General features: G+C 65.6%; 50 protein-coding genes and 1 tRNA gene (2 of these 51 running past the window's edge). 32 read left to right on the plus strand and 19 right to left on the minus strand.

Going from position 1 to position 57,671, the window contains the following annotated elements; translation table 11 throughout:
* Together U4960_RS15030 and U4960_RS15035 are read right to left on the minus strand one after the other, a co-directional pair.
* Positions 1 to 515: the 5' end (the start) of a dihydroorotase gene (locus tag U4960_RS15030; RefSeq protein ID WP_324261418.1), read on the minus strand. It extends 715 nt beyond the left edge of the window; 515 of the gene's 1,230 nt are visible here — the first part of the coding sequence; its start codon is at positions 513 to 515; the stop codon falls past the left edge of the window.
* Positions 512 to 1,558 (minus strand): aspartate carbamoyltransferase catalytic subunit, encoded by a 1,047-nt coding sequence (locus U4960_RS15035; protein ID WP_324261419.1) that lies wholly within the window; start codon positions 1,556 to 1,558, stop codon positions 512 to 514. The genes U4960_RS15030 and U4960_RS15035 overlap by 4 nt, the downstream gene beginning before the upstream one ends.
* Before the next feature lie 108 nt (positions 1,559 to 1,666).
* Here U4960_RS15035 and sppA point away from each other — a divergent pair, with 108 nt between their 5' ends.
* On the plus strand, positions 1,667 to 3,553 hold the full coding sequence (gene sppA, locus U4960_RS15040) for a signal peptide peptidase SppA (RefSeq protein ID WP_324261420.1): 1,887 nt from the start codon (positions 1,667 to 1,669) through the stop codon (positions 3,551 to 3,553).
* Between the two features lie 79 nt (positions 3,554 to 3,632).
* Positions 3,633 to 3,707: transfer RNA gene (locus U4960_RS15045), tRNA-Val, on the plus strand.
* Between the two features lie 69 nt (positions 3,708 to 3,776).
* Here U4960_RS15045 and U4960_RS15050 read toward each other — a convergent pair.
* The 4 genes from U4960_RS15050 to U4960_RS15065 form a co-directional block, all read right to left on the minus strand.
* Complete coding sequence (locus U4960_RS15050; protein WP_324261421.1) at positions 3,777 to 4,550, minus strand: SDR family NAD(P)-dependent oxidoreductase; 774 nt, start codon at positions 4,548 to 4,550, stop codon at positions 3,777 to 3,779.
* Positions 4,551 to 4,662: 112 nt separating this feature from the next.
* On the minus strand, positions 4,663 to 4,995 hold the full coding sequence (locus U4960_RS15055) for a DUF6481 family protein (protein WP_324261422.1): 333 nt from the start codon (positions 4,993 to 4,995) through the stop codon (positions 4,663 to 4,665).
* A 183-nt stretch (positions 4,996 to 5,178) separates the two neighbouring features.
* Entirely contained in the window at positions 5,179 to 5,400 is a 222-nt protein-coding gene (locus tag U4960_RS15060) for a hypothetical protein (RefSeq protein WP_324261423.1), read from the minus strand.
* A 58-nt stretch (positions 5,401 to 5,458) separates the two neighbouring features.
* The gene (locus tag U4960_RS15065; RefSeq protein ID WP_324261424.1) at positions 5,459 to 6,088 is read right to left on the minus strand and encodes a TetR/AcrR family transcriptional regulator; all 630 of its coding nucleotides are present in this window, start codon (positions 6,086 to 6,088) and stop codon (positions 5,459 to 5,461) included.
* 103 nt (positions 6,089 to 6,191) lie between these two features.
* Here U4960_RS15065 and U4960_RS15070 point away from each other — a divergent pair, with 103 nt between their 5' ends.
* From U4960_RS15070 to U4960_RS15110, 9 genes are all read left to right on the plus strand, one after another.
* Entirely contained in the window at positions 6,192 to 8,543 is a 2,352-nt protein-coding gene (locus U4960_RS15070) for a TonB-dependent receptor (RefSeq protein ID WP_416379076.1), read from the plus strand.
* Between the two features lie 89 nt (positions 8,544 to 8,632).
* Positions 8,633 to 9,916, plus strand: coding sequence for a serine--tRNA ligase (serS, locus tag U4960_RS15075; protein WP_324261425.1), 1,284 nt, complete (start codon positions 8,633 to 8,635; stop codon positions 9,914 to 9,916).
* The gene (surE, locus tag U4960_RS15080) at positions 9,916 to 10,680 is read left to right on the plus strand and encodes a 5'/3'-nucleotidase SurE (protein ID WP_324261426.1); all 765 of its coding nucleotides are present in this window, start codon (positions 9,916 to 9,918) and stop codon (positions 10,678 to 10,680) included. The genes serS and surE overlap by 1 nt, the downstream gene beginning before the upstream one ends.
* Positions 10,677 to 11,456 (plus strand): M23 family metallopeptidase, encoded by a 780-nt coding sequence (locus U4960_RS15085; RefSeq protein WP_324261427.1) that lies wholly within the window; start codon positions 10,677 to 10,679, stop codon positions 11,454 to 11,456. The genes surE and U4960_RS15085 overlap by 4 nt, the downstream gene beginning before the upstream one ends.
* Positions 11,457 to 11,479: 23 nt before the next feature.
* Entirely contained in the window at positions 11,480 to 12,550 is a 1,071-nt protein-coding gene (locus tag U4960_RS15090; protein ID WP_324263129.1) for a potassium channel family protein, read from the plus strand.
* Between the two features lie 51 nt (positions 12,551 to 12,601).
* Complete coding sequence (rimO, locus tag U4960_RS15095; RefSeq protein WP_324261428.1) at positions 12,602 to 13,981, plus strand: 30S ribosomal protein S12 methylthiotransferase RimO; 1,380 nt, start codon at positions 12,602 to 12,604, stop codon at positions 13,979 to 13,981.
* Positions 13,978 to 14,844: a transglutaminase-like domain-containing protein gene (locus tag U4960_RS15100; protein WP_324261429.1), complete on the plus strand. Its 867-nt coding sequence runs from the start codon at positions 13,978 to 13,980 to the stop codon at positions 14,842 to 14,844. The genes rimO and U4960_RS15100 overlap by 4 nt, the downstream gene beginning before the upstream one ends.
* An 80-nt stretch (positions 14,845 to 14,924) precedes the next feature.
* Positions 14,925 to 15,899, plus strand: a complete 975-nt coding sequence (gene glk / locus U4960_RS15105; protein WP_324261430.1) for a glucokinase — start codon at positions 14,925 to 14,927, stop codon at positions 15,897 to 15,899.
* Positions 15,899 to 18,679, plus strand: coding sequence for a phosphoenolpyruvate carboxylase (locus U4960_RS15110; RefSeq protein ID WP_324261431.1), 2,781 nt, complete (start codon positions 15,899 to 15,901; stop codon positions 18,677 to 18,679). The genes glk and U4960_RS15110 overlap by 1 nt, the downstream gene beginning before the upstream one ends.
* Before the next feature lie 9 nt (positions 18,680 to 18,688).
* Here U4960_RS15110 and U4960_RS15115 read toward each other — a convergent pair whose 3' ends face one another.
* Together U4960_RS15115 and U4960_RS15120 are read right to left on the minus strand one after the other, a co-directional pair.
* Complete coding sequence (locus U4960_RS15115) at positions 18,689 to 19,729, minus strand: LacI family DNA-binding transcriptional regulator (protein ID WP_324261432.1); 1,041 nt, start codon at positions 19,727 to 19,729, stop codon at positions 18,689 to 18,691.
* A 54-nt stretch (positions 19,730 to 19,783) separates the two neighbouring features.
* On the minus strand, positions 19,784 to 21,289 hold the full coding sequence (locus tag U4960_RS15120) for a tryptophan halogenase family protein (RefSeq protein ID WP_324261433.1): 1,506 nt from the start codon (positions 21,287 to 21,289) through the stop codon (positions 19,784 to 19,786).
* Between the two features lie 157 nt (positions 21,290 to 21,446).
* Here U4960_RS15120 and U4960_RS15125 point away from each other — a divergent pair, with 157 nt between their 5' ends.
* The 10 genes from U4960_RS15125 (at position 21,447) to U4960_RS15170 (ending at position 36,769) form a co-directional block, all read left to right on the plus strand.
* Entirely contained in the window at positions 21,447 to 24,791 is a 3,345-nt protein-coding gene (locus tag U4960_RS15125; RefSeq protein WP_324261434.1) for a TonB-dependent receptor, read from the plus strand.
* Between the two features lie 118 nt (positions 24,792 to 24,909).
* Complete coding sequence (locus U4960_RS15130; RefSeq protein WP_324261435.1) at positions 24,910 to 25,917, plus strand: glycoside hydrolase family 16 protein; 1,008 nt, start codon at positions 24,910 to 24,912, stop codon at positions 25,915 to 25,917.
* 3 nt (positions 25,918 to 25,920) lie between these two features.
* Positions 25,921 to 26,976, plus strand: a complete 1,056-nt coding sequence (locus U4960_RS15135; RefSeq protein WP_324261436.1) for a LacI family DNA-binding transcriptional regulator — start codon at positions 25,921 to 25,923, stop codon at positions 26,974 to 26,976.
* On the plus strand, positions 26,973 to 28,187 hold the full coding sequence (locus U4960_RS15140; protein WP_324261437.1) for an MFS transporter: 1,215 nt from the start codon (positions 26,973 to 26,975) through the stop codon (positions 28,185 to 28,187). The genes U4960_RS15135 and U4960_RS15140 overlap by 4 nt, the downstream gene beginning before the upstream one ends.
* A gap of 139 nt (positions 28,188 to 28,326) precedes the next feature.
* Complete coding sequence (locus U4960_RS15145) at positions 28,327 to 30,630, plus strand: glycoside hydrolase family 3 protein (protein WP_324261438.1); 2,304 nt, start codon at positions 28,327 to 28,329, stop codon at positions 30,628 to 30,630.
* 92 nt (positions 30,631 to 30,722) lie between these two features.
* Complete coding sequence (locus U4960_RS15150; RefSeq protein ID WP_324261439.1) at positions 30,723 to 32,012, plus strand: sugar MFS transporter; 1,290 nt, start codon at positions 30,723 to 30,725, stop codon at positions 32,010 to 32,012.
* Positions 32,013 to 32,106: 94 nt separating this feature from the next.
* A complete protein-coding gene (gene zwf / locus U4960_RS15155; protein ID WP_324261440.1) occupies positions 32,107 to 33,546 on the plus strand; it encodes a glucose-6-phosphate dehydrogenase in 1,440 nt (479 codons plus the stop codon).
* Positions 33,539 to 35,368 carry a phosphogluconate dehydratase gene (edd, locus tag U4960_RS15160; protein WP_324261441.1) on the plus strand — a complete coding sequence of 610 codons (1,830 nt, stop codon included), beginning with the start codon at positions 33,539 to 33,541 and terminating at the stop codon, positions 35,366 to 35,368. Before zwf ends, edd begins: the two co-directional genes overlap by 8 nt.
* 4 nt (positions 35,369 to 35,372) lie before the next feature.
* Positions 35,373 to 35,990, plus strand: a complete 618-nt coding sequence (gene eda, locus U4960_RS15165; protein WP_324261442.1) for a bifunctional 4-hydroxy-2-oxoglutarate aldolase/2-dehydro-3-deoxy-phosphogluconate aldolase — start codon at positions 35,373 to 35,375, stop codon at positions 35,988 to 35,990.
* An 83-nt stretch (positions 35,991 to 36,073) separates the two neighbouring features.
* Positions 36,074 to 36,769, plus strand: coding sequence for a L,D-transpeptidase family protein (locus U4960_RS15170; RefSeq protein ID WP_324261443.1), 696 nt, complete (start codon positions 36,074 to 36,076; stop codon positions 36,767 to 36,769).
* Position 36,770: 1 nt separating this feature from the next.
* On the opposite strand, the gene tilS is transcribed toward U4960_RS15170, so the two are convergent.
* The 5 genes from tilS to U4960_RS15195 form a co-directional block, all read right to left on the minus strand.
* The gene (gene tilS / locus U4960_RS15175; protein ID WP_416379077.1) at positions 36,771 to 37,640 is read right to left on the minus strand and encodes a tRNA lysidine(34) synthetase TilS; all 870 of its coding nucleotides are present in this window, start codon (positions 37,638 to 37,640) and stop codon (positions 36,771 to 36,773) included.
* Positions 37,641 to 37,746: 106 nt separating this feature from the next.
* Complete coding sequence (locus U4960_RS15180; RefSeq protein WP_324261444.1) at positions 37,747 to 38,706, minus strand: tetratricopeptide repeat protein; 960 nt, start codon at positions 38,704 to 38,706, stop codon at positions 37,747 to 37,749.
* Positions 38,707 to 38,843: 137 nt separating this feature from the next.
* A complete protein-coding gene (locus tag U4960_RS15185; protein WP_324261445.1) occupies positions 38,844 to 39,632 on the minus strand; it encodes a helix-turn-helix domain-containing protein in 789 nt (262 codons plus the stop codon).
* Positions 39,633 to 39,755: 123 nt separating this feature from the next.
* Entirely contained in the window at positions 39,756 to 42,026 is a 2,271-nt protein-coding gene (gene ptsP / locus U4960_RS15190) for a phosphoenolpyruvate--protein phosphotransferase (protein ID WP_324261446.1), read from the minus strand.
* Positions 42,027 to 42,154: 128 nt separating this feature from the next.
* Positions 42,155 to 42,322 (minus strand): YdcH family protein, encoded by a 168-nt coding sequence (locus U4960_RS15195; RefSeq protein ID WP_324261447.1) that lies wholly within the window; start codon positions 42,320 to 42,322, stop codon positions 42,155 to 42,157.
* Between the two features lie 152 nt (positions 42,323 to 42,474).
* Here U4960_RS15195 and U4960_RS15200 point away from each other — a divergent pair, with 152 nt between their 5' ends.
* Both U4960_RS15200 and U4960_RS15205 read left to right on the plus strand, forming a co-directional pair.
* A complete protein-coding gene (locus U4960_RS15200; protein ID WP_324261448.1) occupies positions 42,475 to 42,672 on the plus strand; it encodes a YdcH family protein in 198 nt (65 codons plus the stop codon).
* 94 nt (positions 42,673 to 42,766) lie between these two features.
* Positions 42,767 to 43,234, plus strand: coding sequence for a DUF1465 family protein (locus U4960_RS15205; protein WP_324261449.1), 468 nt, complete (start codon positions 42,767 to 42,769; stop codon positions 43,232 to 43,234).
* Between the two features lie 8 nt (positions 43,235 to 43,242).
* Here the strand turns inward: U4960_RS15205 and U4960_RS15210 are convergent, their stop codons facing one another.
* A complete protein-coding gene (locus tag U4960_RS15210) occupies positions 43,243 to 44,715 on the minus strand; it encodes an FGGY family carbohydrate kinase (RefSeq protein WP_324261450.1) in 1,473 nt (490 codons plus the stop codon).
* Positions 44,716 to 44,774: 59 nt separating this feature from the next.
* Here U4960_RS15210 and U4960_RS15215 point away from each other — a divergent pair, with 59 nt between their 5' ends.
* The 4 genes from U4960_RS15215 (at position 44,775) to nadA (ending at position 48,243) form a co-directional block, all read left to right on the plus strand.
* Positions 44,775 to 45,647, plus strand: a complete 873-nt coding sequence (locus U4960_RS15215; protein ID WP_324261451.1) for an MBL fold metallo-hydrolase — start codon at positions 44,775 to 44,777, stop codon at positions 45,645 to 45,647.
* Positions 45,632 to 46,309 carry a DUF4230 domain-containing protein gene (locus U4960_RS15220; protein WP_324261452.1) on the plus strand — a complete coding sequence of 226 codons (678 nt, stop codon included), beginning with the start codon at positions 45,632 to 45,634 and terminating at the stop codon, positions 46,307 to 46,309. The genes U4960_RS15215 and U4960_RS15220 overlap by 16 nt, the downstream gene beginning before the upstream one ends.
* A gap of 69 nt (positions 46,310 to 46,378) precedes the next feature.
* Complete coding sequence (locus U4960_RS15225; RefSeq protein ID WP_324261453.1) at positions 46,379 to 47,152, plus strand: hypothetical protein; 774 nt, start codon at positions 46,379 to 46,381, stop codon at positions 47,150 to 47,152.
* Positions 47,153 to 47,256: 104 nt separating this feature from the next.
* Positions 47,257 to 48,243, plus strand: coding sequence for a quinolinate synthase NadA (gene nadA / locus U4960_RS15230; RefSeq protein ID WP_324261454.1), 987 nt, complete (start codon positions 47,257 to 47,259; stop codon positions 48,241 to 48,243).
* On the opposite strand, the gene U4960_RS15235 is transcribed toward nadA, so the two are convergent.
* Positions 48,240 to 49,148, minus strand: a complete 909-nt coding sequence (locus U4960_RS15235; protein ID WP_324261455.1) for a DMT family transporter — start codon at positions 49,146 to 49,148, stop codon at positions 48,240 to 48,242. The genes nadA and U4960_RS15235 overlap by 4 nt on opposite strands.
* An 83-nt stretch (positions 49,149 to 49,231) precedes the next feature.
* Between U4960_RS15235 and U4960_RS15240 the strand changes: the two genes are divergently transcribed.
* Complete coding sequence (locus U4960_RS15240) at positions 49,232 to 50,344, plus strand: alkene reductase (RefSeq protein WP_324261456.1); 1,113 nt, start codon at positions 49,232 to 49,234, stop codon at positions 50,342 to 50,344.
* 5 nt (positions 50,345 to 50,349) lie between these two features.
* Positions 50,350 to 51,213 (plus strand): HpcH/HpaI aldolase/citrate lyase family protein, encoded by an 864-nt coding sequence (locus U4960_RS15245; protein WP_324261457.1) that lies wholly within the window; start codon positions 50,350 to 50,352, stop codon positions 51,211 to 51,213.
* 4 nt (positions 51,214 to 51,217) lie between these two features.
* Here U4960_RS15245 and U4960_RS15250 read toward each other — a convergent pair whose 3' ends face one another.
* Both U4960_RS15250 and lipB read right to left on the minus strand, forming a co-directional pair.
* Positions 51,218 to 51,538, minus strand: coding sequence for a hypothetical protein (locus U4960_RS15250; protein WP_324261458.1), 321 nt, complete (start codon positions 51,536 to 51,538; stop codon positions 51,218 to 51,220).
* A complete protein-coding gene (gene lipB / locus U4960_RS15255; protein WP_324261459.1) occupies positions 51,539 to 52,198 on the minus strand; it encodes a lipoyl(octanoyl) transferase LipB in 660 nt (219 codons plus the stop codon).
* A gap of 66 nt (positions 52,199 to 52,264) precedes the next feature.
* Between lipB and U4960_RS15260 the strand changes: the two genes are divergently transcribed.
* Complete coding sequence (locus U4960_RS15260) at positions 52,265 to 53,107, plus strand: hypothetical protein (protein WP_324261460.1); 843 nt, start codon at positions 52,265 to 52,267, stop codon at positions 53,105 to 53,107.
* 40 nt (positions 53,108 to 53,147) lie between these two features.
* Here U4960_RS15260 and U4960_RS15265 read toward each other — a convergent pair whose 3' ends face one another.
* Positions 53,148 to 53,744 carry a class I SAM-dependent methyltransferase gene (locus tag U4960_RS15265; RefSeq protein WP_324263131.1) on the minus strand — a complete coding sequence of 199 codons (597 nt, stop codon included), beginning with the start codon at positions 53,742 to 53,744 and terminating at the stop codon, positions 53,148 to 53,150.
* Positions 53,745 to 53,889: 145 nt separating this feature from the next.
* Between U4960_RS15265 and U4960_RS15270 the strand changes: the two genes are divergently transcribed.
* The gene (locus U4960_RS15270; RefSeq protein ID WP_324261461.1) at positions 53,890 to 55,245 is read left to right on the plus strand and encodes an MFS transporter; all 1,356 of its coding nucleotides are present in this window, start codon (positions 53,890 to 53,892) and stop codon (positions 55,243 to 55,245) included.
* On the opposite strand, the gene arsC is transcribed toward U4960_RS15270, so the two are convergent.
* Entirely contained in the window at positions 55,242 to 55,586 is a 345-nt protein-coding gene (arsC, locus tag U4960_RS15275) for an arsenate reductase (glutaredoxin) (RefSeq protein ID WP_324261462.1), read from the minus strand. The two genes, U4960_RS15270 and arsC, sit on opposite strands and share 4 nt — an antisense overlap.
* A gap of 144 nt (positions 55,587 to 55,730) precedes the next feature.
* Between arsC and U4960_RS15280 the strand changes: the two genes are divergently transcribed.
* On the plus strand, positions 55,731 to 57,671 hold the 5' portion of the coding sequence (locus U4960_RS15280; protein ID WP_324261463.1) for a TonB-dependent receptor. Its footprint extends 171 nt past the window's final position; 1,941 of the gene's 2,112 nt are visible here — the first part of the coding sequence; its start codon is at positions 55,731 to 55,733; the stop codon falls past the right edge of the window.

Raw genomic sequence — 57,671 nt, forward strand, 5'->3', positions numbered from 1 at the left:
CCGCCATCCTCTGCATGGGCCACCACCACCAGATCAAGCATTGCGGCATATTGCATCAGCCGCAGCATGACGCCGGTATCGGCCACCCAGCGGCGGCCGGTGGCCACTCCGCGTGCGCCAGCTTCCTTCATCAGCGCAAGTTCGGCCAGTTCGCTCCCGGCCAGCCCCCGCGTTGCTGCGGACAGCGGGTGGACCCACAGGTCCGGCTTGCCGCTCTTGGCGATGTACGACACCCGGCTCGGCAGGTCGAGCACAGGCGACTGATCGGGCATCAGCGCAGCCCGGGTAATCCCGCCAAAATGGAAGGCCGGCTTGTCGACTGCAAACACTCCGAAATCGACCAGACCGGGGACGACCAGCGCCCCCTTGGCATCGATCACAGAATCGCCGTCTTGCGCAGCAAGATCAGCCAGCGCGGAAATCCGCCCGGCTTCGAGCCGGATCGCCCCGTTCTGCACCCCTAGCGGCGTTACCAGCCGGGCGTTGCGGATCGTCAGCGGGGTCGGCATGGTCATGCCCATTGCCCTCCATGACCCGGTTCGCTGGCCCAACCGGGCACTCCGCGTGCGGGGCGGGTGAGCACGTCGAGGCATGCCATGCGAATGGCGACGCCCATCTCGACCTGACGCGTGATGATCGACCGGTCGAGCATGTCAGCGACATCGCTGTCGATCTCCACCCCGCGGTTCATTGGCCCCGGATGCATGACCAGCGCATCGGGCGCATGGCGTTCCAGCCGCTTGCGGGTGAGCCCGTAAAGGTGATGATACTCGCGCGCCGAAGCGATGAACTGCCCACTCATCCGCTCGGTCTGGAGCCGCAGCATCATGGCAACGTCCGTGCCTTTCAGCGCGGCATCAAAATCGTGGAACACCTCTGCACCCATCGCCTCGACTCCGGCAGGCATCAGCGCAGGCGGGGCGCAGACCCGGACCGAAGCGCCGAGCGCGGTCAGGCACAGGATGTTCGAGCGCGCGACCCGGCTGTGGAGAATATCGCCGCAGATGGTCACCACCAGCCCGGTGAAATCTTCCGCACCCTCGCCCCGTTCCTCCAGTGCCTCGCGCAGGGCCAGGGCGTCGAGCAGGGCTTGGGTCGGATGCTCGTGCTGCCCGTCTCCGGCGTTGAGCACCGGGCAATCGACCTTGCCCGCAATCAGGTCCACCGCGCCGCTGGAACCGTGGCGGATCACAATTGCATCGGCGTGCATGGCGTTGAGCGTGATCGCGGTGTCGATCAGCGTCTCGCCCTTCTTCACGCTCGACTGCGCGGCGTGCATGTTGACCACATCGGCGCCAAGCCGCTTGCCGGCGATCTCGAAACTGAGCAGCGTGCGGGTCGAATTCTCGAAGAAGGCATTGATCACCGTCAGCCCGGCCAGCGCATCACAATGCTTGTTCGGCTGCCGGTTGAGTTCGACCCATTGCTCGGCCTCTGCCAGCAGGAACAGGATTTCGTGCCGTTCAAGGTGAGCGATACCCAGCAGGTCACGGTGCGGAAAGGCGTGGCGCCCCGCCGGAAAGCGGCTCGCCTTGCTTGAGGGTTCCGTCGAAGTCATTAAAGCGAAGCCCCTAGTCGAGCGCGGTTGGCTGCTCAAGCTGTTTCCGGTGGCGCATTGGCCACACGCTCCCTACTTAGGCAACCTATCGGACAGGAGCATCATGAAATGGGTTTCGCAGGCAAGGTATGGCGGCTGCTGGTCGGCATCAAGGACGGGCTGAGCCTGATCTTCCTGCTGTTGTTCTTCATGCTGCTTTACACGATTCTGACTGCCCGGCCCAGCCCATCCCAGGTGCGCGAGGGCGCTTTGCTGATGCAGCTCGACGGCGTCATCGTCGAGGAGCAGACCCCGATCGATCCGTTCGCGGCGCTGCTCAGCGGCGCGGCACCGGTTACCGAATACCCCGCGCGCGAGCTGGTCCGCGCCATTGATGCAGCGGCGGAAGATGACCGGATCAAGGCGATCGTGCTCGACCTGACCAACTTCACGGGCGGCGGGCAGGTGCACTTGCAGGAAGTCGGCGAGGCGCTGGAAAAGGCGCGCAAGGCAAAGAAACCGGTGCTCACCTACGCCGTCGGCTACAGCGATGACGGAATGCTGCTGGCGGCCCACGCCAGCGAAGTCTGGCTCGATCCGCTGGGCGGGGCGATCATCGCCGGCCCGGGTGGCTCGCGCCTGTATTACGGCGAACTGCTGGAAAAACTGAACGTTAACGCACGGGTCTACAAGGTCGGCACCTACAAGAGCGCAGTCGAGCCCTATTCGCGCGGCGACATGTCGCCCGAAGCGCGGGAGAACTACGAATCGCTGTATGGCGCGCTATGGGCAGAATGGCAGGCGCGGGTGAAGAAGGCCCGGCCCAAGCTCCAGCTTGATGCCGTAACTCAGCGTCCGGTTGAATGGATCCAGGCCAATAGCGGCGATCTCGGCTCGGCTGCGCTCAAGGCCGGCCTGGTCGACAAGCTCGGCAGCAAGGTGGACTTCGGCGAGCGGGTCAAGAAACTGGCTGGTGAGGACACCTGGGACAAGAGCCCGGGTGCCTATGCCTACAGTGAACTCGATGCCTGGCTGGCCGACAAGGAACCGGTTGATGAAGGCAAGCCGATCGGGGTGGTGACCATCGCCGGTGAAATCGTCGACGGCGAGGCCGGGCCGGGCACCGCCGGGGGCGACCGCATCGCCGCTCTGCTGGACGAGGCCCTGGAAGAAGACTTAGCCGGGCTTGTGGTGCGGGTGGATTCCCCGGGCGGCTCAGTGCTGGCCTCGGAAGAAATCCGCCGCGCCATCCTGCGCCACAAGGCGAAGGATATCCCCATCGCGGTGTCGATGGCCAATGTCGCGGCCAGTGGCGGTTACTGGGTGGCGACCCCTGCTGACCGGATTTTTGCAGAGCCGGAAACGATCACCGGATCGATCGGCATTTTCGCCGTGATCCCCACCTTCGAGGACGCTGCCCGCGATTACGGGATCAATGCAGACGGGGTGCGGACTACGCCGCTATCCGGCCAGCCAGACCTGATTGACGGCTTCTCGCCCGAAGTCGATGCAATCCTGCAAGCTGCCATCGAGGATGGCTACAACGACTTCCTCACCCGGGTCGCCCAGTCGCGCAAGATGACGGTCGCGCAGGTCGATGCGGTCGGGCAGGGCCGCGTCTGGGACGGCGGCACCGCCCGCCAGATCGGCCTGGTGGACCAATACGGCGGCATGGACGACGCGCTCGAGTGGGTCGCCAAGCAGGCCAAGCTCGGCGAAGGCGAATGGCATGCAAAGTGGCTGGGCGACGATGCCATGCCCTATGACACACTCATCCAGCAGCTGGTGATGGGCGATCAGGCCACTGCGCCGCGTGGCGGCGGCGACCTGTTCGGCATGGTGGCGCAGAACCAGCAGATGCTGGTGGGCCAGGCCATGCACGATGCCGAGCGGCTGATGGGTGTCCGCGGAATGCAGGTCTACTGCCTCGAATGCCCTGCTTCGGCGCGGGTTCAGGCGGATTACCCCGCGTCAGGCACCTGGTTGGGCCGCCTCGCGGCGGCGCTGCTCAGGTAACGGAAGCGTCTTGCCAAGCGGCCCGGTGCATGGCAATGGCGCCCCCCTGCTGTCGAGGTAGCCAACCGGCCACCCGCGCGGGCGCGTAGCTCAGTGGTAGAGCACACCCTTCACACGGGTGGGGTCGCAGGTTCAATCCCTGCCGCGCCCACCATGGCCTGAGCCGCGCCAGGCTGGATTGCAATGGCCGCTGCAGTTCAGCCCGCCAGTGGCGGTGAACCGCCTATCGACCACCCGTGACATACAGGCACTGGCCGGTGACCCAACTGGCGGCAGGCGACGCCATGTAGACCACGGCCGCCGCGATATCTTCCGGATCGCCGTAGCGGCCGAGCGGAATTCCGATCATTTCGAGCAGCCGGGTGCGCTTTTCTTCGGTATCTGTGCCCATGCACTCGTCGAAATTCTCGGTCGGGACCGGCCCGGGCGCGATGGCATTGACGCGAATGTTCGGCGCCAGCTCCACGGCGAGCGTATTGGTCAGGCTGTTCACGGCCGCTTTGGCCGCGCCGTAGGGTCCATTCTTGACCTGAGGGCCGTAGGCTGAGCGGGAGGAGATATTGACGATCGATCCGCCGCCCTCGCCCATGCGGCGTGCTGCAACGGTTGCCCCCATCCACACCGCCTTGAGGTTGAGCGCGATCTGCGCGTCAAAATTCTCCTCCGGCGTGCGTACGAGATAGCGCGGGGTCCCATCGGGGATGCCACCGGCATTGTTTACCCAGATTGTCAGCTTGCCCAGCTGTGTGACAGCCTGCTGGGCGAGGTGTTCAAGCGCGGCAAGGTCCGTCGCGTCCGTGACGACAGGCAGTGCGCGGCGGCCCAGTGCGCGGATCTCTGCCGCCACTGCATCAAGGTCCGACCCGGTGCGCGAGGCCAGCGCCACGTCGGCACCAGCCTCAGCGAGACCGATCGCAATTGCCCGACCAATGCCCTTGCCCGCGCCAGTCACGACTGCAACTTCACCATCAAGCCGGAAGCGGTCCAGAATGCCCATCGTAATCCTCCCGATCCGCTTTGCCTGCGGTTCCGGAACAGCTTACGTCCGGCAAGGCCGGGCAACACTGGCGCTTAAGCTAGGGTCGGGCCTGAGGGTCGGGCCGCCCTGTTCAGGACTTGCGCTTCTTGCGGGCGGCGTAGCGAGCGTCGCGCGCGGCCTTTTTCTCGGCCTCGGTGAGCACGGGCGGCTTGGCGGCCTCGGCGGCCCGCTTTTCTTCAGCGCGGCGAGCGTGCTCTTCGAGCAGCGCCTGCTCCTTCGCTGCCCGCGTGGCTTCGCGCTTGGCTGCTTCCCTGGCTTCCCGTTCCTGCTGACGGGCAGCGCGGGCGGCGATTTCGGCTTCGTCGAGCTTGGGCGCGGCCTTGAGCCGTTCGAGCGCAGCTTTCTTGGCGTCAGCCGCCCTCGCGGTCCGGTCCTGAAAGCCTGGCTCCTTGTAGCCCTTCATTGCTCGTTACTCCTGCTTTTTCTGTGTGGGTGCCCGATCATGGACAGGCTGTGGCGCCTCATACCGGTCCGTGACGCTGTGGGAACCACAAAACGACGGGTCGGCCACCCGAAGATGCCGACCCGTTCATCGCTGAGGCTACATAGTCAAGGCAGTCGGCAGGATCCTTTACCCTGCCACAGTTCAGCGCGCGGTGGAATTGACGCCGTTTCGCAGCTCGCGCTTTTCCATGTGGCGCTTAAGGAAATAGCCGCCAGCGGTCAGTGCCACGAGCGTGGGCAGGCTGGCACGTCTGGCCAGGGTTGCAGCACCTGCACCCAGCAGCGCGCCACCCGTACCGCCAATGGCGCTGGTGTTCTTGGCAAGCTGTGAACCAGCGAAGGCGCCGAGTATCTTTCCGATCATTCCAATTTCTCCTTCGTCTGGAAAGCAGAACGGAAAGGGCGCCGGATTGTTCCCTTCATCACCCCCGCCCAAGGCCGCGCGCGACGAGATCGTTGCCGACCGCTGCGATGCTGTCAGCATCCCACTCTCCGTTGCCCCAGATGGCATAGCGCAGGCCGAGGAACACGTTCATGCCCATGAGTGCCCAGGCATGGGCCTCGTGGATATCGGGCCGCAGTTCCCCGCTTGCGGCACCATCAATCAGCCGCTGGTGAATGCGGACGGCAATGGTTTCATAATGCGTGCGGTAGCTGGCCGGATCGACGAATTCCGCTTCGTCGATGATGCGGTAGATTTCCTTGTGCTCGGCAGCAAAGCGCAGGAACGCCGCCAGGGCGGCCCGCTCTATCTCCAGTGCACCCATCGGCTCTACCAAGGCCTCGCGCGCGGCCCGCTTGACCGCATCGCTCATGTCGCTGACGAGCGCGCGAAAGATCGCGTCCTTGCTGTCGAAGTAGGTGTAGAAACTGCCCAGGGCCACGCCGGCCCGCCGGGTGATGCCACTGACCGAGGCTTCATGAAATCCCCGCTCGCCGAACTCGATGGCGGCTGCATCAAGCAGCTTGCGCAAGGTGCGCCGCCCCCGTTCGGTCCGCGGGACTTTCGACTGGTCCACCCCGATCTCTGCCACTGAAACTCCCCGCTCCATGGCACCGGACTAGGGCGAATGTGAATCCAGCACAAGACAGAACTTGAAAGGTGGTTCAACTTTCAATAATGGGTGTTGGATAAGGTTTCATGGGAGAACACTGATGGCATTCCTCGACAGTCGTTACGTTGCCCTGCTGATGGCAGGTTCCGCCGCAATCGCGCTGGCTCCGGCAAGCGTGGCCGCGCAGGAAACCGGCGCAAGCGAGGCTGATGACAGTGTCATCATCGTCAGTGCCCGCCGCCGTGATGAGCGGATTACCGACGTTCCGGTGGCCGTTACCGCCATTTCCGGCGCCGCGCTGGAGGCGGTCGGCGCTATCGACATCACCGACATCCAGGCACAGGCACCCAACGTGACCCTGGAAAATTCGCGCGGGACCAATTCCACCCTCACCGCCTTCATCCGCGGTGTCGGCCAGCAGGACCCCGTCTCGGGGTTCGAATCGGGCGTCGGCATCTACCTCGATGACGTCTATCTCAACCGCCCTCAGGCGGCTGTGCTCGACATCTACGAGGTCGAGCGGGTCGAGGTGCTGCGCGGGCCGCAGGGTACGCTCTACGGCCGCAACACCATTGGCGGCGCGGTGAAGTATGTCACCAGGCAGCTGCCGCAGGAATTCGCGCTCAAGGCCCGCGCCAGCTACGGCACCTATGACCAGGCCGACCTGGTGGTGACCGCGAGCGCGCCGATCGGCGAGATCGTCCGCTTCGGCGTCTCCGGTGCGCGCCTGTCGCGCGGCGGCTTTGGCGACAACCTGACCCTGCCCGGGGTCGAGAACTACAACAAGGATGTCTGGGCCGGCCGCGCCAGCCTCGAGCTCGGCGGCTATGGCGAGCCGGTGTTCATCCGCATCTCGGGCGATTACACCCGCGACAAGTCCGATCCGCGCAATGGCCACCGGTTGATCCCGGGCCTGCTCTCGGGCGCGCCGGTGCTGAACGACGTGTTCGACACGCGCGCCGGCCTCGCCAAGCCTGAACAGGATGTCGAAGCCTATGGCCTTGCCATGAATGTCTCGGTCGATCTGTCGGACGCGCTCACCTTCCGCTCGATCAGCGCCTGGCGTGAAGACACCAGCCTCACCCCGATCGATTTCGACAGCCTGCCGGCGATCGATGTCGATGTTCCGGCCGTCTACAAGAACGAGCAGCTCAGCCAGGAACTCCAGCTGCTCTACAGCAGCGACCGGCTCAATGGTCTGGTCGGGTTCTATTACCTGACCGCCAACTCCACCACGGACTTCGACGTGATCCTCGGCACCACCGGCACGCTGCTGGGCTTGCCGGGACTCAACGCCTTCACCTCGGGTGACGTGGACACGGAAACCTGGTCGGCCTTCGGTGACTTCACGTTCGACCTGACCGATCAGCTCAGCCTGTCGGCTGGCGGGCGCTACACCAGCGACCGGCGCACCTCGCGCATCCTTCGCCAGACCAAGATCCTGGGTGCCTCACCGATCTTCGGCGGCAACGCGGTGGCCATCGCTACGGTGACCGACTTTGAAGGCAGCGCGAAGTTCACCGACTTCAACCCGCGTGTCTCGCTCAGCTTCAAGCCGAGCCAGGACCACATGGTCTATGCCTCCTATGCGCAAGGCTTCAAGGGCGGCAGCTTCGACCCGCGCGGCGATGCCCGGATTGCCCCGGATACTGACCGCAACGGCGTGCGCAGCTACGAGGAAATCTACGACTTCTTCCTGTTCGAGCCGGAAACGGTCGATACCTATGAAGTCGGCTACAAGGCCACGCTGATGGACGGCGACATGCGCCTGGCGCTGACCGGCTTCTACAGCGACTACAAGGACGTGCAGATCCCCGGCTCGGTCGGGGTGGACGCCAACAATGATGGGGTGTTCGAAAGCTTCGCCGGGGTCACCACCAACGCCGCCAAGGCACGGTTCAAGGGGATCGAGCTGGAAACCTACGCCCGCTTCGCGCGGGATTTCGCTGGCGCCGGTTCGTCGCTCACCTTCACCGGGATGCTCGGCTACATCGACGGCGAGTTCCGCGAATACATCGTGAGCGGGGTGGACCTTTCCAATGTCCGCAAGATCCAGAACACGCCGAAGTGGACCACTGCAGGAACGCTCGGTGCCGAAGTGCCGGTTGGCGCGGGCGATCTCGCCCTGTCCACCACGCTGAGCTATCGCAGCAAGACCAACCAGTTCGAGACGCCGAGCCCCTATCTCGACCAGAAGGGCTATGCCCTGCTCGATGCTTCGATCGTGTGGACCGCGCCGGATGACCGGTTCAGCCTGGGCGTGCATGGCCGCAACCTGACCGACAAGCGCTACATCACCTCGGGGTACCAGTTCGTGCTCGCAGGGGCGGATGGCACGCCCGTGCTGAACGCAGCCGGCAATCCTGCTCCAACGCTAGGCCGCGAAGGCGTTGTCACCGCGTTCTACGGCAACCCGCGCCAGGTCTACGCGACCGCGACCGTCAAGTTCTGATCTGACCAGCTCCTAAGGCACGGGGCCGGAAGCGAGGTGCTTCCGGCCCCGTTGTCTTGTCCGGGCTGCTGGGGCATAGGCTGCGGCCTATGCATGATATCCGCTTTATCCGCGAAAATTCCGACGCTTTTGACGCCGCACTGGCGCGGCGCGGGGCAGAGCCGCTCTCGGCAACCTTAATCGCGCTCGACGAAGAACGCCGCGCGCTGACCACGCAGGTCCAGCAGGGCCAGTCGCGCCGTAACGAGGCCTCGAAGCTGATCGGCGCGGCGATGGCGACGGGCGACAAGGACGCTGCCGAGGCGCTCAAAGCCGAAGTCGCCGCGCTCAAGGAAGAGATGCCCGCGCTGGAAGCGCGCGCAGACGCAGCCGCAGCGCAGCTCAAGGCGGCGCTGGAGATCATTCCCAATTTGCCCGCTGATGACGTGCCCCTCGGTACAGGCGAGGAAGAAAACGTCGAAGTCAGCCGCTGGGGCACGCCGCGGGTGTTCGACTTCACGCCCCGCGAACACGCCGACCTTGCCCCGATGCTGGGGATGGATTTCGAGACAGGCGCCCGGCTGTCCGGCGCGCGGTTCACCTTCCTGCGTGGCGACATGGCCCGCCTCCACCGCGCGCTCGGCCAGTTTATGCTCGACGTGCAGACGCGCGAGCATGGCTACACCGAATGTAACCCGCCGGTGCTGGTCAAGGACGAGGCGATGTACGGCACCGACAAGCTGCCGAAGTTTGCCGAGGACAGCTTCCGCACGACGGACGACCGTTACCTTATCCCCACCAGCGAAGTCTCCCTCACCGCCAGCGTCATGGGCGAATTGCTCGACGAGAGTGCCCTTCCCATGCGGCTGACTGCGCTCACCCTGTGCTTCCGCTCCGAAGCAGGCGCGGCGGGCAAGGATACGCGCGGGTTCATCCGCCAGCACCAGTTCGAGAAATGCGAGCTGGTCAGCATTGTCCGCCCCGAAGACAGCGAGGCGGAGCACCAGCGCATGACCCGCGCGGCGGAAACGATCCTCGAGGAGCTCAACCTGCCCTATCGCAAGCTTCTGCTGTGCACCGGCGACATGGGCTTCGGCGCGCGCAAGACCTACGATCTCGAAGTCTGGCTGCCCGGCCAAGGTGCTTGGCGCGAAATCAGCTCATGCTCGAACACTGGCGAATTTCAGGCGCGGCGGATGAACACCCGCTACCGCGTGGCGGGCGAGGGGAAGAAAACCGCTTTCGTCCACACCCTCAACGGTTCGGGTCTGGCCGTGGGCCGGACGCTGGTGGCGGTGCTGGAGAACTACCAGCAGGCCGACGGGACTGTCATCATCCCGGAAGCGCTGCACAGCTACACTGGCGGCCTGACCAAGCTGGAGCCTGCCGCCTGATGCGCATTCTGGTCACCAATGACGATGGCATCAACGCCCCCGGCATTGCCCTGCTGGAGGAGATCGCCCGCCAGTTCAGCGACGATGTATGGGTGGTCGCCCCGGCCGACAACCAGACCGGCGCGGGCCACTCGCTCACGCTGTCCACCCCGGTGCGGCTGCGCAAGCATGACGAGCGGCGCTGGTCCGTCACCGGCACGCCGACCGATGCCGTGACCATGGGCCTGAAGGTCGTGCTGGATTCCCCGCCCGACCTGATCCTCTCCGGCATCAATGCCGGGGCGAACCTGGGCGACGACATTACCTATTCCGGCACCGTCAGCGCGGCGATGGAAGGGGCGCTGGCAGGCATTCGTTCGATTGCGCTCAGCCAGGTCATGCACGCCGAGGCCCCCCGTTCGGGCGACCGGTTCGAGGCGGCACGGGCGTGGGGCGCGCGCGCAATAACCCCGCTTTTGGGGCTGCCCTTCGCGCCGCGCACGCTGGTAAGCGTAAACTTTCCCGCGCTTGAGCCGGACGCGATCCAGGGCATCAGGGTTGCGCGGCAGGGTTTCCATGATTACTCAAGGGGTTCGGTGGTGGAGAAGCGCGATCCGCGCGGCTTTCGCTACTACTGGTTCGGGCTGGATGCGGTCGAGCATACGCGCGGCCATGACAGCGACCTGGAAGCAATCGAGGACGGTTTCGTGTCGGTGACACCCCTGCAACTCGAACTGACCCATCACGCTTCGCTCGACGCGTTGCGGGAAAGGTATCGCGGATGAAACGCCTCGCTCTCGCCCTCCTCGCGCCTCTGCTGGTGGCGAGCGCCAATCCGGCAACGGTGACGGAATACGAGGTGGGCGAAGGCGAGACACTGGGCGGCATTGCCAACCGCACAGGCGTGCCGGCGGCGGTGATCGCGGCGGCCAATGGCCTGGCAGAGCCGCACACGGTTCAGAAGGGCCAGAAGCTGGTCATCCCGCGCCAGCGCAGCCATACGGTCAAACCGGGCGAGACCGGCTTTTCCATCGGGATGCAATACGGCGTGGCCTTCGAACAGATCGCCATCGCCAATGGCCTTGCACCGCCCTACACGGTCAAGGTCGGGCAGACGCTGATCATTCCCGCTGTTCTGAAAACCCCGCCCCCGCCGGTGAAACAGCGCTCGGAACCCTATTTCCGCTGGCCCCACGATGGCAAGGTGCTGGCTCGGTTTACCGGGCTGAACGACCAGGGGGGGCATGACGGGATCGATATTGCGGCCAAGCCCGGAGACATGATCCGCGCCGCCGCCAGCGGCACGGTAGTCCGCGTCGCGGAAGGCCACCAGCGGTTCGGGCGAATGGTGGTGATCGACCACGGCGGTGGATGGCTGACCGCCTATGGCCCGCTGGCACGGGCGACAGTCAGGCGCGGCGAGTTCGTCAAGACAGGCGAGCGGATCGGCATTGCCGGGGCGGCCGGACCGGTGAAAAAGCCCGATCTGCACTTCCGCATCCTGAAGGACGACAAGGAGGTCGACCCCGCACCACGGCTGCCGGAGCGCAAAGGATCGTGAAGAGATTTACAGACCGGCTTGCCCTGCCCACAGGCAGGCGAAAGCTCCCTGCCTCTGAGCGCAAGCCTCTTCGCCGTGCTGTCGGCGTGCCGGTGTGGGGCGATGTCGCCATCCGCATGGGGCTGGCGTTCTTCCTGATCGCCATGGTGGTTCTGATTCACTGGTGGGACCGGGCCGGGCTGATCGACCACTATGATGGCCATGTCAGTTTTCTCGACGTGGTTTATTTCACCATGATCTCGGTCACCACCACGGGCTTTGGTGATATTGCCCCGATCAGCGACCGCTCACGCCTGATCGAGGCGATTATCGTGACCCCGGTGCGGATTGCAGTGCTCTTCATTTTCATTGGCACCGCCTACACCTTTGTCATCAAACGCAGCTGGGAGACTTGGCGCATGGCGCGGATACAGAAGCAGCTTTCCGGCCACATCGTCGTGCTTGGCTACGGCATTTCCGGTTCGGAAGCGGTTGCCGAACTGATCGAGCGAGGCATCGATCCGCGCCAGATCGTGGTGGTCGACCCCGGCGAGGACCGTATTGCCCGGGCCGAAAAGATGGGCTGCAACGTGCTGGTCGCCGACGCCACCCGCGACGATACGCTGGAGGCCGTCCGCATCCGCGAGGCGCAGACGGTGCTGGTCTCGGCCGGTCGTGACGACACTTCGATCCTGATCGTCCTGACCGTTCGCCACCTGGCCCCGGACGTTCCCATCAGCATGGTGGTGCGTGCAGCAGACAACGAACTGCTGGCCCGCCAGGCCGGCGCCACCAACGTCATCAACCCGGTGCGCTTTACCGGCCTGCTGCTGGCCGGAAGCGCCAAGGGCGCGCACATTTCCGATTACCTCGCCGATCTCGCCTCGGTCAGCGGCCGGGTGCAGCTGGTCGAGCGCGTCGTGACCGCCGAGGAAGCTGGCTGTCCGCTGACCTCGCTGCGGTCGGGCGGGCGCGGGTTGAGGGTCTACCGCGACGGGAAAGTCCTGGGCTTCTGGGAAGACGAATGCCAGACGCTGCAAGAAGGCGACGTGCTGGTCGAGATCATACCGACGGTGGACGGCACGACCAACGGCGACGGTTCGGAGTTCGCGTAACACCGGCCTACTGGCGCGGCAGCCCGCAGCCGTGTAAGGGCGCACCCCATCATGAACGCTACAACCACCCTCCCCGACCAGAAGAAAGTCGGCATGGTCTCGCTCGGCTGCCCCAAGGCACTGGTCGATTCCGAGCGCATCCTCACCCGCCTGCGGGCCGATGGCTATGCCATGAGCTCCGACTATGCGGGAGCGGACGTGGTGCTGGTCAACACCTGCGGCTTTCTGGATTCCGCCAAGGAAGAAAGCCTCGCCGCCATCGGGGAAGCCATTACCGAGAACGGCCGGGTGATCGTGACCGGGTGCATGGGCGAAGAGGCGGACGTGATCCGTGCCAGGTATCCGCAGGTCCTGGCCGTCACTGGTGCACATCAATACGAACAGGTGGTCGAGGCCGTTCACCAGGCCGCGCCGCCATCACAGGGTCCGTTTATCGACCTGATCCCCCAACCGGACATCAAGCTCACGCCGCGCCACTACAGCTATCTGAAAATTTCCGAAGGCTGCAACCATACCTGTGCCTTCTGCATCATCCCGCAGCTGCGCGGCAAGCTCGCCAGCCGCCGGGTGGACGCGGTGCTGCGCGAGGCGGAAAAGCTGGTTGCAGCGGGGACAAAGGAACTGCTGGTCATCAGCCAGGATACCAGCGCCTACGGGGTTGATATCCGGCACGAGGAACGGTTGTGGAAGGACCACCCGGTCCGCGCCCACATGACCGATCTGGCGCGCGAACTTGGCCAGCTGCGCACCCCGCAGGGCGAGACGCCCTGGGTGCGGCTCCACTATGTCTATCCCTACCCGCACGTCGACGCGGTGATTCCGATGATGGCGGAGGGCCTGCTGACCCCCTATCTCGATATCCCGTTCCAGCACGCCAGCCCTTCGGTCCTGCGCGCGATGAAGCGCCCGGCGAACGAAGCGAAAGTGCTTGAACGGCTGAAATCGTGGCGGGAAATCTGCCCCGAGATCGCGGTGCGCAGCAGCTTCGTCGTCGGCTTCCCGGGCGAAACCGAGGACGATTTCCAGTATCTCCTGCGCTGGCTGGAGGAAGCCCAGCTGGACCGGGTCGGCGCGTTCCGGTTTGAACCGGTGGAAGGCGCGGCGGCCAACCTGCTGCCCGATCCTGTGCCCGAAGCGGTCAAGGAAGAACGCTACGCCCGGATCATGGAAGTGACCGAGCGGATCAGCGCGGCCAAACTGGCGGGCAAGGTCGGTTCGACAGTCGATATCATCATCGACGAAGTCGGCGAACCGGACGAGGACGGCGACATCGGCGCCACCGGCCGCAGCCAGGCCGACGCACCCGAGATCGATGGAGCGGTCTACCTGCGCAATGTTCCCGCCACGCTGGCACCGGGCGATTTCGTAACCGCGAAAATCGAGGATGCCGATGCCCATGACCTGTTCGGCGTCATAAGCCGCGCCCGGTGACGGAAAGCCGAGCGTCGGAACCCGAAGTGACGGAAACCGGAGCGCCCTGTGCCCGTTCCCCCGCCATGCCCGTTACCGTCACTGCCCGCTTCGCCTTCACAACGGATGCACCAACCGATGTGCTTCTGCAGTTCGAGGCCGCCGCCATTCCCGAGCAGCGCATTGTCTCGTCCGAGTGCAGGATGAGCGATGCCGACCACCTGGCCCGCGTGACGGCCGAGGATGACATTGGCGAGCGGATCTGGCTTGACGTGAATGGCCGGTTCGAGGTCGCTTATCAGGCCGTGGTCGAAGTCCGGCGGATCGTGCCGGATATCACCGCCCTGCCCGGGCTGGCCCCGCACGACCTGCCGGGTGAAGCGGTCAAGTATCTGCTCGATTCCCGGTACTGCCCGGCTGACAGCTTCCAGTCGTTTGTCGGGTCCGAGTTCGACGGCACCTCCGGGGGGGAACGGGTGGAGGCCATCCGGCGCTGGCTGGCCGAAAACCTGGTCTATGCGTCTGGAGCGAGCCATTCCGGCACTGGTGCCCGCGATACCTTTGTCGAGCGGCGCGGTGTGTGCCGGGATTATGCCCATCTGCTGATCACCATGGCGCGGGCATCGGCTATCCCGGCGCGTTATGTCGCCTGCTATGCGCCCGGAGTGGAACCACCCGATTTCCATGCCGTGGCCGAGGTGTTTCTGGCCGATCCTTCCATTGCAGGCGGCGGGGCGTGGTACCTGGTCGACGCCACAGGAATGGCCGATCCCGCCCAGACGGTGAAAATCGGGGTCGGGCGTGATGCGGCCGATGTGAGTTTCCTGACCAGCTTCGGGGACAGCGAGTTCCACGGCGCGACCGTCTCCGCCCGTATTACCTGAATATGTATGCGGCGCGTGGGCATTGTGCCGGCAGCCTGCTAGTCTTCCTGAGGTGAGATCGGAGCGGCGGGAGCGGCACTATGGACCTAGTAGCGGTGGATATCGGCGGCACGCATGCCCGTTTCGCGCTGGCGCAGGTGGACGCTGCCGGTGCGATTACACTTGGCGAACCGGAGACCCTGCACACGGTCGACCATGCCAGCTTCCAGACCGCATGGGAGGATTTCCGCCGCCGCATGGGCGGCAGCCTGCCCCGTGCGGTCTCGATGGCGATTGCCGGCCCCGTGGGCGGTGACGTTATCCGCTTCACCAACAATCCGTGGATCATCCGGCCCGCGCTGGTGAAGGAGAAACTCGGGGTCGACCGTTTTACCCTGGTGAACGATTTCGCCGCCGTGGCCCATGCCGTGGCGCGCGCCGATGACAGCCAGTTCCTCCATCTCGCCGGGCCGGACCAGCCCCTCGGCCAGGACGGCACGATCAGCGTGATCGGCCCGGGCACCGGCCTTGGCGTAGCCCACCTCTGGCGCTCGGGCGCGCAATACCGGGTACAGGCTACCGAAGGCGGCCATATCGACTTCGCCCCACTCGACACGATCGAAGATGCCATCCTTGCCCGGCTGCGCAGGCGGCATAACCGGGTCTCGATCGAACGGGTGGTGGCAGGGCCCGGGATTGTCGACATCTACCAGGCTCTGGCCGCGATGGAGCATCGCGCCGTGCCCGAATGCGATGCCATCGACATCTGGACAACTGGCACCAGTGGCGAAGACAGTCTGGCGGCCGCCGCCGTGGACCGGTTCTGCCTGTCTCTGGGGTCTGTTGCCGGAGACATCACGCTCGCCCAGGGCGGGTTTGCCGGCGTGGTGATTGCCGGCGGCCTGGGCTACCGTATCCGGGACACCCTGCTTTCTTCCGGCTTTGCCCAGCGGTTCCGCGCCAAGGGGCGGTTCGAGAGCCTCATGGCCTCGATCCCGGTCAAGCTGATCGTGCACCCGCAGCCGGGCCTGTTCGGGGCAGCGGCTGCCTATGTCTCGGAACATGGAGCCGTCTGATGAAGACAGTTGCGGACCTGACCGAGCGGCTCGGCGAACTTCACCAGCGTACTCAGGAAACGCCGCTGTTCAACCCGGTTTTCCAGCTCTCGCTCGATCTCTCGCGCGAGCTGGAAAGCGGGGAGACCGATCTGGCGAAACTGGCCGGAATGGTTGCCGAACTCGAATGCGACGGCCTGAAGAGCCGCGCGGCGCGCTTGCGCGGGCTGGTCGGCCCCTTTGGCAGTGACAACGGGCTTGTCACCGATGCGCTGGATCAGGACGGTGCGGAAGATTTCGAGACGTTCCGGGCGCGCTGGGAAATGCCGCAACTCCATGCCGTGTTCACCGCGCACCCGACTTTCCTGCTGACGCCAGACCAGTCGGCAGCAGTCGCCCGGGCCGCCTCCGGCGACGATCCGATCGACGAAACGGTCTGCGCGGTGCCGGGTGTGCGCCCTGCCATCACGCTTGAGCACGAACACGGGGAGGCCATGGCAGCCATCGCCCGTGCGCAGGACGCGCGGGACCGGATTGTGGCGTCGCTCCTCGGTGCAGCCCGCAGCCGCTGGCCGGAACAATGGCTTGCGTTCCAGCCGCTTCCTTTCCGCTTCGCCAGCTGGGTCGGCTATGACATGGACGGGCGCACCGATATCGGCTGGCACACCTCGATCGCGTTCCGGCTTCAGGAGAAAGCCGAACGCCTTGCGCGCTATACCCGGCAGCTGGAGGCAATCGACCCGGGCCACCCCCTGCTTGCCACCCTTGCGCCCGCCACCGACTTTGCAGCAGAGCGCGCAGCGGATTTCGCCGCCGATCTCGACGAGGGATCGGTATTCGCCAGTGCCGCCAACCGGCTGACCCGTGGCGACCCCGCCAACCTGCTGAGCCTCGCACCGATAATCGCGGCGCTGGAAGATGAGGCGAGCACGGCTAAGGCGGACCGCGCAATCGCCCTGCGCACCCTTGCTGCAGCGATGCGCGCGGACGGGCTCGGCATGGGCTGGATCCATTTCCGGGTCAACGCCAAGCAGCTGCACAACGCCATACGCCGACGCCTGCCTGAGGGTGACACGATAGAGCTGGCGAGCAAGGGCGCGCTCGCAACACTGCGGCGGATGGTGGACGAGGCCCGCCCGCTGCGGACAAACTTCGCCGCGCTTGCGACCGAAAGCTCGACCGCAATCCGCCAGTTCATCGCGATGGCGCAAATCCTGCGCCACATCGATGCCGATGCGCCAATCCGGATGCTGGTCGCCGAGTGCGAGCAGCCCGCCACCATGCTGGCCGCGCTCTACTTCGCCCGGCTCTTCGGGGTCGAGGGCAAGGTCGATGTCTCGCCCTTGTTCGAGACCGAAACTGCCCTGGAGCATGGCGGACGGTTTCTTGACGCACTGCTCGCCGAGCCGGCCTACCGGGCCTATGCCCGCACCCGCGGCCGCGTTTCGATCCAGACCGGCTTTTCCGATGCCGGGCGGTTTGTCGGCCAGATTCCGGCCAGCCTCGCCATTGAAAGGCTGCAAGGCCGCCTGGCCGAGGCGATGGCCGCCAACGGGCTGACCGACATTGCCGCGCTCATCTTCAACACCCACGGAGAGAGCATGGGCCGCGGGGCGCACCCGGTTTCGCTGCGTGACCGGCTCGAGTGGCCGCTCTCGCCATGGACCCGGCGCAGGTTCGCCCGCGCAGGTATCCGGATCGAGCCGGAAGCCAGCTTCCAGGGCGGGGACGGATACCTGTTCTTCGCCACACCTGAGCTGGCGCTGGCCACCCTGGGGCAGATTGCCCGGCTGCGCCCGGCAGAGACGGATGCGGCAGGGGCCGCCGATCCGTTCTATCGCCGGACCGACCTCAGTCTCGACTTCTACCGGGCGGTCAAGGAGCACCAGCGTGACCATCTGGAGAGCCGCACCTATGCGCGCGCGATCACCGCGTTCGGGCTGGGCCTGCTGAACCAGACCGGCAGCCGCGTTTCGCGCCGCCAGAGCGACATCAATGCCGACCGCGAGATGAGCCTGCGCCAGATCCGCGCGATCCCCCACAACGCCATCCTCCAGCAGCTTGGCTATCCGGTCAACGTGATCGCCGGAGTCGGAAGTGCAGCCGAAGGAAACCGCGAGGAGCTGGCCGGGCTGCTGTCAGACAGCCCGCGCGGGCAGCAGATCGTGCGCCTGGTGCGGGCCGCCAATGCGCTTGCCAGCATCAAGACCGTCGCCGCATTCGGCGAGCTGTTCAATTCCGCCTACTGGGCCAGCCGCACCTATCGCGGCACAGAGGATCACCTCGCGGGGTCATGCGCCGCGCTGGCCGAATATCTGGTTGGCGATGACCGGACCGGGGTATTCCGCCGCCTGGCCTCACGCCTGCGGATCGATGCGCTGAAACTTCACCGGTTGCTCGAACTGGTGCCCGAGGAAGCCACCGGGCCTGACCGCGAGGCCGTGCGGCGAAGGATCGGGGTGCTCCAGGCTCTGCGCTTGACGCTGCTCCAGCACATGTTCCTGCGCGCCGTTTCGGTTCCTGCGTTCAGCCGCGCGAACGATATCAGCCGCAGTGACGTGATCGAGATGGTCCTCACGCTGCGGATCGATGAAGCGCTGGCCCAGTTGCGGCGGGCGTTCCCGGTGCGGGTACCGGGCCCCGGCGACTTCCCGCTCGACGAACCTTCGGATTATCCTGACGGGGGCGAGGAAGGCTATGCTGCGATCGAGCGCGACTTCATCGCCCCGATCGAGCAGGCGCAGGCGCTAAGCTTGCGGATTGCCACCGCCATCGCCAACGAATTCGGCGCACACGGTTAGGCCTGGCCGTCAGCCGCTGCGGGCGGTGCTCGCCCGGGCGATCAGCGTGACCGGAACCCGTCGTCCGCCCTCCGCCCTGCTCCGCGCATCCTCGCCGCCCAGCACCGCCTCGACCAGCGCAGCGCCCGCTTCCGCCGGATCGGGGCCGATGGTCGTCAGCGGCGGTCGGCTGAACCGGCCGGCCAGCAGATCATCGAACCCGATCACGCCCATGTCCTGCGGCACTGCAATGTCGGCAGAAGCAAGCGCCTCCATCGCGCCGAGAGCCATCGCATCGCACGCAGCAAAGATGGCGTCGACATCATCAGCCCGTTCGACCAGTCGCCGGGCCGCCCGGCGCCCCTCTTCTTCCCGGCTGGGCGCGTTGACCGTGGCAACCAGGCACGGCTCCAGCCCGGCATTGCGCATGGCGCTGGCATAGCCCTCGTACCGCTCGGTAAACTGGACCTGCGGGGTGTCGAGCGCGCCAAGGAAGCAGGGCCGCCGGTAGCCCGCCTTGAGCAGATGCTCGACCGCCAGCCGCCCGGCAGCATGATTGTCCGACCGGATCCATTCGAGCTCGTCGAAGGGGGAGCCCCAGTAAACCACCTTGCGTCCGCTGGCCTCGATTCCGCGGAAATAGTCCCATGCGGGCTGGTTGGTGGTGGTGCCGATGACGACAAGCCCGTCCGCCCAGCCGCGCTCCTGGTAATGGCCGAACAGCCGGTCCTCCGCAGCCTGGAAGGATACCAGCGTTTCGAAGCCGCGTTCGGAGGCGGCGAGGCAGACACTGCCGAGCAGGGCATAGGCAAACGGGTTGATGGACGATGCACTCTCGCCCGGTCGGCAGATGACCACCACGGCCAGGGCGCCGGTCGAGCCGCGCCGCAAGCGGGCAGCCCGTTCATCGACGAAATAGCCCAGTTCCTCTGCCGCCTTGAGCACCCGGTTGCGGGTCGGTTCGGCGATCACCGGTGAACCGGCCAGGGCACGGCTGACGGTCGACTGGCTCACGCCGGCCCGTTCCGCGACATCAAACGATGTCGGTCGCCTGTGTTCCCCTCCGCTCATCGGGCCATGCTCTACGACCGGGCAGGGCCGAGTGGCAAGCGCAGGGTGCGCGGATTACGCTGCGGCCGGGCAGTACTTGTCCAGATAGGCCGCATGGGTCGGCATGTGCTGGACGAGGTAGCGGATGGAGCTTTCCATCTCGTCCAGTTCCTTCTTCAGGTCCGGGCCGGCAATCTTGTCCGCAATCGCGTTGTGGCCGCCCATCGCGATCCGCTGCCCCATCATCACCGCGGCCCAGCTGGTTTCGGTGAACAGTTCGTCTTCCTCGCGGAAAATCTGCCCGTTGGCGCGGAACAGTTCGACCTTCTCGGTGAGCGTATCGGGCACAGGCATGGTCCGCACGTGGTTCCAGAACGGGGAATCGGTCCGCTCGGTGGCGTTGTAGTGCAGGATCAGGAAATCGCGGATGCGCAGGTATTCCTTGGTGGTCAGCCGGTTGAACGCGTCGATCTGCGCCTGAGTAATCCCGTCGAGCGAAAGCAGCGCGATCAGCTTGTTGATGCCGGTGTGGACGAGGTGGATCGAGGTCGATTCGAGCGGCTCCATGAACCCCGCGGCGAGGCCCAGAGCCACCACGTTGCGGTTCCAGAACTTCTTGCGCCGCCCGGTGATGAACCGGAGGAAATTGGGCTCGGCCGCAGGCTTGCCCGCAAGGTTGCTCACCAGGATGCCATGCGCCTCGTCATCCGACATGTGTTCGCTGCAATAGACATGGCCGTTGCCGTTGCGGCGCTGCAGGGGCACGCACCATTGCCAGCCGGCGCTGTGGGCGGTGGCGCGCGTGAAGGGCGGCGGGCCGCTGCCATCCTCGCGTTCGCAGGGCAGGGCCACGGCACGGTCGCACGGCAGGTAGTGGCGCCAGTCCTCGTATCCGGTCTCCAGCGCCTGTTCGATCAGCAGGCCGCGGAAGCCAGAGCAGTCGACGAACAGATCGCCGGGGATCACGCTTTCGTCAGCCATCGTCACCGAAGCGACGTAGCCGCTCTCCGCATCGAGGGTCACGTCGGCCACGCGCCCCTCGCGCCGCACCACGCCGCGCTGTTCGGCATAGCTGCGCAAATAGCGGGCGTAGCGGGTCGCATCGATGTGGTAGGCGTAATTGATGGGCGGCAGGTCTTCCCGGGCATAATCCTCGGTGCGGGAGAATTTGCCGAAGTAGGCTGCCATGGTTTCCAGGTTGAAGGCCTGGATCGGGCGCTTGTCCCCCATCTCGCGGAAGCGGTGCCAGATCTGGTGAAACGCGATCCCGCCCATGTGATAACCGTAGGCGCCGAAGGGATGGATATAGCTGTCACCCACCTGCCCCCAGTTGACGAACTGGATGCCCAGTTTGAAGCTCGCCTGGCACGCGGCCATCATCTCGCGTTCGTCGATCCCCAGCAGGTTGTTGAATTCGACGAACGGAGGAATGGTCGCCTCGCCCACGCCGACGGTGCCGATTTCCTCCGACTCGATGAGGGTGATTGTCACCCCCCTTGCGCCGACGATCCGCGACAGCGCCGCTGCCGCCATCCACCCGGCGGTTCCACCACCCACGATAACGATCTTTTCTATGGCCATGTGGCACCTTCAACCATGCTCTCCGACCTTTGTCACTAGCATGGAAGGAACCTTGATGTGAACGTTCATTTCCACTTGTGAACGCTCACAATCTGGGTTACCTCAAGCTGGAAGGGGTCCGGATTCGTCCGAAGGCCTCGGGTTATGGGAGGATACCTTGGCACTCACCGACACTTCCGCGCGCACGTTTTCCTGGCGCTCCACCGCTCTCGGCACCGCGTCGGCGCTGGCCCTTGCCGGGGTCGCCCAGCCTGTATGGGCGCAGGAACAGGCAGCCGCCGAGCCGGCTGACGAAACTGTAGCGGAAACCGAAGACGCCGAGATCGTCGTATCCGGCTTCCGTGCCTCGCTCCAGTCGGCGCAGAACGTCAAGCGGCTGGCGGATACCGTCGTTGACGTGATCACGGCTGAAGACATCGGCGCCCTGGCTGACCGGTCGGTCGCCGAAGCGCTGCAGCGGGTACCCGGGGTCAACATCGGCCGGTTCGAAAAGACCACTGACCCGACCCGGTTCTCGGTCGAGGGCACCGGCGTGATCATCCGCGGATTGCCCTACACCCGTTCGGAGCTGAACGGCCGCGACATTTTCTCCGCCAACGGCGGCCGCGTGCTGAGTTTCGAAGATGTCTCGCCCGAGCTCGTCGGGCGGGTCGAGGTTTTCAAGAACAGCACCGCCGACCAGATCGAAGGCCAGATCGCGGGTACGGTCAACCTCGTCACCCGCAAGCCGCTGGACATGCGGGGGCTTCGCATCGCCGGCTCGATCGAGGCCAACTACGGCGACTTCCGTGACGAGATTTCCCCGACTTTCAACATTCTCGGTTCGAACACGTTTGAAACCGGAGCGGGCACGTTCGGCCTGCAGCTGAGCTACTCCAACTCGAAGCTCAAAAGCCGCACCGATGCTTCGCAGATCATCGACACGTGTTATCGCCCGGCTGACCTGAGCGGGGCCTGTATCCGGGTCTTCGGCATCAATTCCGGCGGCTTCGGCGACGTACCCAACTTCACGCCGGACCAGTTCCCGCCGGCGAACTCCGTGCTGGTGCCGCAATACGCCGGGGTCCGCTCGACCACGCTGGACCGGGATCGCGAAGCCTTCTCCGGGGTCGCCCAGTTCGAAACGCTCGACGGCGGCCTGGTGATGACCCTCGAATACCTGCGTTCGAACACCAGCTTCTTTACCGAAGAATTCGCGCTGATCGGCCGGATAGACGACGGCGTCTCTTCCCCGAGCCCCCGCCCCGGGACCAATTTCGAATTTGATGCGGATGGCCGGTTCGTCAGCGGCATTCTGACGCAGAACGTCGGTAATGCCTACGCGACCCCGTTCGGCCTCGGGGGCATCCCCATGGATTCGTTGCGCTTCCTGCGTGACACCGATTCGATGACCCAGGATATTTCCTTCGATGCCAAGATGGAATTTTCTGACCGTTTCCGTGGCAGCGTGGAAATGCAGTACGTCAATTCCAGGCTGACCCGCGATTCCGTCTTCGGCGCGATGAGCACCTGGGCCGATATCGGCATCGACCTTTCCGGCGCGACGCCGGACATCCAGTTCCTTGCGCCTCCGGGGGCACCGGCTGATTACTTCTCCAGCGGCTTCTACACCTACTACTGGTTCGGCCTCGACAGCCGCGAAGAGAACGACGGCGATCTGTTCAGCCTTGCAGGCGATCTGGAATACGATCTCAGCGATACGGGCTTCCTGCGCAAGGCAGTGTTCGGTGCTCGTTGGGCCGCGCGTGACCGCGTCAACCGCAACACCAACTTCAGCACCTGGGGGAACCTTTCCGCCCCCTGGGCCGGGCGTGCAGGCTGCGCGCCCTGGGGTGAGGGGCCGGGCTGCGGTCAGGGTCCGGGCCCATTTGTCCCCGACTGGTCCGGCTTCACGCCGGGTCGCTTCTACACCGGCCTGCCCGGTCAGGAATTCGCGATCGCGGGCGGCGCCTTTGCGGACGAGTTCCCGAATTACTCCCAGCTGCGGTCGCCGTTTGCCGGCAACTTCCAGCGTGGTCAGGCCGGAGCCCCCATCGCCAACGGAGCAGCCTTTTTCTACGGCGGCGACGATTTCCTGCAGGATTACCTGAACGGCACGACCGACCGCGAGTGGGACGAAATCTCGACTTTCGGCCAGTCGCCTGAGCGCTTCAACCTGGGCGTAAACGGACGCACGCGCACATTGCTTGACGGCTCGGTGGTGCAGTGTGACCCCTACTGCCCGGCCGAAATCTCTGACGTGACCGAGATCACCTCGGCCGCTTACGCCCGGATCGACTACGGGCACGACTTCGATGGCGGCTGGGCCTTGGCCGGCAACATCGGCCTGCGTTATGTCAGGACCAAGGTCAGCAACAACTCGTTGCTTGCCTTCCCCAATCCGGGCTTCTTCGACAATCCGGAAAATCCTGCTGCCAATGGCGACGGCATTGTCCAGGTTGCGGAAATCAACGCCTTGTGCGCCACCCCGGTGCCGCCGGGGCAGCAGCGGCTCTATTGCAACCTGACCGGTGCAAGGCAGGCGCAATTTGCTGCACTGCACACCGGTGAACTCATTCCGGACAACCGGGACATCACGTTCGACCACTGGCTGCCTTCGTTCAATATCCGCCTCGACAGCGGGACGGGCGTGGTCATCCGCGGCGCTGTGTCGAAGGGTATTTCCCGGCCTGACCTGAACCTGTTCAACGCCGGCGGCGTGCTGGGCTTCAGCGGACGGGTCGACAATGGTCCGCTGCTGTCGATTTCGACCGGAAACCGCGGGCTGCGGCCGATCGAATCGTGGTACTACGACCTGAGCGCCGAATGGTACTTCGACGATGTGGGCTCGATAACGGCCGCCTTCTTCCTGAAGGACATCGACGGGATCATCCAGAACGGCACAGGTCTGGTGAATTACGAATCCCCCAGCGGCATTTCCGAAGACGTGATCATCTCCGGTCCGGCGAACGATCTGTCAGGTGTGCTCAAGGGCGTCGAACTGGCCTATCAGCAGACCTTCGATTTCCTGCCCGGCTTGCTGGGCGGACTGGGTGCACAGCTTTCCTACACCTATGTCGACGCGTCGGACTTCGTAACGCCGAACATTTCGGGTATCGGTTCACCGTCGGTCAATTCATCTGGTGGCCCTCTCAACGGCGGGCCGTTTGTCGGGGAAACGCCGAACTCGGGCACGTCCAAGCATACGGTGAACGCGGTGGCGTTCTACGAGCGGGGGCCGATCTCGATCCGCGCAGCCTATAACTGGCGCAGTGCCTTCCTCGTTACACCGAGGGACGACCTGTTCCCGTTCTCGCCGACCTATCAGGAAGCCGGCGGCCAGCTCGATGCCTCGATCTTCTTCACTGTGAACGACCATCTGAAACTCGGCGTCCAGGGCGTGAACCTGCTCGACGAAGTTACGACGCTGTCGACGCTGGTCGATTATGACGGAACGAGGGTGCTCAGCGCGGCGTTCCGCAACGACCGCCGGTACACGTTCCTGGCCCGGTTCAACTTCTAGCCGGGGCTGCCCGGTATCGACCGACACCAGGCGGGCCCTTGCCGAGCGCGAGGGCCCGCCTTTTTGTTGGAAATCCCCCGCAGCTTTCCCCTACGGCGCAAACTCTGGAGCCTGACCGATGATGACGTACCGCCGCGCCGCCCTGATCGCCCTTGCCGCATCGCTGGCCGCCTGCCAGACCGCGCCCGAACGCGAGCGCAAGGTCATTTCCACCGTCGAGCGGCCCGAGCCCGGCACTGCCCGGACGCCCGGCAATGAAAGCGGCTGGCAGATGGTCTGGGCTGACGAATTCGACGGTGATGAAATCGACATCGGCAAGTGGCAGTTCGACGTCGATTGCTGGGGCGGCGGCAACAACGAGCGCCAGTGCTACACCGACAGCTCGCGCAATGCCCGGATCGAGGACGGGATCCTGCGCATCATCGCCCGCAAGGAAAGCCACACCGGCCCCGCCTACCCGCCCCACGTAAGGGCCAGTCAGGCCGATCCCGATGCCTTGGCGACCAAGCCGTTCACTTCGGCCCGGCTGGTCACCCGCGGCAAAGCGGCCTGGCAATATGGCCGGATCGAGATCCGGGCCCGGCTGCCGCAAGGCCAGGGCACCTGGCCGGCAATCTGGATGTTGCCGGAAGACAATGCTTACGGCACCTGGGCGGCATCGGGCGAGATCGACATCCTCGAGGCGGTCAACCTGGGCGTACCCTGCGCAAAGTGCCCCGGCGGGGTAGAGAACACGATCCTGGGCACGCTCCACTTTGGCGGACTGTGGCCGGACAATGCGCTCAACAGCAGCGAAATGCACGCGCCGGAAGTGCTGGAGGGTTTTCACACCTATGGCATCATCTGGGCGCCGGGGGTGATCGAGTGGACCCTCAACGGCCAGGTCTTCGCCCGCAAGGAGGCTGGCAGCTGGTGGAGCGTCAATTCCGCCGATCCGCTGGCACCGTTCGACAAGCCCTTCCACCTGATCCTCAACCTGGCCGTCGGCGGCGGCCTGCCGGAAGAACGCGGCCTCGGCGGGGTTGACGAAAGCGGGTATCCCAAGTCACTGGACGTTGACTGGGTCCGGGTCTGGCAATGCCGCCCCGAAGGCGCCAGCGATGCGGGCTGCACAGGGAAACGCTAAGTCATGGCGAGACGCCGCCAGGCCGTCACGATCAAGCATGTTGCTGCCGATGCAGAGGTTTCCCTGCAGACGGTCAGCCGCGTCATCAACAACGAGCCCAATGTCCGCCCGGAAATGAAGGCGCGGGTCCAGGCGTCGATCGACAAGCTTGGGTATATCCCGTCAATTGCCGCGCAGCGGATGAGCGGGTCCCGCTCATACCTGATCCTGGCGCTCAATGACCGCGAACGGACCATTGCCGACTGGCAGGCCAGGCAGGGGTCGGACTGGGTCGATCAGATGCTGCTCGGCGGAATGCTGAAGTGTGCCGAATACGGCTATCGCATGATTATCGAGCTGGTCGACACACACAACGACCATGTTGCCCGCGAACTCAACGCGGCACTGGTCGCGCTTCAGCCGGATGGCGTGATCCTGACACCGCCGCACTCGGACAACCCGCTGATCACCGGCCTGCTCGAGGAACGCCGCATCCCGTTCGCGCGGATCGGATCGCTCGGCAATGGCGGGGGCATTCCGCTGGTCATGGGCGACGAGCAGGCGGCCGAGCGCGCCACCCGCCACCTGCTCCGGCTGGGCCATACCCGGATCGGTTTCATTACCGGGTCGAAGGAATATGCCCTCAGCAGCTGGCGCGAGAACGGCTGGCGCGCCGTGATGGACGAGGCGGGCCTTGCCACCGAAGGCCTCTGCGTGACGGGGGACTTCAGCTATGTCTCGGGCACGGCGGCAGCGGAGCAACTCCTCTCCCTCGCCCACCCGGCCACCGCCATCGTTGCCAGCAACGATCAGATGGCGATTGCCGTGCTGGACCATGCCCGTGCCCGCGGGCTCGACGTGCCGCGCGACCTGTCACTGGTAAGCTTTGACAACACGCCGGTCACGATGTTCAGCCAGCCGCCACTGACCGCCATAGACCAGCCCATTGCCGCCACCGTGGCCCGCGCCGCCGAACTGCTGATCGCGGCCAAGAAGGGCGATAAACTGCCCGCCGGGGTGACCGTGATCGAGGCCAGCCTGATCGAGCGCGGCTCCACCGCGCCGCCGGCACCTGCATGAACGGAACCGGCGTGGCAGACGCGCCCCTGCTGCGACAGGATACGCGCTTCCTGCTGCTCTATGCGCTGGCACTGGCTGGCGGTGCGGTCGCCTATGTCCCTTTCCTCACCATCCTGCTGCCGATGCAACTGGCGGGGATGACCGGGGCGGACAAGGTCGAGTGGCTCGCCTATGCCACCTTCGCTGGGGCGGTCACCGCCAGCCTGGCCAATATCGGCTTCGGCTGGCTGAGCGACCTGACCCGCAGCCGGGTGCCGTGGATTGTCACCGGCCTCGTTTCGTCCTCGCTGGTGCTGGTGGCATTCGGCCAGATCGACGAACCCGGCACACTGATTGCGCTGCTGGTCGTGTGGCAGTGCACCCTCAACATGATGCTCGCGTCGCTGATGGCATGGGCCGGGGATTGCGTGCCGGACCACCAGAAGGGCTTGCTGGGCGGACTGATGGCGATCTCGCCTGCTGCCGGGGCGCTGGCGACAACCCTCATTACCCTGCCGGGACTGGCATCACCACAGGAACGGCTGTGGCTGGTCGCCCTGCTGGTCGCAGGATGCATCGGGCCTGCGCTGCTGTTTGGCGCCCCGCGCCGGTTTCCGGAACTCACCGCCAGCCGCCCGGGCGCGGATGAAGCAGCAGTTGGCACGCCCCTGCCTGCCAACCCGGCCCTGATCCGGATGTGGCTGGCCCGTCTGCTGATCCAGGTCTCCGAAGCGGCGCTGTTTGCCTTTCTCTACTTCTGGTTCCGCTCGGTTGACACGGCCATGGATGATGCCCGGATCGCGCAAGTGTTCGGGGCTGTTCTGGTCTGCTCGATCCCGGTCTCGATTGCGGCGGGGCGCTGGTCCGACCGGATGGGGCGGCCCTTCCTGCCGCTGCCCATCGCATCGGGAATAGCCGCACTGGGCCTGTTGCTGATGGCCTGGTCATCAACCTTGCCCGGCGCCATTGCGGGCTATGCGGTGTTCGGCCTGGCGGCGACCGTGTTCCTCTCGCTCCATTCGGCCCAGACCCTGCGCGTGCTCCCCAGCCCGGAAAAGCGCGGGCGGCACCTGGGGTTCTTCAACCTGACCAACACCACACCCTCGCTGGTGATGCCGTGGATGGTGGTCACGATCGAGCCACTGTTCGGCTTCTCCGGCCTGTTCGTGGTGCTGGCCTTTTGCGCCATGGCCGCGGCCGCCTTGCTGGCGACGATTCGCGCCCGGACATAGAGGCTTGCAATCGCTTTGAACCCGTGCGAGGACTCCTATTGGGAACGTTCACAGAGGGTGCGTACTGAGGATGCGGTTCTGGATGATATCACTGGCGAGCCTCGCGCTCGCCACGGGTTGCAGCTCGTATGGGCAGGATGTGGCGTCAACCGGCGCAGCGGCAGCGGCGACCCAGCCCGCGCAGGACATCGACGCCCTCGTTGCGCGGATGAGCCTGGAGCGCAAGGTCGCCCAGCTGATCCAGCCGCAGATCAATTCCTTCACCGCCGCCGACATGGAGCGGTACCGTTTCGGCAGCTATCTCAATGGCGGCAATGGCGGCCCCTATGGCGACGAGTTCGCGCCGCCGGGCGAATGGCTGCGCCTCGCTGACCAGATGTTCCTCGCCTCGGTCAAGCCGCTCCCCGATGGCGAGCCGGTGATCCCGACCATGTGGGGGACAGACGCGGTCCACGGCCACACCAACGTGATCGGGGCGACCATCTTCCCGCACAACATCGGCCTTGGCGCCACCCGCGATGCAGACCTCGTCCGCCGGATCGGCGCGGCGACCGCCGTCGAGATCGAAGCCACCGGCATTGACTGGAACTTCTCCCCCACCGTGGCGGTGGCGCGCGATGACCGCTGGGGCCGGACCTATGAAAGCTATTCCGAAGACCCTGTGCTCGTCGCCGAACTGGGCGCGGCGCTGGTCGAAGGCCTTCAAGGCCGCAAGGGCGATGCCGACCACCTCGGCGATGGGCGGGTCATCGCCACCGCCAAGCACTTCTTCGGTGATGGTGGCACGGCGCTGGGGATCGACACCGGTGACGTCAACGGCGACATCGAGGATCTGAAGCGGATCCACGCTGTGCCCTACCCCGCTGCCATCGCGGCCGGGGCGCAGGTAATCATGGCCAGCTTCAACTCGATCAACGGCGAGAAGATGCACGGCAACGAGGCGCTGTTGAGCGGCTACCTGCGCGGCGAACTCGGCTTCGACGGGGTTGTGGTTGGTGACTGGAACGGCCACGGCCAGGTCCGCGGCTGCACTGTGAGCGACTGCCCGCAATCGCTCAAAGCCGGGCTCGACATCTATATGGTGCCCGATGACTGGAAGGCGCTGATCGACACCACGGTGGCGCAGGTTCGCGATGGCACCATCCCGATGGCCACGCTCGACCAGGCCGTCGCCCGGGTGCTGCGGCTGAAGCAGCGCGCCGGCCTGCTCGACCCGGCCGTCCGCAAGCCGTCCGAACGGGGTGTGGGCGGCAAGCTCGACCTGATCGGTTCGCCCGAGCACCGCGCCCTGGCGCGCGAGGCAGTGGCGAAATCGCAGGTGATCCTGAAGAACAGCGGTGTCCTGCCGCTCAAGCCCGGCGCGAAGCTGCTGGTCGCAGGCACCGGTGCCGATGCCATCTGGCAGGCTGCCGGCGGCTGGACCCTGACCTGGCAGGGCGGGCGCGAGCTGACCAACGACCAGTTCCCCGGCGCGACCTCGATCTGGGCCGGGATCCGCGATGCGGCGAAGGCCAGCGGCGGCCAGGCCGTGCTGTCGCCCGACGGCAGCTTCACCGAAAAGCCCGATGCTGCGATCGTGGTGTTCGGCGAGGATTCCTACGCCGAATTCTACGGCGACCGGAAAAACGCCGTGTTCACCGATGCCGAAGGCCTTGGCCTGCTGCGCACGCTGAAGGCGAAAGGTGTGCCCACGGTTGCGGTGTTCCTGTCCGGCCGCCCGATGTGGATGAACCGCGAGCTCAACGCCGCCGACGCGTTCGTTGCCAGCTGGTTGCCCGGCGGCGAAGGGGCAGGCGTGGCCGACGTGCTGTTCGGCCAGCGCGAGGCAAGCGGGCGATTGTCGTTCAGCTGGCCCGCGGCCTGCAACGGCCATCCGGTCAACGGGCCGCAAGGCGCGCTGTTCACCCTTGGTCACGGCCTTGCCACCGGACAGGTCGGCGGCACCGGCAAGCTCGACGAAAGCTGCGACCTGCTCAACGAGGCTCCGGCCAATGACTGGTTCGCCAGCGGCCGCCTCTCGACCGGGATCACCGCCACCGCCGGCGGCACCGCCCTGCCCGGCCTGCGTGGTGAGGCGAACGGGATCATGGCCAGGGGCCTTGACCGCACGCGGCAGGAAGATGCCCGCGCGATCACCTTTGCCCCGGGTTCCTCGCTCACGCTGACGGGGGACGGCAAGGCCAGGGGCGCATTCGTGCTGCAATACAACCTCGCCGCCAGCCCGGCCGCGCCGGTGACCGTGAAGGTGGGCGACACGGTGCTCGACGTCACCGCCAATTTCGCTGTCAGCGGCGGCAAGGGCTGGCGCGAAATGGTGCTGACCGCGAGCTGCATTTCCGAAGACGCCAACAGCCTGACCCTGACATCTGAGGGGCCGATCGTGCTGAGCGTGTCGCAGATTGCCCGCACGCAATTGCCCGCCGGGACGGACTGCTCGTTCTGACGTCCTGCATTCGAATACACATGGACGACGCGCAAGGGTGCGCTAGTCTTATAAACCCGCCGGAAGAGCGGAAACTGGGAGGTTGAAGGACTATGGCACTGGCACCCGAACTTGCGACCAGTACGGACCCTAACCCGCTGGAAAGCGACGCCCCACAGGTTGACGCCCCCGGCCTCAACTACTTCGTCTTCGCGCTGTTCTTCATCTTCGGCGGGATCACCAGCCTCAACGACGTGATCATCCCCAAGCTGAAAGAGCTGTTCACCCTCAGCTATTTCGAGGCGAGCCTGGTCCAGTTCTGGTTCTTCATCGCCTATGCCGTGGTTGGCATCCCCGGCGCGCGGCTGGTCAAGAAGCTGGGCTACATGCGCGGAGCGGTGGCAGGGCTGGTGACCATGCTGGTCGGCTGCCTGCTGTTCATCCCGGCCAGCCAGACGGCCGTGTTCGGCATGTTCCTGTTCGCCTACTTCATCCTCGCCACCGGGGTGGTGCTGGTGCAGATCGTCGCCAACCCGCTGATCAGCCTGCTGGGGCCTGCGCGCACGACCCACAGCCGACTGACCTTTGCCCAGGCGTTCAACTCGCTCGGGACAACGATCTTTCCCTTCTTCGGTTCGATCCTGATCCTCGGCAGCCTCGCCACGGTGACAGCGGCGGAGCTGTCCGGCGCGGAACTCGCTGCCTACCGGACGGCGGAGAGCCAGGCGATCGTCAACGGCTACCTCGGCCTCGCCGCCGCGCTGGCGGTTGTCGCCGGAGTGGTCTGGCTGTTCCGCAACCGGCTGAAAGGCGAAAAGCATGAGCACACCAGCCTCGCCGAGGGTCTGGCCCTGCTCAAGCGCCCGCGCTTCGGGTATGGCGCAGCCTGCATCTTCCTTTACGTCGGCGCCGAAGTCGCCATCGGCAGCTTTATCGTCAATTACCTGATGCAGGCCGAAGTCCTGAACCTGCCCGAACAGTCGGCAGGCAAACTCATCTCGCTCTACTGGGGCGGCGCACTGGTGGGCCGGTTCATCGGGTCCGGCCTGCTCCGTATGGTCAGCCCCGGCCTGCTGCTGGCGACCGTGGCGGCGGGCGCGATCACCCTGATCGCCATCTCCGCCAATTCGACCGGCGTAGTGGCAGGGTATTCGTTGCTCGCGGTCGGCCTGATGAACGCGATCATGTTCCCGACCATCTTCAGCCTCGCCTGCGAGAAGCTTGGTCCGCGTGCAGCGGACGGGTCGGGCATCATCAACGTGGCGATTGCGGGGGGCGCGGTGGTGCCGGTGCTCTACGGCGCGCTGGCCGACCAGACCAGCCTCGCCTTTGCCCTGGTGCTGCCCGCCCTGTGCTATGCCGTGATCGCCGGATTCGGGATTTTCGCCCGGCGCCCGGCCTGAAGCGGCCTCGCCCTGACCTGAATATGTATGCGCCCCACTGGCGCGCGGGCACGGGCCTCTCTAGGTAGGACGCACTCTTGGAGAGGCCCGTGTCATGAGCTTTACCGCTGACCGCCTGCTGCTGTTCGGGGCCACCGGCGACCTGGCCCAGCGGATGCTGCTGCCCAGCCTTGCTGCGCTGCATGCCGACGGGCTGCTCGGCCCAGACCTGCGTATCATCGGCACCGCCCGGACCGAGATGACCGATGGCGAGTTCCGCCAGTTCGCCCGCGCCGCGCTGGAGAAGTTCCTGCCCGCCGACCGGCGCGGCGGCATGGCTGATTTCCTTAACCGGCTGACCTATCAGGCGCTTGATGCGACACAACTGGCTGGGTACGCCGACCTTGCCGCAAAGGTCGGCGAGCCGAAGCAGGGCCTGGCCATCTTCCTGTCCACCGCACCAAGCCTGTTCGAGCCGACCATCAAGGGCCTGAAGAGCGCCGGGTTGACCGGCGAGCAGGTCCGCATGTGCCTCGAAAAGCCGCTCGGCACCGATCTTGGCTCCAGCCGCGAGATCAACGACGCGGTCGCCGGGGCCTTCCCCGAACACCGCATTTTCCGGATCGATCACTATCTCGGCAAGGAAACGGTCCAGAACCTGCTGGCGCTGCGCTTCGCCAACCTGATGTTCGAACCGTTGTGGAACGCGGCCCATATCGACCATGTCCAGATCACCGTCGCCGAGACGGTCGGGCTGGAGGGCCGGGTGGCGTTCTACGACGATGCCGGGGCGCTGCGCGACATGGTGCAGAACCATATGCTCCAGCTGTTGGCGCTGGTGGCGATGGAGCCGCCGGGCCATTTTGACGCCACTGCGGTGCGCGACGAGAAGGTCAAAGTGCTGCGATCCTTGCGCAAGGTCGATGCCGCCCAGACCGTCACCGGCCAGTACCGCGCCGGTGCGATCCAGGGGCAGGCGGTGCCCGGCTATGACGAGGAACTGGGCAAGGAATCGGGCACCGAAACCTTCGTCGCGATCAAGGCCCACGTCGATAACTGGCGCTGGAAAGGCGTGCCGTTCTACCTGCGCACCGGCAAACGCCTGCCCAAACGTGTCACCGAAATCGTCATCCAGTTCCGCTGCGTGCCGCATTCGATCTTTGCCGGTAAAGGCGCGACCATGCAGCCCAACCGGCTGGTGATCGGTATCCAGCCGGAAGAAAACATCACCCTCTCGCTGATGGCGAAGGTGCCGGGGCTGGACCGCGAGGGCATCCGCCTGCGGCAGGTCCCGCTCAACATCGCGATGGCCGACGCCTTCAGCGGGGCAGTGCGGCGGATCGCCTACGAACGGCTGCTGCTCGACCTGGTCGAAGGCGACCAGACGCTGTTCGTTCGCCGCGACGAAGTGGAAGCCCAGTGGGAGTGGATCGACGCAATCCGCAGCCAGTGGCAGAGCGAAGGGCAGGAGCCGAGGACCTACACCGCCGGCAGCTGGGGACCGAGTGCCGCTATCGCGCTGGCGGAGCGTGACGGGGTGACCTGGCATGAGTAAGCCGCTTCACGACACACTGCACCGGGTGACGCAGCGGGTGATCGAAAACTCCCGCGCCAGCCGCAGCGCCTATCTCGATCTGGTGGCCCGCGAGGCGGACAACCAGGGGGACCGCAACGCGGTGTCCTGCTCCAATCTCGCCCATGCCTATGCCGGGGCGCTGGAGGACCAGGCAGCGCTGGTCGCAGCCAAAGGCCCCAACATCGGGATCGTCACCAGCTACAACGACATGCTGAGCGCGCACCAGCCCTATGGCCGGTACCCGGATCGGCTGAAGATCTATGCCCGCGAAGTCGGCGCGACCGCGCAGGTCGCGGGCGGGACGCCGGCCATGTGCGACGGGGTAACCCAGGGCGAGACTGGCATGGAGCTGTCGCTGTTCAGCCGCGACGTGATCGCCCTCTCGACCGCCGTGGCGCTGAGCCATGCCATGTACGACGGGGCGCTGATGCTGGGCATCTGCGACAAGATCGTACCCGGCCTGCTGATCGGCGCCCTGCGGTTCGGCCACCTGCCGGTGATCTTCGTGCCCGGCGGGCCGATGCCGACCGGGGTGGCGAACAAGGAAAAGCAGCGCATCCGCCAGCTTTACGCCGAAGGCAAGGTCGGCCGGGCCGAACTGCTGGCGAGCGAGATGGGTAGCTACCATTCGCCCGGCACCTGCACGTTCTACGGCACCGCCAATTCCAACCAGATGATGATGGAGCTGATGGGGCTGCACATTCCCGGCAGCGCCTTCATCCAGCCCGGCACGCAATTGCGCCAGGCGCTGGACCGGGCAGCGGTGCACCGGGTGTCACAGATCGGGCACAAGGGCGATGACTGGCGTCCGCTTGGCCATTGTGTTGACGAGAAGGCGATCATCAACGCCGCTGTCGGCCTGCTCGCCACCGGAGGATCGACCAACCATGCGATCCATATTCCCGCGATGGCGCGGGCAGCCGGGGTCATCTTCGACTGGAACGACCTGTCCGAACTGTCCTCTGCCGTGCCGCTGATCGCCCGGGTCTATCCCAACGGCGCGGGCGACGTGAACCACTTCCATGATGCGGGCGGGATCGGCTTCGTCGTTGGCGAACTGCTCGAAGCAGGCCTCGCCCACCGCGATATCATGACAGTCGGCACCGGCGACCTGTCGGAATACGCGCGCGAGCCGGGGTTGGATGGAAACCTCCAGGAAGGAGGGGCCCTCGTATGGCGCGATGTCGGGGATAGCGCCGACCTTGAGATGCTGCGGCCCGTATCGAAACCGTTCCAGCCCGACGGGGGCATGCGGCTGGTCACCGGCAACCTGGGCCGGGCCTGCTTCAAGTCATCCGCAGTCGAAGAGTCACGCTGGACCATCGAGGCGCCCTGCCGCGTGTTCGAGGACCAGCCGAGCGTTGCGGCCGCGTTCAAGGCAGGCGAACTGGACCGCGACGTAATCGTGGTCGTCCGCTTTCAGGGGCCGCGCGCCAACGGCATGCCCGAACTGCACAAGCTGACCCCGCCGCTCGGCGTCCTGCAGGATCGCGGCTACCGCGTCGCGCTGGTCACCGACGGGCGGATGTCCGGGGCCAGCGGCAAAGTGCCCGCCGCCATCCACTGCACGCCCGAGGCACTCGGCGGCGGGCCCCTTTCCCGGCTGCGCGATGGCGACGTGATCCGCCTGTGCGCCGCAACCGGCGAGCTTTCCACCACCGCAGACCTTGCGGCGCGGGAGCCTGTGCCCGATCCGTCCGACGCCAATGGTACCGGGCGCGAGATCTTCGGCATGTTCCGCCGATTTGCGGACGGGGCGGAACAGGGCGGCAGCGCCATGCTCGCCACAGCAGGACTGTAGAACGATGAACGCAATCGATACCCTGATGCGCGTCGCGCCGGTGATCCCGGTGATCGTGATCGACGAGATCGAACACGCCGTGCCCTTGGCCGAAGCCCTGGTCGCGGGCGGGCTGCGGGTGCTCGAGGTGACGCTGCGCACCGAAGCGGCGCTACCAGCCATAACCGCGATGAAGCAGGTTCCCGGCGCCATCGTCGGCGCAGGCACCGTCACCAACGCGCACGAGCTGGACGCGGCGCTGGCAGCGGGAAGCGAATTCATCGTCTCCCCCGGCCTCACCGAACCGCTGGGCAAGGCGGCGATCGCGAGCGGTGTGCCGTTCCTGCCCGGCATCGCCAATGCGGGCGACATCATGCGCGGGCTCGACCTGGGGCTCACCCAGTTCAAGTTCTTCCCCGCCATGGCCGCTGGCGGCCTGCCAGCCTTGAAGGCCCTCGCCGCGCCGTTTGGCCAGTGCCGGTTCTGCCCGACTGGCGGCATCGGGCCGGACAACGCCGGCGAATGGCTGGCATTCGATCCGGTGCTGTGCGTCGGCGGAAGCTGGGTTTCCCCCAAGGGGGCGCCGGACAAGATCGAAATCGAACGGCTCGCCCGCGAGGCGGTGGCGCTGCGGCGGCGTTAACGCTTCCCCCAGCTTCGTCCCGCTATGGGATGCGGCGGAGGCGGTGCTGGCGCTAACTGCGCCATTCCAGCATATTGGTGCTTATGGACCCGATGCTCAAATGGATTGGCGGCGCGACCGCCGTGATCGTGCTGGCGCTGGGCACCGCAACGGTGGCCGGCAGCGCCTTCAGTGCAACTGAACCGGCAGAAGCTGTTTCGCTGAGCGAGGCCATTCCGGTTGATGCGGAGTTGGTAGCATCGGCCACTGCTCCGTCTGATCGCGCGGCCGCTATTTCGCAGCCCGCTGCCACTCAGGATACTGCCAAACCGGCGGACGAGCGCTTCGTCATCAAGCGCGTGTTGCCGATCGAGGGCCCGATCAAGTACGGTGAGTGGCACTGGAACGAAGAAGGCGTGCCCGAAGGCCCGCTGGTGGTCACGGTAGACCTTGAGGCCCGGGTCATCTCGGTGTTCCGCGGCGGTTACGAGATCGGCGCAGCAGCCGTGCTGCTCGGCACGCAGGACCATCCGACCCCGCTCGGCACCTTCCCGATCCTGCAGAAGAAGCGCCACAATATCTCGTCGATCTACAATGTGCCCATGCCCTACACCATGCGGCTGACATGGGACGGCATCGCCATCCATGCCTCTGAAGTCGAGAACGGCTATGCCAGCCACGGCTGCATCGGCACGCCTGAAGGGTTTGCTGCAAAGCTGTTTGCGGTTGCCGACAAGGGCGACAAGGTGATCATCACCCGCGGCAAACGCATCGGTGTGGGCGACCCGATCGTTTCCTGACCTAACCGGTGGTGCGCGGGTTCTCGCGCGTGAACAGCCACGTCCGCTCGCCCGCGGCATCGCGCGTGCAGCCAGCAATTCCCCCGATATTGCACCGCTGCCCGCGAAGCAGCGCGGACGCCATCTGGGCCGCCTCGCCGGTATCGAGTGAACCGCCCAGTGCCCGCGCGGCAGCCTGGATCACCCCGATGCGGACTAGGTTGGGCCCCGGCAGACCGGTGCGAAGGGCGGCGTAGGAAAAGCCGTCACCATGCGGCACCACGCATTGGCTCCATTCCCGCCCGACTGCGAATTCGAGCACGTTTTCAGCTTCGGCGAGCAGCGCCGCGCTGCGGGCCAGCCCCGGCACCACGAGCCAGTCAGCCGCAGCGAGAGCCTGGCGGACGCGGACCCGGTCAAACCGGGGATCCGCGTTCGACGGGTCGTCAACAAACGGCAATCCGCCAGCGCGGACCACCGCCTCCAGTTCCGCCCGGCGCCAGCCGAGCAGGGGACGCAGCAAGGGTCGATCGCCATCAGGAACACGAGTTCTGGCCCGGATGCCGGCCAGCCCCCTCAGCCCGCTTCCCCGGTTAAGCCGCATCACCAGCGTTTCGGCCTGGTCATCCATCTGATGCGCGGTGAGAAGGACCTCCAGCCCGCGCTCTTCCAGCCAGCCTCCCAGCGCGGCATAGCGGGCCGAGCGAGCACGGTGCTGGATATTACCCGTGCCCACTTCAACCTTCAGCACCCGGTGCGGGACAGCCAGACTGGCGCAGACCCGCCCCACCAGCGCCGCTTCGTCAGCGCTTTCAGGCCGCAGCCCGTGATCCACCGTAGCCGCCTCGATCATGTCGGGGAACGCGGCCTTGGCCAAGAGCAGCAATGCCATACTGTCCGGCCCGCCGGACACGGCCAGCCCCAGCCGACCTCCCTCAGGCCAGAGCTGTTCGAAATTCGCCCGGAAGCGGGCGACTAAATCGGGATCGATGCCGCTATCAATTGCAGGTCACCTTTTTCCGGTTTGCTTCATACTGGCCCGAAAGCCGCCCGGTGGCGAGCGCCGGATAGGTCTCGGCGAATTCCGCCAGGGCGATGCACGCGCGGTTGGTGTCCTTGAGGGCGATCATGGCTTCGGCCAGATAGAGCAGGCTGTCCCCGGCCCGGGCGCCGTTCTTGTCAGCCTGATAATTGCGCAGGAACCATGTCGCAGCATCGCGCGGCTTGCCATCGTCGAGGAACGCCCGCCCGAGCAGGTTGCGCCCGAAAGAAATCTGCGCGTGACGCGGATGCTTATCGACGTACAAAGCGAGTTGCTGCTGGGCTTCGGGATAGAACTTCGCATCCCACAGACGGAAGCCGTAACTGTATTCATCCCCGCCGGCATCGTCCGTCTGCGGCTTGGCGATGGCCTGAACGGCGGCAAGTCGCTGGGCCGAGGGGCCAGTCGCCGCTGGTGTGGTAGGAGGGCGTGTGGCGGTGCTTGCTGCGGGCGCGGTCGTGGCGGGCACGGACGTGGCAGGCACGATGGCCGCCGGTGTGGCTGCCACCCCGCCAATCGCCGGACCGGCAAGCGGCGCTGCAGGCGCTGCGCCGCTTTCCAGTGCGGTCAGCCGGCCCAGGACTTGAGTAAGCGCATTCGCGTTCTGCTCGGTCTGGGCGGTCAGCGTCTGGATCTGCGCTTCGAGCGCGTCAAGGCGAATAAGGATATCGGTAACCGCAGTCGTGCTCGGCGTGGCCGGGCCGGTACGCGCCGGGGCGCTGTTGTTGATCTCGGGCTCGAAAAAGCGGCCGTCTCCGCCCGGGAATACCTGCCGCTGAAGCGCGCGCACTTCAGCCTCGAGCTTGCGGATGCGGGCTTCGCCGGTCGCATCCTGGGCCAGTGCCGGGAAGGCGGTGACGCCTGTTGCCAGCATTGCAAGGGCGCCGACCATGGCGCGGCTGCTCCGGGTGATCATCGTTAATCTCGCTCCTCGACCGTCATCGTCCGCTACTATGCGGCGGCGGCGCCAACGCAAGCTGAACGACGGGTCTGTTCTGTGCCGAATTGGGGCACCTGTGTCGAGCCAACACCGCGCAAAAACGGGGGAAATTGTCAGCCGCTGGTGCCACCACGCGCCAGCAGATCCTGAGCCGAAACAGGCATGTCCTTGACCACGGTTTCGCTGTCGGAGAGCTTCGGCACCGGTTTGCCATCAACCGTGATGCGCAACGCGTCTGGCCGCCCGGTCCAGATCTGCGGCCCTTCAGCGTCGGCTGGCAGGACGTAACGTTCGTTGAGCGCCATCTGCTTCTGCATCAGCTGCGCCCCGCTGGCGTCATAGAACTTGACCCAGACGCCGTCTTCCAGCGAGGTGAAGACCACCTGGCCTGCTGCGGCACCAGCGCCCGGAGCCGGAGATGCCGCAGGATCGACCGGCGCAGCCTGCTCGGCCGGCTCGTCGAGCGGGGCCGGGCCGCTGCCCGGCGCCCAATAACTGCGGTAGAATGCAAATCCGCCGATCAGCAAAAGGACGGCGGCCAGGGCACTGAGCCAGGCCAGTCCGCGTGAAGGGACGCGGGCCGGATCACCCGGCTCGTAACGGGGCGCCATCGGCCGGTCGTTGGGATTGTGGCCCAGCTCCGCACGCAGCTGCGCGCCGACTTCCTTGTCGTCCAGCCCGACCGCCTTGGCATAGGTGCGCGAAAAACCCATCGCGTAGGTGCGCGACGGCAGGCTGGCGAAATCGCCCCGTTCGATCGTTTCGATGTGCCGCAGGGGAATGCGGGTTTCAGCGGCAACCTGCTCCGCTGTCATACCGGCAGCCTCGCGCGCTCGGCGCAGGCGCTGCCCGGTGTTATCGAGCGGAAGCTGTTCCGCCGAGATGTCGTTATCCTCTGTCATTGCGACCCTATCACAGAATATTTTTTCTTTGCGGTGACAAGAGGTCGCACAAGGCCGCGTGTCAAGCGTGTCCGGACGGCAGGTGTCCGAACTCGGCCAGGACGCACGGAACTGCGGCATGGTCTAATCATGCTCAATCCCTCGCTCGCTGGCCCATTCCGAAAGGGCGGCGCGCATGTCAGGCGGAGGGACTGCGAGCCAGTTGTTCATCGCGGCGGTAATTTCATCAAGGTCGACCTTGCGGACCAGTTCCTTGATCGGTCCGACCGATACAGGGGTAATGGACAGCCGCCGGAACCCGATGCCGAGCAGGGCAAGCGCTTCAAGGCGCCGCCCCCCCATCTCGCCGCAAACCCCCAGATCGACTCCCTGGCCCGCCACCGCCTGCGATACCCGCCGCAGAAACCGCAGGATCGCCGGGCTGAGCCAGTCATACCGCTCAGCCAGCTTCGGGTTGGCCCGGTCCGCCGCAAACAGGAACTGGGTCAGATCATTGGTCCCGACCGACAGGAACGACAGCTTCGGCATAAGCAGGTCCAGCACTTCGGCCAGAGCCGGCACTTCCAGCATCGCGCCGTAGCGGATCGCTTCGGGCAGAAGCTTGCGATGCCGACGCTGGAACTGGAGCTGTTCGTCGAACACAGCCTTGGCGGCGTCAAACTCCCATGGCTCTGATACCATCGGGAACATGACGTTCAGCGTGCGGCCAGCAGCCGCGTCGAGCAAGGCACGCGCCTGCGCCTTGAGCAGGCCTTCGCGTTCCAGCGCCAGCCGCAGCGCGCGCCAGCCCATGGCCGGGTTCTCGTCACTGGCAGCCGATTCCTGCCGAAGATAGGGCACTGCCTTGTCGCCGCCGATATCGACCGTGCGGAAAATCACCGGCTTGTCGCCTGCCGCTTCCAGCACGTCGCGGTAAAGGCGGGTCTGCCGGTCGCGCTGCGGCAGCGTAGCCGAGACGAGGAACTGGAACTCGGTGCGGAACAGGCCGACCCCGTCCGCACCCGACAGCTGCAGCGCGCTCATGTCGTCGCGCAGGCCCGCATTCATCATCACCTGGATGCGCGTGCCGCAACGGGTGAACGGTTCGACATCGCGCATGGCGGCATAGAGCGCCTGGCGTTCGCGCGATTTGGCGAAGCGACCGTCGAAGGCATCGGCCATCGGCGCCGAGGGGCGGATTGTGGCCGTGCCCTTTTCGGCATCGAGCAAGACGGCGTCGCCTTCCCGCACCGCGCCGCGCAACCCGCGGATGCGGCCGAGCACCGGCACCCCCATGGCGCGGGCGACGATCACCACGTGCGCGGTGAGCGAGCCTTCCTCGAGGATTACCCCCTTCAGCCGCCGCCGGTCATATTCCAGCAGCTCGGCAGGGCCCAGGTTCTTCGCAATCAGGATCGTATCCTTGCGCAGGCCTTGGCTGGCCGCAGTGCCCATCTGGCCGCTGACAATCCGCAGGAGGCGGTTCGACAGGTCCTCCAGGTCATGCATCCGGTCAGCCAGCAGGGGATCGTCGATCTCCCGCATCCGCATCCGGGTGCGCTGCTGGACCCGTTCGATCGCGGCTTCGGCGGTCAGGCCGGAATCGATCGCCTCGTTGATCCGGCGCGACCAGCCTTCGTCGTAGGCGAACATCTTGTAGGTCTCGAGCACTTCCTCGTGCTCGCCACCGCCGCCGAATTCGGCCTGGCTGGCCATCGATTCGATCTGTTCGCGCATCCGGTCGAAGGCGCGGAACACCCGCTGGCGCTCGGCCTCGGTGTCTTCGGCCATGACGTGCTCGATCGTGACCCGCGGCTGGTGGTAGACGGCAAATCCCGCGGCCAGCCCCTTGACCAGCGGCAGGCCGGAGACCGTCTGCGGCTCGGTGTTCAGCTGCGATGCACCGAAAGCGTCTTCCTCGTCGATCAGCTCGGCATTCGCGATCATTTCGGAAAGAACCATTGCAGTGGTCTGCAACGCTTCGATCTCGACATCTTCGTAACGGCGTGGATCGACGTGCTGGACGCACAAAGTGCCGACCGCCCGCTCGCGGTAGACGATTGGCACCCCGGCAAAGGAGTGAAACTTGTCCTCGCCGGTTTCGGGCCGGTACTGGAAGTCGGGATGGGCCTTGGCCTCGGCCAGGTTGAGCGTCTCGACGTTTGCGGCGATCGTGCCGGTCAGCCCTTCGCCAATCGCCATGCGGGTGACGTGGACCGCACTCTGGTTCAGACCACGAGTGGCGAAGAGCTCGAGCATCCCCTCCCGCAGGAGGTAGATCGAGCAGACCTCGCTGTCGAAACTTTCGCCGATGATCTCCACCACCCGGTCCAGCTTGGACTGGGCAGGAAGGCGCGAGGCCATGACCTCGTGCATCCTTGTCAGGATGGTGCGTGCGGCGGCTGCTGCTCCCATGGCACGGTGCTATAGCACATGCAGTCGATCGTGAAACCGACACGATTGCCGTATTTCGACCAGTGGAAGCCTTGGGCCGGGGGTGGCGACGGGCACCGCACAAGGGCGCCCGGTCGCCGCGAGGCCACTCAGATGGTGGCGAGTTCTTCCTTGATACGGAGTTTCTGGCGCTTGAGTGCCTGGACCCTCGCCGCATCCGGTATCGGCCGGCTCATTTCCTCGCGCAAGCGCGATTCAAGTCCGGCATGCTTGCTTTCGAGGGCGTCTGTGTGGGCTTGCACTGGGCTCGATGCCATCGGCTTCTCCTTCCATGGGTTGATCCCTGGAGCGACTCGCCCGGGCGGACGCGCCGCTGAGGGCATAGAACCACATCGATACCCCCTTGCGAACCCCCTGCGGCTCCGTAAACGGCAGATACGCGCCTGGGTGCGACGGATGGGGGTGGTTGGTGACCGAACAGGAAATGCGCAAACGGCTGGCGACGCTGCGGATCGAGCACCGCGATCTCGACGCTGCCATCAACGCGCTGACCGATTCCGGATCGACTGATCAGTTGCAGATTGCCCGGCTGAAGAAACGCAAGCTGATGCTGCGGGACCAGATCGCCCTGATCGAGGACCAGCTAATCCCGGATATCATCGCCTGAACCGTCCCCCTGCGGGACAGGGCAGAACTTGATGGTTACTTCCGGGAACCAATTCTGGCCAAAGCCCGATTGCGGTCGTAGCGCTGGAGGCAGGATGAACCAACCGAGCGACATCAGCGAGCCGATCATCGAAGCGCTCTACAGCGAGGCCCTCGTGCTGGCCGACGAGGTGCGCTCGGTGTTCGACCTGCGCCATGTCGCCGGTGCCGACTTCGATGGCGACCGGCTACGCTTCGCCATGTCGGTTGAAGGCCTGCGCACCACCACCCGGATCATGCATGTGCTCGCCTGGCTGCTCAACCAGCGCGCCTACCTGAGCGGCGACATGACCGAGTTCCAGTTGCGGCGCCATGGCACCCTGCCGCTTGACCGGCCATCCGATCCGGAAAACCTGGCGATCCTGGAAAAGCCGACCCGGGACCTGATCGAAGCGACCGAAACGCTGCACGGCCGGGTATCCCGGCTCGACAAAGCCTGGCGCGCCGGGTTCGCCGGTCGTCCAAGCGGCATACGCGATCTGCACGAGCGGCTGGGCCGCGAACTGCGCGTGGTCGGCCACTAATTCCCTCGTCAGACGGCAGCCATCGCCCTGTGCCAGGCAGCGAGGCGCTGCTCCCGCAGCCCCGGCTCCATTGAAGGTGTAAACCCGCGTACCGATCCGCGCATGGCCGCAGCGGCCTGTTCGAGCGAGAGGTAAAGGCCCGCCCCCACCGCAGCGAGCATGGCAGCACCCAAAGCGGTGGTTTCGACATAATCAGGCCGTTCGACCTCAAGGTCGAGCATATCGGCAAGATCCTGCGCCATCCAGTCGTTGGCGCTCATGCCTCCGTCGATCTTCAACGACCGCCAGGGGGCACCGTCCGCCGCGAAGGCAGTCGCCAGGTCCACGGCCTGATGGGCCATCGCTTCCAGCGCCGCGCGGGCAATTTCCGCGCGGCCGCTCGAGAAGCTGAGCCCCGAAATCGACCCGCGCGCCGCCGCATTCCAGTGCGGCGCACCAAGACCGGACAATGCCGGCACAATCGTCACCCCGCCGCTGTGCGGGATCGAGCGCGCCAGCGCCTCGGTTTCCGGCGCACTGCCGATGATACCCAGTGCATCGCGCAGCCACTTGATCAGACTGCCCGCCACGAACACCGAGCCCTCGATGGCGTAAGTCCTCTGCCCTTCGTGTTGCATCAGCACCGTGCCCAGCAGGCGGTTGTCCGAGCGCGGCAGCCCGTGGCCCTTGTTGGTCAGCACGAATGCGCCGGTGCCGAACGTGGCCTTGGTCTCTCCCGGGGCGAGGCAGCCCTGCCCGATGCTGGCCGCCTGCTGGTCCCCGGCCATGCCGCAGATCGGGATCGCCCGGCCGAACAGACCGCGGTCGGTTTCAGCCAGCATCCCGTGGGTATCAACCACCCGAGGCAGCGTTTCGGGAGGAACGCCCAGCAGATCGCACAACCCCGCATCGAACACGGCCCCGTCCAGCGCCAGCAGCAACGTGCGGCTGGCATTGCTGGCGTCACTGACATGCGCGGCACCATGGCTGAGCTTCCACACCAGCCAGCTTTCCACTGTCCCCAGCGCCAGACATCCGGCCCGCCGTGCCTGCGCCACGGCCTCATCATGGTCGAGCAGCCAGCGCATCTTGGTGCCGGAGAAATAGGGGTCGAGCAGCAGGCCGGTGCGCGCGGTGACGTCCGGTTCGTGCCCGGCTGCCTTCAGGCTCTCGCAGAACGCCGCCGTGCGGCGGTCCTGCCACACGATTGCCCGGGTCAGCGGCTCGCCGGTGCTGGTGTCCCACGCCACCACGGTCTCGCGCTGGTTGGTGATGCCGATGGCGGCAATGGTGTCCGCCCCGCCGGCCTGCTCGATCGCGCGGCGCGCGCAGGCCAGCGACTTGGCCCAGATTTCGCCCGCGTCATGCTCAACCCAGCCGGGCTGCGGATAATACTGGGTCAGCTCTTCCTGGCAGACCGACAATTCCCGCCCGTCAGGCGCAAACACGATCGCGCGGGTGGACGTGGTCCCTTCATCGAACACCAAGATATTATCCGCCAAGCGGTCTCTCCCCTTTTGTCAGGCGTGACATGCCGCAAGCCTGCCCCCATATGCAAGCAATGGCAGGAGCTCCCCCCAAACCATGGCCGACCGGCCTGTCCGAACAGTGCGAGCCGCTGGTGCGGCGGGTGCTGGCACCCAACCCCTCGCCCTATACCTACACCGGCACGCAGACTTACCTGGTCGGTGCGGGCGCTGACGTGGCGGTGATCGACCCCGGGCCGGCAGACCCGGCGCATATCGACGCGATTGTCGCAGCCGTGGGCGAGGCCCGCATTGCCGCGATCATGTGCACCCATACCCACCGTGACCACTCCCCCGCTGCCCGCCCGCTGGCCACACGCACCGGTGCCCCGATCGTTGGCTGCGCTCCGCTCGCGATCGACAGCGACCTGCCCCGCTCTGACGAGAGCTTCGACCATGACTACGCACCTGACCGCGTGATGGAAGACGGCGAGGCGATGACCGGAACCGGCTGGACCCTGCGCGCAATCGCCACGCCCGGCCATGTCTCCAACCACCTGTGCTTTGCGCTGGAGGAAAGCGGCGCGCTGTTCACGGGCGATCACGTGATGGCGTGGTCGACCAGCGTGGTCGTGCCGCCGGATGGTGACATGGGCGACTACATGAAGAGCCTCGACCGGCTCTACGCGCGTGAGGACCGGGTCTATTATCCGGCGCATGGCCCGGCGGTGGACAAGCCGCGCCAGCTGGTACGCGGTATGATCGGCCACCGCCGCCAGCGCGAGGCGCAGATCCTGCGCCTGCTCGGCGAAACCGCGCGCACCGCCGGCGAGTTCGTGCCCGCAATGTACAAAGGGCTCGACCCCCGCCTCAGTGGTGCCGCGGAAATGAGCGTGACGGCCCATCTGATCGATCTGGAACGGCGCGGACTTGTCGCGCGTTCGGATGGCATATGGCAGACGATCTGAAAACGTCCGGGCCCGATTCAACCCGGCCTGCGCTCGCCCGGGTGCAGGCAGCGCCATGGTTGATCGTGATCGGGCTGATCGCGCTCAGCGCCTGGCTGGGCTGGCGCGCTTTCGGACCTGATCCGACTGAGGGCGATCCGATTGCCACAACGCTGGTTGCCTTCCAGGAACAGAACCGCCTGACCGTGTTCAGCGCGCAGCTTTCCCCCGTCGTCGCCAACGAAGACAGCCGCTTCTTCGGCGCCCTCAAGAGCCGCCAGGTCGCAGTGATCCCGGCGCGGGTCGACTATTCGATCGACCTGTCGCGGATCGAGGCAAGGCGCCTTCAATGGGATGCGGCCAGTACGACCCTTTCCGTCCAGCTTCCCCCGGTGCGCGTCGGAGTCCCCAATCTTGACGAGGGCCGCGCCCAGTATTTGCGTGAAGGCGTGTGGATCACCCGCGAGGCTCAGGACAAGCTGACCCGCGCCAACACCCGCCTGGCGGAACAGCAGGCGATGGAACAGGCCGCCAACCCGGTGCTGATGCGGCTTGCACGCGAGGCCGGGCGAACCGCCGTGCGCCAGAACCTCGCCATTCCGCTCCACGTGGCCGGGTTCGGCGACGTCAAGGTGGAGGTTCGCTACGACGGCGAGGCAGCGCCACGGATCGGGCCAAATTGACCTTGCCCAGCTTGCGGTAGTATATTGCCGAAAAAGGGTCGCAGTTCCACGGGAGAGGGGGATTGCGCCATGGCAACCACTGCACAAGCACGGACGGCACAAGCCGAAAGCACACGCTTCTTCACGACAATGGCCTTCGTCATGTCGGCGGTGATCATCGCCGGCTTCTCGCTTCACCTCGCAATGGGCCGCTCAAGCTTTGACGCCCCCTTGGCCTATCACGTCCACGGCGTAATCTTCATGAGTTGGATCGGTCTCTATCTTGCGCAGCACGTGACGATGGGAGCGGGCAATCGTGCGCTGCACATAAGCCTCGGAAAGCTGGCCTATGTCTGGATTCCGGTGATGGTGGCGGCGGGAGGCATGATCATCCTGGTCTCGGTTCGCTCCGCTGGCAGCCCGCCTTTCTTCGATCGGAACGAATTCCTCGTCAGCAATACGGCGCTGCTGCTGTGCTTCGGCGGGCTCTGCCTCTGGGCGCTGCGCCAGCGGCGGTATACCGGCTGGCATCGCAGGCTCATGCTGGTGGCGATGGCCGTGCTGACGGGCCCGGGGCTCGGCCGCCTGCTCCCGCTTCCTCTGATGATGCCCTGGTCATGGACCGCGACATTTCTTGCCACGCTGGCCTTCCCCGTGATCGGCATGGGCTACGACCTGCGCCGGCACGGCCAGGTCCATCCGGCTTACTGGTGGGGTACGGGGGTCTATGTCGCTGTCTTCGTCGGCTCGATGCTGCTCGCCTATTCGCCGGTCGGCTATGCGATGACGGAATGGGTGGTCGCGGGAACGCCCGGGGCGGAGCGGCCGATGGAAGCCTTCATACCGCCGGGGTTCGCCATGTAATCGGCTTGTAGACAGGGCAACCCCGGTTGCCCGGAACGCACTCGCATTACGGTCCGTTCGGTTTATAGAGGGCGCCAAATCGACGCCCCGAAAAAGGACGGACCATGACTGCCGAAACCCGCCTGCCCACCGGAACCGACCTGCTGGCCGAGATCGACCGCCTGCGGAAAGAGCGCAATGCGGTGATCCTGGCGCACTATTACCAGAAGCCGGAAATCCAGGACCTGGCCGATTTCGTCGGCGATTCGCTGCAGCTCTCGCAGATGGCGGCCGAAACCGATGCCGACGTGATTTGCTTTTCCGGGGTCAAGTTCATGGCCGAGACCGCCAAGATCCTCAGCCCCGACAAGATCGTGGTCCTGCCCGACATGGACGCAGGATGCAGCCTGGAAGATTCCTGCCCGCCGGAAAAATTCAAGGCCTTCCGCGAGGCACATCCCGATCACATCGCGCTGACCTACATCAACTGCTCGACCGAGGTGAAGGCACTGTCGGACATCATCGTCACCAGCTCCAGCGCCGAGACGATCCTTGCCCAGATCCCGCCGGAGCAGAAGATCATCTTCGGGCCCGACCGGCATCTCGGCGGCTACCTCAGCCGCAAGTTCAACCGCGACATGCTGCTGTGGCCGGGCGTGTGCATCGTGCACGAGGCCTTCAGCGAGACCGAGCTGCTGAAACTCAAGGCGCAGCACCCTGATGCGCCGATTGCCGCGCACCCGGAATGCCCGCCCTCGATCGTCGACCACGCCGACTATGTCGGCTCGACCAGCGGCATCCTGCAGTTCGCCAAGACCTTCCCCGGCCAGACCCTGATCGTCGCCACCGAGCCGCACATCATCCACCAGATGGAAAAGGCACTGCCGGAAAAGACCTTCATCGGCGCGCCCGGCGCTGACGGGAACTGCAGCTGCAACGTGTGCCCCTACATGGCATTGAACACACTGGAGAAGATCTACACCTGCCTGCGCGATCTGGAACCCCGGATCGAAATCGAGGAAGGCCTGCGCATCCAGGCGAAGAAAAGCCTCGACGCGATGCTGACCATGGCCAGCGGGACAGTGGGGCAGGGGGATCTGGGGAAGGTCTAATCTGCCTTTTCGGTTTGCGGCGAGGCAGCACGCGCCAGCACCAGCGCGCCGCCGAGCAGCGCCATCCCGAAGACGTCGAGCAAGGTCATCGTCTCGCCGAACACCAGCCAGCCGGTCAGCGCACCGATGGCCGGTTGCGTCAGCAGCGCCAGCCCGATCACCACCGCGCTGAAGTGGCGCAGGGCGAACACCAGCAGCCCCTGCCCGATCAGCTGCCCCAGCACGGCCAGCGCGATCAGCGGCCCCCAGTTGGTCGGCCAGACCGGCTCGCCCAGGGCCAGCGCAAGCGCAAGCAGCAAGGGCGCGCCGGCCAGGCTTGACCAGAACAGGATCGTCCAGCTGCCCAGCGTGCCCCGCTGGCGCTGCAGCACGATCAGGTAGATCGCGTAGAGCAGCCCGGCGAGGAGGCAGAACAGGTCACCCAGCAGGGTGTCGGGTGAAATCTCCAGGCTGCGGCCCAGCAGGGTCGCGGCGCCCGCCAGCGCCATCAGGATCGCGCCGGTCTCGCCCGCATGGGGCAAGCGGCGCAGGGCGATGAAGGCCCAGACCATCAGGATCAGGCTGCCCGAATTGCCGAACAGGGTGGCATTGCCGATCCGGGTCAGCCCGATGCCGACATGCCAGCTGGCAAGATCGAGCGCAAAGGCCATCCCGGCCACCGCCAGCAGCACCAGCCCGCGGCGGGGCACAGCCAGCGGGCGTTCCCCCTGCGCCTGCGCCAGCCACAGCACGAACGGCAGGGCGAGGGCGAGCCGCCAGAACCCGCTCGATACCGGACCGGTGTCCGCCAGCCGTACGAACCACGGCCCCAGCGCCAGCGCGACATTGCCCCCAAGCAGCGCCAGCAGCAGCAGCCAGCGCGGCCAGATTCGGCTATCGCTATTCGCGGTGGTTGCATTGCCCATCGCCGCGCAATAGCTGTGATTGCGCAATTGCCAATCATCTTGCGATTTGCGGGGCCAAAACAAAAAGAAGGGGCATTCCTGACGTGCACGAAACGCTGTTCCAACCACTGACCATGGGCGCCCTCGAGGCCCGCAACCGCATTTTCATGGCCCCGCTCACCCGCGGCCGGGCGAGCCAGCCGGGCTCCATCCCCAATGAAATGATGGCGACCTATTACCGCCAGCGCGCCGGATCAGGCATGATCCTTACCGAAGCGACCGGGATCAGCGTGGAAGGGCTCGGCTGGCCCGCCGCACCCGGCATCTGGAGCGAGGAACAGGTCGAAGGCTGGAAGCTCAGCACCCGTGCGGTGCATGAGGAAGGCGGGCTGATCGTGATGCAGCTGTGGCACATGGGCCGGCTGGTCCACCCCGATTTCCTCGGCGGGGAGCCGGGTGTCTCGGCCAGCGCCACCACCGCGCCCGACCATGCCCATACCCCTACCGGGCGCAAGCCGCATGAACAGGCCCGCGCGCTGGAAACGGACGAGGTCGCCCGCGTGGTCGATGACTATCGCAAGGCGGCCGAAAACGCCAAGGCAGCCGGGTTCGACGGGGTCCAGCTGCACGGCGCGAATGGCTATCTGGTCGATCAGTTCCTGCGCGACAGCACCAACCTGCGCACCGACCGTTACGGTGGCTCGCCGGAAAACCGCACCCGCTTCCTGCGTGAAGTGCTGGATGCGCTGATTGGTGTCTGGGGTGCGGATCGGGTCGGCGTGCGGCTGTCGCCCAATGGGGAGACGCAAGGGTGCGATGACAGCAACCCGGCGGCCACCTTCGGCGCAGCGGCGCAGGTGGTCGAAGACCTGGGCCTCGCTTTCCTCGAACTGCGCGAACCGGGGCCGAACGGCACCTTCGGCGCGACCGAGGTGCCCAAGCAGAGCCCGCTGATCCGCTCGATCTACAGCGGCGCACTGGTGCTCAACAGCGACTATGACGCGGCTCAGGCCGACGCCGATCTCGCGGCGGGCAAGTGCGATGCGGTGAGCTTCGGGCGGCCCTATATCTCCAACCCGGATCTCGAGGTGCGGATTGCCGAAGGCGCGCCCTTCGCCCCCAACATCGACGTGCCGCGCAGCTGGTACCTCCCGGGGCCGCAGGGCTATATCGACTATCCGAGGCTCGCCGAAGCGACTGCCGGGGCAAACAGCTAGAAACCATGCGCTCGTGGCTCCACATCCCGGCCGGCAATGCCGCCCGCCTCGACAAGGCGGCAGCCTTGCCGGCCGACGTGATGGTGGTCGATTTCCATGCCGGGCCGGGCGAAGTCACCGGCGAGACGAGGGCGCAGGCTGCGGCCTGGCTGTCAGAACATGGCACGAGCAAGGCAGGCTTTGCCCGTTGGGTGCGCATCAGGCCGGTTTCGGCTCCCCAATGGCGCGAAGATCTGGTCGCGGTCATGCCCTCCCGCCCCGACGGCGTGGTAATGACCGGGGTCGAGACTCCGGACGATGTGCGGCAGCTCGGGAGCGAGCTCTACGAGCTGGAGCAGCGCCACGGCCTTGCGCCCAATTCGATGCCGCTGGTGCTGGAGCTGGGTGCGAGCGCCCGAGGCGCGCTCGCGATCGAGCGAATGGCGCTCGATCCCCATCCCCGCGTGTTTGGAGTCACCTGGAACCCGGCTATGCTGGCGCGCGACATCGGTTCGGCACATGCCCCGGGCAAGGTTGGCTGGCCGGCTCCCATGGCGCATGTCCGGGCGCAGACGGTGCTGGTCGCCAAGGCCCTGGGAGCCCTGGCGCTGGAGGCGGCTTATCCGGTCTGGCGCGATGCGGACGCGTTCGAGCGTGCCTGTGCGCTGGCCCGGCGCGACGGGTTCGACGCCATGGCCGCAGTCCACCCGGCGCAGCTTGGCCCGATCAATGACCGCTTTTCGCCCACCGAGGCGGAGCGCGCCGAAGCGGACATCATGGTCGCCCGGTTCGAGGAATCGCCTTCAGCCAACGTGCTGTCGATCGCAGGGCGCATGGTTGACCGGGCGCAGCTGGCGCGGGCACGCCGGGTCCTCGCCATGCCCTGCTAGCGGACTAGCCCTCGTCTGCCGCTGGCTCTGCGGTGTCGGCAGAAGGCGTTTCGGATCCGGTCTCAGGCGCGGCCCCTTGCGCTTCAGCTCCGTCACTAGCATCGGATGATACCTGCCCCGGACCGGTCACAGGCTGCACCCGCAGCGGGGGTGACTGCGAGCGCAACTGGTCAAGCGGGATCATTTCGTCGCTGATCGAACCGCCCAGCACTTCACCTTCGGCCCGCGCGCCCGCCGGTGCAGCGTTTTCGGGTGCCTGCTCGCAGGCCACCAGAGCAAAAATCGGCAGGGCCAGCAGGATCGGTCGAAAGAGGGCCGTCATCATTCAGTCTTTCCGGTCAAGCAGGGCGAGAAACTCGCCGAAGCGGCTCTGCAATGCCGCATCCCATTCCTCCGGCGCAAGCCCTATCCCGAGCCGTTCGAGGCTGGTCACGCCGAATTCCTCGATCCCGCAGGGCACGATGCCAGTAAAGTGGGCGAGGTCCGGCGCAAGGTTGACCGAAAAACCGTGCATCGTCACCCAGCGCCGCATCCGCACGCCGATGGCGCCGATCTTGGCTTCGCGCCCGTCCACGTCGCGGGTCCAGATGCCGACCCGCCCTTCGGCCGCCCAGCTTTCTACCCCGAACCCGGCCAGCGTGGCGATCACCCATTGCTCCAGGCCATGAACAAACCGACGCACATCGCGCCCCCTCCGGCTCAGGTCGAGCAGGACATATCCGATCCGCTGCCCCGGCCCGTGATAGGTGTAGCGTCCGCCGCGGCCGGCTTCGACCACTTCGAACCGGGGGTCCAGCAGTTCGTCGATCGCCGCGCTGGTCCCGGCGGTATAGACCGGCGGGTGTTCGAGCAGCCAGACCAGTTCGCCATCCTCGCCCGAGGCGATCGCCGCATTGCGCCGCTCCATCTCCGCCAGTGCAAGGCGATAGGGCACAGGCTCGCCCGCCATCTGCCATTCGACCGCTTCGGGTGACATCTGCTTCATTGGCAATTGCGTGGCGGCATGTTGACCGCTTATCAAGCATCTTCACCGCACGCTGAGGAGGAAGCGATGAATTTCGATATGGGGCAGGCCTGGAGCGAGGCCACTGCCAAGCTGAGCGCGAACTTCTCACTTCTCGCCATTCTGGGCGGGGTGTTCTTTTTCGTGCCCTCGCTGCTGATGTTCGTGGCAATGCCGGACGTGATGGGCGCCCTTATGTCGCCCAATATGGACCCGTCGGACATGGAAGCCATGATGGCGAACCTCGGCCCGACGTTCTTCGGTGCCTACCTGCTGATTCTGCTGGCCAGCTTCGTCGGCTATGTCGCGATGATTGCCTTGCTCGGTGACAACACGAGAGTCTCGGTCGGCGAGGCGATCGGGATCGGCTTCAAGGCCCTGCTGCCATTGCTGGCCATCATGATCATCCTCGCCATTGCCTATTTCATCATCGCCCTGCTTTTCGGCCTCGTGATCGGTCTGCTGGTGGCCGCAGTGGGCCAGGCTTCGACCGGAGCAGCGGCGGGCCTGACCTTCATCCTGGTCATCGCCATGCTGGTCGGCGTGCTGTGGGTGCTGACCCGGCTTTCGATGATCACGCCGATCATCGCCATCGAGGGAACAATGAACCCCTTTGCCGTGCTCAGCCGCACCTGGTCGCTCACCAAGCCGGCCCAGGGCCGCCTGTTCCTGTTCTACGTGGTGCTGTTCATCGCCTATATCGTGATCGCGGTGGTGCTGTTCATGGTCATCGGCCTGCTTGCCGCAGCGGTTGGGGGTACGAGCGTGCTGGGCTTCGTCAACGGCCTCATCGGCGCGTTTGTGGCCATGCTGTTTTCGGCCATCTTCGTGGCCGTCTACAACCAGCTGGCCGGCTCTACGGCGACCAAAATCGGCGCCACCTTCGAATAAGCGCGACGGCGGGGCGGCCCGGGCTGCCCCGCTTTGCCGCTCAGTCCTTCCAGCCCCAGAACAGCTTGCACGGCAGCACGTTCAGCAGTTCGAAGCCCTGGTCGATGCGGGCAAAGTGGGGTGCCATGAAATCGCGCGCGCGGGCCGAGAACTGGTAGACCAGGAAGGCGCCGCCCGGGCGCAATACCCGGTGGGTAGCCGCCGCGATTTCCGGACCGACCCCGTCTGGCAGGGTCGAGAATGGCAGGCCGGACAGAACATAGTCGGCCTGCTCGAAACCCAGAGACCGTACGATATGCTCGACATCTGCGGCCGAGCCGTGGACCGCATGAAAGCGGCTGTCGGTGATCGTCTTGCGGAGATAGTCGATGTAGAGCGGGTTGGTGTCGATCACCACCAGCGCACCGTCGCGCCGCAGCCGCTCCAGCACCGGATAGCAGAACGTGCCGACCCCCGGACCATATTCGACAAACAACCTGCACTGCTGCCAGTCCACCGGCGCAAGCATCTTGTCGATGGTAAAGCGGGAGGATGGGATGATCGAGCCGACCATTTTCGGATGTTCGAGGAAGCCGCGGAAAAACACGCCCCACTGCCCGAACAGGCGGGCCGCGCGCTGGCGGAGGCCTTGCGGCATGGCAAGTGCCCGGTTGGCTGAATTGTTCAAGAAATGCGCCTCGTCAGGTTGCGACGGCTGCTGGGCTGCCGTTCAATGGCTCTGAAATCGCAAATTCGCTGCTCCATTGCAAGCGCGGCCTGCCCGGCGTAGCGCGTCGATCATCATGGCCGAGTCCGACCGCCCCCTCCCCTGCCCCGATCCGCAGCCGCGTCAGCCGGCGATTTCGCGCGGGCGGATGGCCCTGCTGTTCGCGGTCATGCTGACCACGGCGGCGGGCAACACGGCGATGCAGTCGGTGATGCCGTCGATCGGAACGGCTCTGGGTGTCAACGACGTCTGGATCAGCCTGGCCTACACCTGGTCGGCGCTGCTGTGGGTGGTCTGTGCACCGTTCTGGGCCGGCCGGTCGGACCAGCGCGGACGCAAGGCGATGATGGCATTGGGCATGGTCGGCTTCATTGTGTCGATGGGTCTGTGCGGTCTGGCCCTGTGGCTGGGCCTGACCGGGACGCTGCCAGCGCTGTGGACCCTGCTTGCCTTTGCCGCCGCGCGCAGCCTGTATGGCGGATTCGGTTCCGCTGCGCCGCCTGCAGTGCAGGCTTATGTCGCCAGCCGCACTCCGCGCGCCGAGCGGACCCAGGCGCTGTCCCTCATTGCCTCCAGCTTCGGCCTCGGCACGGTCATCGGCCCCGCGCTGGCGCCATTGATGGTGCTTCCGGTGCTGGGCCTGACCGGGCCTTTCATCATTTTCGCGCTGATCGGGGTGGCAACACTGATTGCGCTCCGTTTACGCCTGCCCAATGACGAGCCGCAGTTTCCCGCACGCGGTGCCGCCTACGATGCGCCCTATTCCGGTAGTCCGTCAAGCGAACCAAGCGGGGATAGCGAGGACGGCGACACCCCATTGGCGCCGCCGACCACGAGGCTGCGCTGGTTCGAGCCGCGCCTGCGCCCCTGGGTTATCGTGGCGCTGCTCGGTGGCCACGCTCAGGCGATGACGCTCGGCATTGCCGGGTTCCTGGTGCTGGACCGGCTGGGCCTGCGGGAGACACCGGATGTGGGCACCGGCGCAGTCGGGCTGGTGCTGATGGCTGGCGCAATGGCAACGCTGCTGGCGCAGTGGGGCCTGATTCCCCGCTTCGACCTGGGGCCGCGCGCGGCGACTCTGTCTGGCATCGCGTTGGCCGCCGCCGGAACGGTCATGCTGGGGCTTGCCGACAATCTCCACCTGATCGCCCTCAGTTTCGCGATTTCCTCGCTCGGCTTCGGGCTCTTCCGCCCCGGCTCCACCTCAGGCACGTCGCTGGCAGTCACCCGCGCTGAACAGGGCCAGGCTTCGGGCATTACTGCCTCGGTTGCGGGCGCAAGCTATATCTTTGCACCGGCGCTCGGGGTGTGGCTCTACAACCATTCCGACTGGCTGAGCTTCGGCCTGATCGTGGCCCTTTGCCTGGTGGTGCTGCTCTATGGCTGGCGCGCGCTCCAGGCGGATGAAGTGCTGGTGCGCGAGCGCCGCTAGAGAATCTCGCGCACCTTTTCCTGCGGGCGGCACAGCCGCACGCCCTTATCCGTCTCCACCAGCGGCCGCTCGATCAGGATCGGGTCGGCGGCCATGGCTGCCAGCACGGTGGAGTTATCCGCCTCCGGCAGTCCACGCTCTTCCGCGTCGGTACCGCGCAGGCGCAACCCCTGCTGCGGGGTCAAGCCGGCATCGCGGTAAAGCCGGGCAAGCGTTTCTGCCGATGGCGGGGTCTTGAGGTATTCGACGACGGTCAGCTCAATTCCCGGCGCTTCCTCGAGAATAGCGAGCGTCTTGCGCGAGGTGCCACAGTTCGGGTTGTGCCAGATGGTTGCCTTCACTGCGGATCTCCTCGGTCGCCTCGTGCCGGCGCCGGTAATTCATTGCGAAATTCGCCGCAATCCACATTTCTGCTTGTAAATGCGAATTACTCGCAATAGCAGGCCTGCAGATAATTGATAACGATTCGCAAATGAGGAGCACCCATGTCCTTCCGTTCCGCCCGCCTCCTGCTGCTGTCCAGCGTAGCACCTTTTGCCGCCGCGAGCCCGCTGGCGGCCGCTGACAATGCGGCGGCCGATCCGGAGCGCGTCTACTTGCCAAGCGCCATTGTGGTGACCGGCGAACGCGATCAATACGGCACCAGCGACGGATCGAGTGGGACCAAGACACCGACCCCCCTGATCCGCGTGCCGCAGACCATTTCCGTCATTACCGACGACCAGCTGCAGGACCAGGCGATCACCCAGCTGGGCGAAGCGCTGCGTTATATACCCGGGGTCAGCCTGGAAACGGGCGAAGGGCACCGGGACGAAATCTTCATCCGCGGGCAGGAAACCACCGCCGACTTCTATCTCGACGGCTTGCGCGATGACGCACAGTATTACCGCTCGCTCTACAATGTAGAGCGGATCGAGGTGCTCAAGGGTGCCAATGCGCTGATCTTCGGGCGCGGCGGCGGTGGCGGGGTGGTCAACCGGGTCAGCAAGACCGCCCGCATCGACGAGAGCATGGTCGGTTTGCGCGGATCAGTCGACACCTTCAGCGCCTTCGATCTGGCAGCCGATATCAATCAGCCACTGGGCGATGGCGTCGCCCTGCGACTGAACGGCACCTACGAGGAGTTCGACAGCCACCGCGACTTCTACGAAGGCCGGTTTTTCGGTGTCTCGCCCACCATCACGGCCGAACTCGGTGCGGACACCCGCCTCCTGGCCAGCTACACCTATGATGACGATCGCCGCGTAACCGATCGCGGCCTGCCTTCGCTGGCGGGGGCACCCTTGCGCGGGTTTGACCGGGCCTTCCTGGGCGATCCCGCGTTCAATCAGGCCCTCAACCAGGCGCATATCGCGCGGATGCGGCTGGAGCATAGCTTCAGCGATACGTGGTCGGCCAATGCCTCGATCCAGTACGCCAATTACGACAAGATCTACGCCAATCTGGTGCCTGACAGCACCAATGGCACCACCGTCCGCCTGTCGGGCTACGAGGATTCCCAGCAACGCGAAAACTGGATCGCCCAGGCCAATCTGGTCGGCGAATTCGAGACCGGTGTGCTGGCACATACCCTGCTGGCCGGGGTCGAAGCCAGCTGGCAGGATTCCTTCAACGGCCGCCGCAACGTGCAGTTTGCCAACGGCACCGGTGGTTTCACCAGCCGGGTTGACGTGTCGCTGGAGCGGGTGCTGACTATTCCTGCCTTCTCCCTGACCGCCCCGGTCCGCGGCAACGACAGCAGCCTCAAGGTCCTGTCCGGCTATGTGCAGGACCAGATTGCCATCGGCGATCATGTGGAGCTGATTGCCGGTCTGCGGTGGGACCGGTTCGATCTCGACACCACCAACTTAGCCGGTGCACGCACGGCACGGGTGGACGAGAAAGTGAGCCCGCGCCTGGGCCTGGTGGTCAAACCAACTGAGGCGCTGTCACTCTACGCCAGTTACGCCACGACCTTTCTGCCTCAGGCGGGCGACCAGTTCTTCCTGATCGCTCCGGGCGACCAGGGTTTCGAGCCCGAGAAATTCACCAATTATGAACTCGGCGCGAAATGGCTGATCAAGCCGGAGCTGTTTTTCACGGCGGCACTGTTCCGGCTCGACCGGACCAATACCAAGGGCCCCAGCCCGCTTGATCCAACCCTCGTCGCCCTGGTCGGCGAAAGCCGCACCGACGGGCTCGAGCTGAATCTCGTCGGCAAGATCCTGCCCGGCTGGCAGGCCAATATCGGCTACACCTATCTTGATGGCAAAGTGCGGACCACCACCAGCTCCGCCCCTGCCGGACGAAGGCTGGAGCAGGTGCCGGAGCACCAGTTCGCGGCATGGAACCATGTCGAGCTGACCAGCCAGTTCAGCCTCGGACTCGGGGTCATCTACCAGGACGAACAGTTTGCCAGCCTGACCAATGCGGTCACCCTGCCCGAC

Origin of the sequence: Altererythrobacter sp. H2, from assembly GCF_035319885.1 — a bacterium.
Classification (GTDB): Bacteria; Pseudomonadota; Alphaproteobacteria; order Sphingomonadales; family Sphingomonadaceae; genus 34-65-8.

Coding starts and splice junctions, on each gene's coding strand:
- U4960_RS15035 (WP_324261419.1), bottom strand. CDS start 1,558: ATGACTTCGACGGAACCCTCAAGCAAGGCGAGCCGCTTTCCGGCGGGG.
- sppA (WP_324261420.1), top strand. CDS start 1,667: ATGGGTTTCGCAGGCAAGGTATGGCGGCTGCTGGTCGGCATCAAGGAC.
- U4960_RS15050 (WP_324261421.1), bottom strand. CDS start 4,550: ATGGGCATTCTGGACCGCTTCCGGCTTGATGGTGAAGTTGCAGTCGTG.
- U4960_RS15055 (WP_324261422.1), bottom strand. CDS start 4,995: ATGAAGGGCTACAAGGAGCCAGGCTTTCAGGACCGGACCGCGAGGGCG.
- U4960_RS15060 (WP_324261423.1), bottom strand. CDS start 5,400: ATGATCGGAAAGATACTCGGCGCCTTCGCTGGTTCACAGCTTGCCAAG.
- U4960_RS15065 (WP_324261424.1), bottom strand. CDS start 6,088: ATGGAGCGGGGAGTTTCAGTGGCAGAGATCGGGGTGGACCAGTCGAAA.
- U4960_RS15070 (WP_416379076.1), top strand. CDS start 6,192: ATGGCATTCCTCGACAGTCGTTACGTTGCCCTGCTGATGGCAGGTTCC.
- serS (WP_324261425.1), top strand. CDS start 8,633: ATGCATGATATCCGCTTTATCCGCGAAAATTCCGACGCTTTTGACGCC.
- surE (WP_324261426.1), top strand. CDS start 9,916: ATGCGCATTCTGGTCACCAATGACGATGGCATCAACGCCCCCGGCATT.
- U4960_RS15085 (WP_324261427.1), top strand. CDS start 10,677: ATGAAACGCCTCGCTCTCGCCCTCCTCGCGCCTCTGCTGGTGGCGAGC.
- rimO (WP_324261428.1), top strand. CDS start 12,602: ATGAACGCTACAACCACCCTCCCCGACCAGAAGAAAGTCGGCATGGTC.
- glk (WP_324261430.1), top strand. CDS start 14,925: ATGGACCTAGTAGCGGTGGATATCGGCGGCACGCATGCCCGTTTCGCG.
- U4960_RS15110 (WP_324261431.1), top strand. CDS start 15,899: ATGAAGACAGTTGCGGACCTGACCGAGCGGCTCGGCGAACTTCACCAG.
- U4960_RS15115 (WP_324261432.1), bottom strand. CDS start 19,729: ATGAGCGGAGGGGAACACAGGCGACCGACATCGTTTGATGTCGCGGAA.
- U4960_RS15120 (WP_324261433.1), bottom strand. CDS start 21,289: ATGGCCATAGAAAAGATCGTTATCGTGGGTGGTGGAACCGCCGGGTGG.
- U4960_RS15130 (WP_324261435.1), top strand. CDS start 24,910: ATGATGACGTACCGCCGCGCCGCCCTGATCGCCCTTGCCGCATCGCTG.
- U4960_RS15135 (WP_324261436.1), top strand. CDS start 25,921: ATGGCGAGACGCCGCCAGGCCGTCACGATCAAGCATGTTGCTGCCGAT.
- U4960_RS15140 (WP_324261437.1), top strand. CDS start 26,973: ATGAACGGAACCGGCGTGGCAGACGCGCCCCTGCTGCGACAGGATACG.
- U4960_RS15150 (WP_324261439.1), top strand. CDS start 30,723: ATGGCACTGGCACCCGAACTTGCGACCAGTACGGACCCTAACCCGCTG.
- zwf (WP_324261440.1), top strand. CDS start 32,107: ATGAGCTTTACCGCTGACCGCCTGCTGCTGTTCGGGGCCACCGGCGAC.
- edd (WP_324261441.1), top strand. CDS start 33,539: ATGAGTAAGCCGCTTCACGACACACTGCACCGGGTGACGCAGCGGGTG.
- eda (WP_324261442.1), top strand. CDS start 35,373: ATGAACGCAATCGATACCCTGATGCGCGTCGCGCCGGTGATCCCGGTG.
- U4960_RS15170 (WP_324261443.1), top strand. CDS start 36,074: ATGGACCCGATGCTCAAATGGATTGGCGGCGCGACCGCCGTGATCGTG.
- tilS (WP_416379077.1), bottom strand. CDS start 37,640: ATGGCATTGCTGCTCTTGGCCAAGGCCGCGTTCCCCGACATGATCGAG.
- U4960_RS15180 (WP_324261444.1), bottom strand. CDS start 38,706: ATGATCACCCGGAGCAGCCGCGCCATGGTCGGCGCCCTTGCAATGCTG.
- U4960_RS15185 (WP_324261445.1), bottom strand. CDS start 39,632: ATGACAGAGGATAACGACATCTCGGCGGAACAGCTTCCGCTCGATAAC.
- ptsP (WP_324261446.1), bottom strand. CDS start 42,026: ATGGGAGCAGCAGCCGCCGCACGCACCATCCTGACAAGGATGCACGAG.
- U4960_RS15195 (WP_324261447.1), bottom strand. CDS start 42,322: ATGGCATCGAGCCCAGTGCAAGCCCACACAGACGCCCTCGAAAGCAAG.
- U4960_RS15205 (WP_324261449.1), top strand. CDS start 42,767: ATGAACCAACCGAGCGACATCAGCGAGCCGATCATCGAAGCGCTCTAC.
- U4960_RS15215 (WP_324261451.1), top strand. CDS start 44,775: ATGGCAGGAGCTCCCCCCAAACCATGGCCGACCGGCCTGTCCGAACAG.
- U4960_RS15220 (WP_324261452.1), top strand. CDS start 45,632: ATGGCAGACGATCTGAAAACGTCCGGGCCCGATTCAACCCGGCCTGCG.
- U4960_RS15225 (WP_324261453.1), top strand. CDS start 46,379: ATGGCAACCACTGCACAAGCACGGACGGCACAAGCCGAAAGCACACGC.
- nadA (WP_324261454.1), top strand. CDS start 47,257: ATGACTGCCGAAACCCGCCTGCCCACCGGAACCGACCTGCTGGCCGAG.
- U4960_RS15235 (WP_324261455.1), bottom strand. CDS start 49,148: ATGGGCAATGCAACCACCGCGAATAGCGATAGCCGAATCTGGCCGCGC.
- U4960_RS15245 (WP_324261457.1), top strand. CDS start 50,350: ATGCGCTCGTGGCTCCACATCCCGGCCGGCAATGCCGCCCGCCTCGAC.
- U4960_RS15250 (WP_324261458.1), bottom strand. CDS start 51,538: ATGATGACGGCCCTCTTTCGACCGATCCTGCTGGCCCTGCCGATTTTT.
- lipB (WP_324261459.1), bottom strand. CDS start 52,198: ATGAAGCAGATGTCACCCGAAGCGGTCGAATGGCAGATGGCGGGCGAG.
- U4960_RS15260 (WP_324261460.1), top strand. CDS start 52,265: ATGAATTTCGATATGGGGCAGGCCTGGAGCGAGGCCACTGCCAAGCTG.
- U4960_RS15265 (WP_324263131.1), bottom strand. CDS start 53,744: ATGCCGCAAGGCCTCCGCCAGCGCGCGGCCCGCCTGTTCGGGCAGTGG.
- U4960_RS15270 (WP_324261461.1), top strand. CDS start 53,890: ATGGCCGAGTCCGACCGCCCCCTCCCCTGCCCCGATCCGCAGCCGCGT.